The sequence below is a fragment of the Streptomyces tyrfis genome, from assembly GCF_037034285.1.
In the GTDB taxonomy this organism is placed as follows: domain Bacteria; phylum Actinomycetota; class Actinomycetes; order Streptomycetales; family Streptomycetaceae; genus Streptomyces.
Genome location: NZ_JBAGJZ010000002.1, coordinates 112928 through 170598, shown reverse-complemented (window position 1 = coordinate 170598; position 57671 = coordinate 112928). Strand labels below are relative to the sequence as shown.

Here is a 57671-nt window from a genome sequence, read left to right as displayed (position 1 = left end):
ACGGCCAAGGCCGGCGCGGCCGCTGCCGGGACACAGGCCATGACCGCCCTGACCGCGACCCGCACCGCCGCCGGAAAGCAGGTCGACGGCGGCAAGAGCGACACCAAGTCACGCGACGAGAAACGCCGCGCCGAGGCCACCGCGAAGCTCCAGAAGGTCTACGACGCGACGAAGAAGGACGTCGAGGAGACCCTGTCCGGCCTGGACAAGAAGGTCGACACCGCGTTCACCGCCGGCGAGAAGGCCGCCCGGGACGCCTTCACCGCCGACCACGAACGCCGCATGAAGGCCTACAAGGACAAGCGCTACTCCGGCCTGAGAGGCAAGGCCCGCTGGCTCAAGGACAAGTTCGCCGGCCTCCCCAAGGAGGCCGACACCATCTACCAGGAAGCCCGCAAGCTCTACGTCTCCCGCATGCGGACGGTCATCTCCTCGGTCGCCGACATCATCGGAACCGAACTCGGCCGCGCGAAGGCCCGCATCGCGAAGGGCCGCGGCGAGCTGAAGGCCGAGGTCGACAAACTCCCCGCCGACCTGCGCCAGTTCGGCCAGGACGCCGCCAAGGACTTCGCGGGCAGGTTCGACGACCTCGAATCGACCGTCAACGAGAAATCCGAACAGCTCGTCCAGGACCTCGCCCAGAAATACACCGCGGCCCTCAACAAGATCGACGAGGAGATCAAGAAACTCCAGGAGGCCAACAAGGGCCTGATCGACAAGGCCAAGGACGCCATCGTCGGCGTCCTCAAGACGATCAACGAGCTCAAGAACCTCCTCCTCGGCATCCTCGCCAAGGCCGCCTCCGCGATCATGAAGATCATCAAGGACCCCATCGGGTTCCTGAGCAACCTCGTCCACGCCGTCGGCGCCGGACTCCAGCTCTTCATCGCCAACGTCGCCGACCACCTCAGGACCGGCGTCGTCTCCTGGCTCCTGGGCACCGCCGTCAAGGCCGGCCTCGCGCTCCCCCAGCGCTTCGACCTCAAGGGCATCATCCAGCTCATCGGCTCACTCCTGGGCCTGACCTGGGCCAACATCCGCGCCCGCATCACCCGCAAGGGCATCCCCGACCAGGCCCTCACCGCCGTCGAGACCTCCCTCCCCGTCGCGAAGAAACTCGCCGCCGAAGGCCCCGCCGGCGCCGTCAAGGAAATCCAGGCCGAGGCCGGCGACCTCAAGGCCACCATCCTCCAGAAACTCACCAGCTACCTGATCCCCACCGTCATCATCGCCGGCATCACCTGGATCATCTCCCTCCTCAACCCCGCCTCCGCCTTCGTCCGCGCGGTCAAGGGAATCATCGACATCGTCACGTTCATCGTGAACCAGGGCGCCCAGATCATCGAATTCGTCAACGCCGTCCTCGACTCCGTCATCGCCATCGCCGACGGCGGCACCGCCGGCGTTCCCAAACTCATCGAAACCGCCCTCGCCGCCAGCGTCCCTCTCCTCATCGGCTTCCTGGCCTCCCTGCTGGGCATCGGCAGCCTCGCCAACAAGGTCAAGAGCGTCTTCCACGCCGTCGCCCGGCCGGTCAACCGCGCCATCGACAAAATCGTCGGATTCATCGCCAAAGCCGGAAAGAAACTCTGGGCGAGAATTAAAGGAAAATCAGAAGAGGGGAAAGGCAACGACAAGAAGGCGCAGGAGAAAAAACGCAGAGAACTCCCTCAAGCCCTCCGTCGAGCAAGGAGAATTATATCCAACCACAACAAAAAGGATTCACCAATAGACGTCGTCACTGCAGACTTGCGAGGACTGCAGAAAAAATTTACATGGATAAAAGGCTTCACAGCAACTAGCAAAGGGGCTGGATTCTCGCTCTCCATGAAGGCGAGCGATCACCCGTTGGGGCAGTACAACGACATCGAAAAAATAAAGAGCCAGCTGAACAAATTCGCCCCCGCCTTCAAGGAGAAGGTCCACAGTCACTGGTGGGAGCACCAAATAAAGCGACCGAAGACTGGATCAGGTCAGCTATGGGAAAGGGGTGTACTCGATAATACCGAAACCAAAGGAATGGAGTATATCCAACAAGACGACACCGCACGCGACGTAAAAAAGAAGTTTTACGAAGGGAACAGTCGCGAAATAACAGCGGCAGCGTTCGAGGGGTACGTATTCGGGGTCAAGAGTCCCATACGAAGAAAGTTCATCACTCTACTTGGGAATGAAGCGCTGAAGGAGCTCAAGAAGCAGGGCAGACAGGCCGTTCGGGACGTACCCGAAACCCTCACCATTCTCAGGTCGATGAAATTTCGCGCCAACCGTGAGACCTATGGGTTATACGAACCGTTCCCCCCCTCGGCAGAGGATCGCGAGCATACAAACTTCCGCCCCGTATCCGTCACGCTGGACGAGGCGAGAAGCACCCCGGATAAGCGGGTCACCACAGTACGAACGGCTGCCGGAAAGACCTTCACGATCACCGAAGATCTAAAAAGCGGAATGGAGCTGCAAGTCAAGGGGGTCGATTTACGACTCAAGGAACCGGGCGACCCGCGGGGAGTGACTCAAGATTCTCCGGGGTTCATCCCGAATCAAAACCTCAACCGTTCCCACGTAATTGCCGACTGGTTTGGGGGGTCAGGATACCGTGACGCGCTCAATCTAGTAACAGCCAGTGATCACTACAACAAAAAGATCATGGGAGACGCAGAGTCGGACATAGCGAACGAAGTACTGGCATTTGCCGAGACTCACAGCTTGACGCGAGGCCAAGTGGCGATGGATCTGACAGTGACTGTGACTTTCGGAGAGCTACTAAAAGACGTTTTCATGAGGAACATTCAGAGTCAGGAATGGTACACGCCAGGCGACCCCGACTCCGAAGCTCAGCTCAAGAAACTGATAAACATACTCTTGAATCCGCCGGTGCGGCGCGTCATGGCTGTCATTTACGAGTTTACCCTTAAGTCCACCGCATCCGATGTGCCGCCAATGAGCAGCACAATCCCCATTCAGTCCGATGATCACCTCTTCATAAGAAGGAGTGCAAGTCAGTGACAACCTTGGAAGAGGCCGTAACATTCTTTAATTCATACCTGGACCTCGATTGGGCCGGAAATAGAGCGGTCAGTTCGGAGTCCGACGAAGTCGTGAACGCCCTCAGGAGCGACAGCATGAAATTCTGGCATTCAGTACACGACGCGCCCCTGTCGCCTAGCTTCGGGAGGCCGATGGGGATGACACCAGAGCAACTGGCGAGGATGGCCGCCAAGATAGAACTGGTAAGGTCCGAACTTTTCTTGGTTGCCGAATACCGAGACCCGACCTGGCGAACTCTCTATGCCGCGTACATCGGAGGAGGCAGGGTAACGACGGCCCAGTCGTACGGCAGGCTTCTGTACGCAACCGAGATCCAAGAAGAGATTAAGATCATTGCAGCATATCGAGAGGACTTCGATAAGACTCCTCCACCTATGCATTGGCAACACTCACAAGGCGCGGAGATCACCTTGACAGACCCCCCCGTTGCTGTCTGCGCACTTAAAGCACCCACAGGGAGGAAAGCGCACCGACAGGATTGGGAAATGATGAGGAATTCCATCGCAAAGCATTAACACTTCCCTTTCTTTATTCTGCCGCCATGTGCACCCTGCCAGCCTCGACCTGCCTTCCGGCTCCCTCAGCAGTCGGCCACCCGCACCCGGAGCGACTTCATCCCGTTGATGAAGTTCGACACCAGGCGTCCCGGCGGCCCGGCGAGTCGGAGGGGGCCGGGCGGCAGGGCTCGGCAGGCCTCCTCGTACAGGGCCCCCAGTTGCAGGCGGGCGAAGTGGGCGCCGAGGCAGACATGGGGGCCGTCGCCGAAGGAGAGGTGGGGGTTGGGGGTTCGGGCGAGGTCCAGGGCGAACGGGTCGGGGAAGACGCGTTCGTCGTGGTTGGCCGAGGCGTGGAAGACGACCACCTTGTCGCCGGCCCGGATGAGGGTGCCCGCCAGCTCGGTGTCGCGGGCGGCGGTGCGGCGGAAGGTCAGGACCGGCGGGTGGCGGCGGAGCAGTTCGTCGATGGCGGCGGCGAGTCGCACGTCGCCCGCGCGCAGTCGCGCGTAGGCGTCGGGGTGTTCGGCCAGGAGGTGCAGGCCGCCCGGGGCCGCGCTGCGTACGGTGTCGTTGCCCGCCACGACCAGCAGGAAGAAGAACATCTCCAGCTCGGGTCCGGTGAGTTCGGGGTCCGTGGCCAGGGAGGTCATGACGTCGTCGGCGGGATGCCGGCGTTTGTGGGCGGCGAGCTCCTGCGCGTAGTCGAACATGTCGCGCAGGGCCGCCGGGGAGCGAGGGTCGACCGGCCTGCCGTCCGGACCCGTCGCCGGCGTTCCGGCCTCGTCGGGGTCCTGGTAGCCGATGACACGCCGGGTCCAGTGGAGGAGGAGGCCGCGGTCGCCGTCCGGTACGCCGAGCAGGTCGGTGAGGTTGAGGAGGGCGTAGTCGTCGGTGACCCGGGCGACGAGATCGCAGGTGCCGTCGGTGGCGCGGGCCTCGGCGACCGCGGCGTCGAACAGGGAGCGCGCCCGCTCGCGGACGGTCGCCCCGAAGCGGTCCACGCGCCGGGGCGTGAAGGCCCGGCTGACGAGGGTGCGCAGCCGGCGGTGGTGCGGCGGGTCCTGGTTGAGCATCATCCGGCGGATGAACGGCAGGTCGGCGGGGTCCGGGTCGCGGATCTGAGTGGCGCCGAGGTACGAGGAGTACGTCGACGCGTCCTTGAGGACCCGGACGGCGTCCTCGTACCGGGTGACCGCCCAGAATCCGGGCCCGGCCGGCCAGCCGAGGATCTCCGGCTCCTCCTGCCAGGCCACGGGATGGTGGTCGCGCAGAAGGCGGTAGCGGTCGTGCGGGACGCCCCGCGCGTAGAGCCGGGGGTCGAAGACGTCCGGTACGGGCACCTGCGCCGACGGCCCCGGAACGCCCCCGCTCACGCGGTCGCCCCGTCGTCCAGCCCGTCGTCCCGCCCATCGGCCCGCCCACCGGCCCGCCCATCGGCCCGGCCGTCAGGCCGGTCGTCGCCCCGCCCGTCGTTCAGCCCACCGTCCCGCCCATCGCCCCGGCCGCCGATCCGCTCGTCGGCCTGACCGTCGGCCCGCTCGCCGTCCCGCCCATCGGCCCGGCCGTCCGCCTGGTCGTCCGCCCGCAGGAAGTCCTCGACCACGCGGATCAGGTCGAGCGGAGCCTCGTCCATCGCGTAGTGCCCGCACGACGGCAGCTCCACCAGCTCGGCGCGCGGGTACCAGCGCATCCAGGTGGCGCGCTGCACCTCGGCGGACAGCGCCGGGTCCAGTGCGCCGGCCACCGTCAGGGCCGGCACGGGCGAGCCCTCGATCCGTTCGTGGAAGTCCTCGCGCGCCCAGGAGTCCAGCCAGGTCCGGAACGCCTCGGCGTCGCTGCGTTCGAGCGAACGGCGCACCATGCGGTCCAGCCAGGCGGCCGGGCGGCGGCCCCCGGTGGTGAGGTCGAGGATGACCCGACGGTTCTCGGGCGCGTGCGACGCCCCCGCGAAGAGGTCCCACTGCTCGGGCGGGAACGGTACGCCGGACGCGGGGACGGGCGAGACCCCGACGAGCCTGCGCACCCGGTGCGGCGCCGCGGCCAGCGCCCGCTGCGCGACGGATCCGCCCATCGAGTGGCCGATCAGCGAGAACCGTTCCCAGCCGAGCCGGTCGGCCAGCGCGAGCACGTCCTCGGCCCCCTCGGCCGCGGTGTACGCACCGTCCACGCCCCTGGCCTCGCCGTATCCGCGCAGGTCCACGACCGCGTACTGGAAGGAGCCGAAGTCCAGGTCCGGCAGCACCGGGGCGTAGGCGGAACGGTCGGCCAGCCAGCCGTGCACCGCGATCACCTTGTGCGCACCGTCGCCGTGCAGTTCGTGGGGCAGGACAAACGTCGCGGTCACACGGACTCCCGTCACCTGAGGAACCGGCCGGCCCGGTCACCGGTCGGTGCTGACCACGGTGGCGACAACTCCCGTCTCGCGCAAGGGCACGGGAGCGGACGCCCCGGCGCCGCGTCTCACCCCAGCAGCTCCAGGTACGGCCCGAACTCCGAGGCCAGCGTCAGGCGGCCCAGTTTCTGGTACTCGCGCTGGACGGCGTGGATCAGCATCGGCATCGTCACCGGTTCGCCCGTGTCCGCGGCCAGATAGGCGGCCGTCACGGCGATGGAACGGATGTTGCCGCCCGCCAGTTCGAAGTTCTCGGCGCAGAAGGCGAGATCGAGGCCGGTGTCACGAGGGAGTACGGGCCCCAGGCAGCGTTCCCAGAGGACGAGGCGCTGTCCGGGGTCCGGGACCGGGAAGTCGACGACCAGGTCGAGACGGCGGGTGAAGGCGTCGTCGAGGTTGGCGCGGAGGTTGGTGGCGAGGATGGCCAGGCCGCTGAAGGACTCCATGCGCTGGAGCAGATACGCGCTCTCGACGTTCGCGTAGCGGTCGTGGGCGTCCTTCACGTCCGAGCGCTTGCCGAAGATCGCGTCGGCCTCGTCGAAGAGGAGGACCCCGTTCACGCCCGCGGCCTCGGAGAAGATGCGCTCCAGGTTCTTCTCCGTCTCGCCCACGTATTTGTCGATCACCGTGGCCAGGTCGACCGTGTACAGGTCGAGCCCCAGGTCGGCGGCGATCACCTCGGCGGACATGGTCTTCCCGGTGCCGGAGTCGCCCGCGAAGAGGGCCGACACCCCCCGGCCCCGGCCGCCGCCGGGGCGCATGCCCCACTCGCCCAGGACCCGGTCGCGGTGGCGGGCGCGGGCGGTGAGTTCGCGGAGCTGGGCGTGGGTGTCCGGTGGCAGGACGAGGTCGTCCCAGGTGACGGAGGGTTCGATGCGGCGGGCCAGCCGGTCCAGGCCCGCCGCGTTCTGGGCGCGGGCGCCGTGGCGTACGTGGTCGGGGGTGAGGGCGCCGTCCGCCAGCCGGGTGGCCTGGGCCGCGCCCCGGGCGGCGCGGGTGGTCTGTTCCGGGGTGAGGAGGAACGGCGACAGCAGCCGGTCGACGTCCACGGCGCCGGGTACGGGGGCGCCGGACGCCTCGCCGTACGCGTCGGTCCAGAGCGCGGCCCGGGTCACGGGGGTCACTCGGGGGGCGGGCAGGAGGAGCGGCGGCGCGGCGGACCAGGCCGCGTCCCAGGGGACCCGGCCCACCAGGATCACGGGGACCGGCGTGCCGGTGAGCTGCCGGAGCAGCCCCGGGTGGTCGCGGGAGACGGCGTCGAGCGGGGCGCAGACCAGCCCGGCGCCGGTCAGCCGGGCCTCGCGGACGAGGGAACGGATCGCGTCGGCGGGCGACGGGTCCTCGGCCAGCCTCGCCAGGTCCAGGCCCAGGACCCGGTGGCCGGCGCCGGTCAGCGCGGCGGCGGCGAAGGCGGTGCCCGCGCCGCCCTGCTCCTCGCGGAGGTAGACCAGCGAGACGTCCTGGGCGAGGGCCCGCGCCAGCGGGGCGGGGTCGCCGACGCCCGGTACGGCGTGCCAGGGGGCGAGAAGGTCCGCCAGCCGGGGATCGGGGGTGTCGTCGCCCAGCAGATGGGCGGTCACCCGGTCGGGGACGCGGAGCGCACGGCTCAGGAACGGGCGGTCGAGGTCCTCGACCAGCAGCAGACGGCCCTCCCGGAGCGGCCCCCGGGCCGACAGCCGACCGCGGGCCGCCCGATCGGCGGGCGACAGTCCGCACAGGCCCAGGGCCAGGCCGATCGAGGGGCGGCGACGGGTGACGTCGTCGTTGAGGTAGCCGTAGAACGCCTCGAAGCGGTCGTCCAGGTCGGGGACGAGCGTGATGAGCAGGATCTCGACGTCGAGGGCGGTGAGCCCGAACTCCGCCGCCAGGGAGCCGAGCCGGGACGGTTTCACCGCCGCCTCGTCGTACGCGGTGCCCCCGTGCGGCGCCTCCGCGTACGGCGCCTCCGCGTGCGGCCCCTCCGCGTACGACGCCTCCTCGTGCGGCCCCTCCGCGTACAGCACCTCCTCGTACGGAACGTCGTCGTACGCGTCGCCGTCACCCGGGACGGGGGACGGGAAGGCGCGGGCCTCCTTCGAGTCCAGCAGCCGCGTGATGGCGTCGTCCGTGAGGTAGAGGCCGCGGAAGGCGTTGTCCGGGTCCGGGTCGGTGAGCTGCCTGGCCTCCACCGCGCGCCGGACGCGCTGCTCCACCGCGGCCGCGCGGGCGAGGAGATGGCGCAGGTTCGCGTCGTCCTCGGTCGTCATGACGCGCTGCCCTCCGCGTCGTCGTCCCCCGCTCTGCCCTCCCCGTTCCCCGCCACGCGCCCCCCGTCCGCCGCCGTGCCGGCCGACCCGTGCACCGTCCCGCCGGGCGCGCCCCGGTTCTCGGTGATGCGGAGGGAGAGGCCGCGGCGGCGCTCCGCTCCGGCGCCCCGGTGGACGTCGTCCGGCGCCGGCCGGGCGGGCCTGCCCGGCCGGCCCCCGTACACCGGGAGGCGGCCGTGCCCCGGCATCGGTTCCGAGGGCGGCTCGTCCCGCTCCGGCATGTCCCCGAACCGGGCCTGCACCCCCTCGTCGCCCACCGGCGGGCCGGCCACATAACTCGGCGACGCCGTCACCGGCACGCTGACCACCAGGTCCAGCGAGGGCTTCAGCTCGCCGCCCAGCGCGCTCCACACATCGGCGAACGAGCGGTCCTCCGGCGGCGGCAGCGCGATCGACATCGGCACCGCGGCCCCGATCTCGGCCAGGGTGCCCGTCAGCCGTTCCGGCGGCAGCGCCTCGTAGCGCAGCAGGCAGCCGAGCAGGGACGCGAGCAGCCGGTGTTCGTCCTCCGGGCGCTTCGTCCATGCCGTGATCAGGTACGAGAGCTTGAAGAAGCGGGGCGGGCGGCGGCGCGCGACGATGGTGCCGCGCTCGTCGTACTCGTTGTGCAGCCCGCGCTCGCGTCGCCGCATGTCCTCGCGGATGTCGTAGAGATAGAGGTTGACCATGGGGGCGTTGACCTTCGCCGCCCACTCGCGGGTGGGCGCGTCGAAGACCACCGCGATCTGACCGCCTTCGAGCACCTCCGCCCTGATCAGGGACCGCAGCACGTCGTCGACCTCGTGGATCATCCGATCACTCCTGTACAGCAGCCCGAGCGCATACGCGGCTCTCTCATGCCGGGTCTCTCATGCGCGCCCCGCGAAGTCCGGTGGCTGGAGGTTCCGTTGGACCACCAGGACCGGTTTCCGCAGCCGGTCGATGTCGCGGGTGTCCACCCGGAGCTCGCGCGGGCCCAGTTTGTCCTTGCGCAGCACGGGGATCTGGACCTCGAAGGTGCCGTCGCGGCCCACGATCACGGCGGACATCTCCGCGTTGATCCCGATGTTCCACGTGAAACGTACGCGCTGCCCCGGCGGATAGTCCTTGCCTCGCGCCAGCGCCACCTGGCCCGGCTTGACGACCTGCGGAGTGACGGTCAACGAGGGCTTCAGCACGCGCAGTCGATCGGTGTCCCGGTTGTTCGCCTTCCGGCGGTCGGGCAGCGTGGCGCGCACGGTGGCCCGTACGTCACCGGTGACCGCTGCCCGGTACGTCGCGGTCTGCGTCACCTCGATGCGACCGCCGGCCGGGATGGTGCACGGCTTGGCGGCCGTGCAGCGGGTGAGGGCGGCCAGGGCGCGGTCCGTCGCCCGCGGCGGCTTCGGCCAGGTCGAGCCGATCACCACACCCGTCGCCGCGTCCGGGCCCGCGTTGGTGACGATGAAGCGGGCGCGGGCGGGACGCCCGGTGTAGGTGCGGTCCGGACGGACGTCGGCCTTCACCGCCACGTCCGCCGAGGGCGGCACGGGGGCCTCCAGGACCTCGATTCGCGCCGTGTCCGTGCCGGTGTTGCCCGCCGAATCGGTGGCCGAGCAGGTCACCGTGGTGACGCCGACCGGGAAGAGCGAGCCCGAGGGCGGAGTGCAGGTCACCGGGAGCGCTCCGTCGGTGGCGTCCTCGGCGGTGGCCGTGTACGTCACGCGCGCGCCCTTCTCGTCCTTGGCCCGGACGATCAGGTCGTCCACGGTGACGACGGGGGCGTCGATGTCGTTCACGTCGATGGTGATCTGTTCCTGGAAGTCCGGGTCGGCCGCAGCGGCCGGTCCGATGGCTTCCGAGCCGGGCGCCTGGGTGCCCATCAGGAACTGGACGGTGCAGGTGAGCCGCGCGCCCTGGGGCGCGTCGGCGGAGACGTCGATGTTCTCCGCGAAATGCGCGGTGTCGCCGCTGATGACGCTCCGGGTGGGCGGTTCGAGGCTGACGGAGAGATGCGGGTCGCAGTCGTCCAGCCGGTAGCCCACGTTGGTGGGGAGATTGCTGAATCCGGCGATGATGGCGTCGACGACGTCGTTGCCCTCGATGTCTTCGAGCATCCGGCCGTTGGTGGCGGTCACCAGACGTCTGGCCTGGTCCGGCGGGTGCGTGTCGTCGTGGTACGGGGGCCGGTGGCCGTTTCCGTTGAGGCCGTCGCCCCTGTCGCTGGTCAGGTCCACGGCGATGAGGCGCGCCCCCGCGTCCTCAAGGGCGTACCGCGCGTCGTTGAACGACCGCCCGTTGCTGGGCTCGTGGCTGGAGGCGTCCCCCACCAGCACGACGACGGGGCTGGAGTCGGGGCGGAACACGGTCTTCCCGTCACCGCCGTTGGCGAGCTTCCACAGGGCGTAGATCCAGTCCTCGGACGGGCCCTTGCTGTACCCGCCCATGTCGGCCTTGAGCTGGTCGACGCCCGTCTGCACCTCGCCCAGGTCGTAGGTCAGCCCTTGCAGCACCTTGAAACCGGCGTCGGGGTCGACCTCCTGGTCGCCGAAGGTGGCCACGGCGAAGCGGGAGTCCTGCTGCTCGTCGCGGATCGCCTTCGTGATCTCGGGAATCCGCTCCTTCACCCGCCGGATGGGGACTTCCATGCTGCCCGTGCCGTCGACCAGCAGGATCACGTCCGGACGCGGCGGAATCGCGGGCGTGATCACCTGCTTGTCCACACCTGTGGAACCGCCCGGATCGACCGCGTCGGTGAAGACGGCGGGGGTGACCCAGGGCTCGGGCTCCGCCACCCTCGGCTCCCCCGCCGCGAGCGCTCCCGGGCTCACAGCCGAGCCGGGCGCGATGCCGGTGGCCAGCAGGGCCAGGACCAGCGCCGGAACACGGAGCGCGGCGAGGGTCCTGCGGGACGCGGAACGCCCGTGCCGGTAGGCGGGCCCGGAGACGGCCGCGTAGCCGGGTACGGAACCAGGCGCGTTACCGGGCCCGGAGCCCGACACGGGACCGGCCGCGGAGCCGAACGCCTTGCCGGGCCCGGAACCCGACACGGAACCGGGCGCGGAGCCGAACGAGGCGCCGGCTGCGGACGACGAGTGCCCCGGCCGCGTCTGCCCGGGCCCCGGCCGCTTCCCCGTCCTCGTCCCCGTCCGCGTACTGGGCAGCAGCCGCGACCGCGACCGCGTCGCCCACCGCGGTGGATGGAACCAGCGCACGGAAGTCCTCCCCCACCGTCGGCCGATCGGCGTCCGGGCGCCACGGTCGCGTACCGGCCTCCGCACCGCAGCGGCACGTGAGCCACAACCACGGGAAGCCCCCGGTGCCCTTTAGGGCAGCCAGGGCAGCCGACGGCTCAGATCAGCCCCTGGCGCATCGCGTACGCGACCGCGTGCGACCGGTTCCGCAGTTGCAGCCGGGTCATCACCGAGTGCAGCACGTTCTTGATCGTGCGCTCGGAATAGGCCAGCTTCGTCGCGATGTCCGCGGTGTCGTACCCCTCCGCGACCAGTCGCAGAACATCGACCTCGCGCGCCGCGAGACCGGTGAAGTGCAGGCCGCGCGGTCCCAGCACCTGCCCCTGAAGGCGGCCGACCTCTTCGAGGAGCCGTCCCAGCAGGTCGGAAGGGAGATGCCCCTCGCCCCGCGCCACCGTCCCGATGACCTGCACCAGGTGGTCCGGAGTCGCCTCGGACCGCCGGACCACCCCGGCGACACCGCATTCCGCGGCGCTCACCAGCTTCTGCTCGTCGATGTCCGTGGTCACGAGCACCGTCCGCGCGGTGCTGGTGCGTTGAATGTGACGCAGCATCGTCAGCACCTCGTCGTCGACCGCATCCACGACGACGACCACGATCTGGGGTGAGACGTCTCCTTCGGACCAGTCCGTCACACTGACTTCCGGACGGGTGCGCAGCTGACTCGCCACGCCCGCCCGCGAGATCGGATCCTGGGCCCGTAATGCGACAGTGGTTCGCTCCATGGCAATGCTCCCCCTGGGCAACAGCCGGTGGCACCACGGCGAACACAACCATCACGGCTGTTCGTATGTCTCGCTCGTCTTGAGGCTGTCAGACGATGCCCGCCTTTACCCACAGGGAAACAAAACGGCCGTCGCGGGCATGGAATCTGCCCTGATGTGTTCCTCAACGGCCGGTGCCCGGACCCGGGCCCGACCCTACGGTTCGGCCCTATGAGTCTCACGGCAAGCCTCGACGATTCGTCCGTCTCTGCCGCACCGGGCGAGGAAACGGCCGTCCCGCTGCGGATCCTCAACTCCGGCAGCACGGTCGAGGAATACCGCTTCGAGGTGGTCGGCGCGTGTGCCGCCTGGTCGAGTGTGGAGCCGGCGACGCTGTCCCTGTACCCGGGCGACTCCCGTACGGTCTCGCTCATGCTCCGCCCGCCCCGCGACTCCACCGTACTCGCGGGCGAGACGCCCTTCGGAATCCGGGTGGTGCCCACCAGCGAGCAGGGCGACACGGTGGTGCCCGAGGGGCGGGTGACCGTGCTGCCCTTCACCGAGACCACCGCCGAGCTGGTGCCGCGCGGATCGAACGGCGCCTGGCGCGGCAGGCACCAGATCGCCGTCGACAACCGGGGGAACACGCCGGCCACGGTCCGGCTGGAGACCCGCTCGGGCACGGAACGGGCCCGGGTCTCGTTCGGCTCGGACACCCTGCGGATCGAACCGGGCCGGGCCGAGTTCGCGAAGGTGTGGGTACGGCCGGCGAAGCGCATGTGGCGCGGTGCGCCGATCACCCACCCCTTCCAGGTCGTCGCCATCGCGGAGGTGGCGGAGGGCCGGGACCCGGCCACCCCCGTGCTCCTGGACGGCTCCTACCAGCAGGAACCGATCCTGCCGCGCTGGCTGCCCCGGGCGCTGATCACCGCGGCCGTGCTGCTGATCGCGCTGGTCGGGCTCTGGTACGCGCTGCTGCGGCCGGCGGTGAAGTCGGCGGCCAGGGAGGCGATCACACCGGAGGCGGTCCGGTCCGCCGCCGCGGCCGACAAGAGCGGGAGCCCGGATCAGGGGGCCTCGGCCGGAACGGACACCGGTGCCGGGACCTCCTCCGGAAGCGCGAACGCCGGAGCGGACGCCGGAGCGAACGGCAACACGAACGGGAACGCGAACGGGGGCTCGTCCGGCACGGGCGCCACGGCCGGCACCGGTGCCTCGGCGGGTGCCGGTGCCTCGGCGGGTGCCGGGGACGGCACGGGCGGTGCGGCCCCGACCAGTGCGCAGGTGCAGGTCAGGGACTCGGTGGGCGGCGGCTCCAGCACGTCGACGGCGCTCCAGGTGCCCAAGGGGCACACCTTCCAGCTCACGGACATCGTGGTCCAGAACCCGCAGGGCGACGCGGGAACGCTCGTCGTCTCCTCCGGCCGGGACACGCCCGTGCTCCGGCTGGCGCTGGAGAACTTCCGGGACTCCGATTACCACTTCGTCACGCCGATCCTGGTGCCCGCAGGCGGCAAGGTCACCATGACCGTCGACTGCCGGAAGGTGGGGAAGCCGGTGAACGCGCCGACACCCTCGCGATGCGCGGAGTCGCTGTTCCTCGGCGGCACGATGCGCACGGACGCGGCGGACGCCCCGGGCACGGCGGGCTGACGGACCGCCCGCGAGCGGCCGCCCGAGGCGGACGGACGGGAGCGGGGAACGCCCCCTCGGACGAGGGAAGTACGCCCCGCCGGACGAGCGGAGAGCGTCCTGCCGAACGCGAGCGCGAAACGCCTCCGCCAGGTGGGCGGAGTACGCCCCGCCGGACGAACGGAGTACGCCCGGTCAGGCGGGTGGCGTACGTCCCGTCAGGCGGGCGGCGTCTCCTCTTCCTCCTCGTCCGTCTTCTCCTTCGCCCGCTGCACGAACGAGCCCTGCACATCGGCGGGTTCCTCGTCCTCGTCCTCCGTCGCCGCGCGCTGAACGGCGGCCGCCGGGGCCGGCGCCGGAGCCGGGGCGGGAGCCGGGGCGGGAGCCGTATCCGGTGCGGACCCCGCTCCCGGCGTCGGCGCGGGGTCCGCCAGCACCCGGTCCGCGTTGGCGACGGCCTCCCGTTCGAACCGGTCGGACGGGTCGCTCACCCGGATGCCTCCCGGCGTCTCCGTGCCGTCCACCGGACCGCTGCGCTGCTGGATGACATGCGTCAGCTCATGGGCCAGCGTCGTCCGGCCCCGCGACGAGGACGGATCGTACGCGTCGCGCTGGAACACCACGTTGTTGCCGACGGTGTACGCGTGAGCCCCCACGCTCTTCGCCGACTCGTGCGCGGCGGTGCCGGTGTGCACGCGTACGTCGGAGAAGTCCGCGCCCATGCGCCGTTCCATGTCCGTGCGGGTGTCGGTGTCCAGGGGCGCCCCGCCGCCGGACGAGATCACATCGTGCACGGGCGAACGCCCCTGCTCCCCCTGGGCCTTCTGCCCCTCCTGCTCCTCCTGCTCGTCCCGCTCCCCCTGTTTCTCCTGACGCTGGAGCATCGAGCCCACGGCACTGTTGCCGACCGCCCGCTGGAGCACGCTCATGCCACCGGCTCCGACCACGTCGGCCCGCCCGGTGGCCGCCGCGCGGAAGACGCGCGAGGCGTCGACCGCGTCCGCGCCCTCGGACGCCCTCGCCGCGGGCACGGCCTCGTCGTGTTCCGGTCGGAGCGCGTGCCCCTCCCGCCCGTGGTCGTGCTCCCGGTCCCATTCCTGTGCGTGCATCGTCAACTCCCCTGCGCCGCGCGCGGGTCGCGGGCGCGTCGTGATGGCCCCACCACTCCACCTTCATGACGGCCCGGCGCCCCGTCCAGGCCGCGCCCCGCCGGCTGCGGGCACCCGCCGCTGCCCCTTCGGGCACCCGGACGAGCGCGTACAACCCCGCGCGCACGGCCCGGCACACGCCCCCGCACTCGTCCCCGCGTACCTCCCGCTCACGGAGGCCCGTACAAGTGGCGTGTCTGGGACAGCCGGGAAGTCCGGGCGTCGAACGGCCGCATCGAAGGCCGGTGGAGTGGCCGGGACACACGGCCGTCGGAATGATCGAAGGCATGACCGAGAACCAGAGAGACGGGGCCGTCACCCTGCGGATCGCCCAGGAGCCCGAGGCGGACGCGCTTCTCGCGCGCAGCCCGCTCGCCGCCCTGGTCGGCATGCTGCTGGACCAGCAGGTACCGATGGAGTGGGCCTTCACCGGTCCGTACACCCTGGCCGGCCGGATGGGCGGGGTCGATCTGGACGCCCATGAGATCGCCGCGTACGACCCGGAGGCGTTCGTCGGGCTCTTCACCGAGAAGCCCGCCCTGCACCGCTACCCGGGCTCGATGGCCAAGAGGGTCCAGCAGCTGTGCCAGTACCTGGTGGACGAGTACGACGGCGACGCGAGCGCGGTGTGGCACGACGCCGCCACCGGGGCCGAGCTGCTGAAACGGCTGAACGCGCTGCCGGGGTTCGGCACTCGGAAGGCGCAGATCTTCCTGGCCCTGCTGGGCAAACGGTTCGGGGTCCGGCCGGCGGGCTGGCGGGAGGCGGCCGGACCGTACGGCGAGGAGGGCTCGTACCGGTCGGTCGCCGACATCACCGGACCGGAGTCGCTGGCCGAGGTCCGCGCGTTCAAGCAGCAGGCGAAGCAGGCGGCCAGGGCCGCGAAGCGCGCCGCCGAGAAGTAGCGTCCGCCGACCCGGGGACGCCGCGACGGCGACCGGCGTCAAGTCCGTGCCCGCGCCACCACCCGTAATCAGGACGGGCACTCTCGTCCGTGCCGCCTCCGGCGGCCGAACCCCTGCCCCGGGCGGTGCTGCCGCCGTCACCCCTCATGGCACTAATTCCGGAATGCCCGCATTTGTGGTGGGCATGCGAGCGCGCGAGTCCGGCCCCGTGGCTGCGCCCGGAGGCTCCTGCCCGGTAGGCTTTCCGTGTGATCTTCAAGCGCATCGGAAATGGGCGGCCTTATCCCGACCACGGCCGGGAAAGCACCCGGCAGTGGGCGGACGTCGCGCCGCGCCCGGTCCGCCTCGATCAGCTGGTGACCACCAAGGGCAACCTGGACCTCGAAACCCTCCTGGCCGAGGACTCGACGTTCTACGGCGACCTGTTCGCGCACGTCGTGAAGTGGCAGGGCGACCTCTATCTGGAGGACGGGCTGCACCGCGCGGTCCGCGCCGCGCTTCAGCAACGCCAGGTCCTGCACGCCCGGGTGCTCGAACTCGGCTGAGCACGGGGCGGGACCCTCGCTCGGCGGCGCGAGCCCCGCGGGCCTCCCGGGGCCCTCCATGAGCCCGGCCGGTCCGTCGAGCCTTCGCGACGGTCACCGTGTCATGGCCGCGACGGCACCTGACCCGCCGCCCCACCCCTGACGGCATGAAAGACGGGCCGGGGCCAAGGGCCCGGCCCCGCGGACCTGACTCCAAGGGCCGTAGGGCTGTGGGGCCTGATCCCTTCGGGCGAGCGTTCGGACGTATCTGCACGCTCGTTCGGGTGCATTCGCACTCGGACGGCTGCGATCTGTTGATCATTTAGTAGGCATCCCCATCGGGCCGCACTACGCTGCGCCCATGAGCATGCTCACACCCCCCGGCATGGGCGGAAAGTACCGCATCACGGGCGACAAGTACCCGCGCATGCGCCGCCCCCGGCGTCGCGGCAAACTGATCCTCGCTGCCACCGCCTCCGTGGTCGCCCTCGGGCTGGCCGGCTGGGGCACGATGCAGCTCATCGACGTCTTCACCGGCGGCGACAAGAAGGCCACGGCCGCCGACCACAAGAAGAACTGCCCGGCGGCCGGGCCGTCCACGCCCGCGAAGGCGCTGCCCCGGCCCGCGAAGATCACCGTCAACGTCTACAACGCGACGCCGCGCGGCGGCCTCGCCAAGCAGGCCGCGGACGAACTGAAGAAGCGCGGCTTCACCATCGGCAAGGTGGGGAACGCCTCGGCGGAGTACGACAAGAAGGTGGCCGGACCGGGAGTGCTGCTGGGCGCCCCGTCCGCCACGAACGGCGCGCTCCAGGTGCTCGGCACTCAGCTGGAAGGGGCCGTTCCGAAGACCGACGCCCGCAAGACGGCGGACGTCGACCTGATTCTCGGTACGAAGTTCACGACGTTCAACACGCCCCGGTCGGCCGCCGCGGCACTCGAAGCCCTGACGAAACCGTCCCCCGCGCCCTCCTGCTGACGGCCGCTGGAAGACCCGGCCCAAGACCAGGGTCGAGGCCCGGACCGAGACGGGACCGGCGCCGACCCCGGAGCAGAACCGGAGCCACGTCAGGCTCACCCGATCGGTCCCGACCGGCCCGCCCGGCCCGGCGAGTCCGACCGGCCCCGTCGCACTGGTCGATCCAGGCGGACCCGGTCCAGGCGGACCCGGCCCAGGTGCCCCGGTTCGGCCGTTGCGGTCGGACTAGTCGACCGTGCCGTACATCCGGTCGCCCGCGTCGCCGAGGCCCGGGACGATGTAGCCGCTCTCGTTGAGCCGCTCGTCGACCGAGGCGGTGACCACCGTCACCGGCGTACCGGCCAGCTCGCGCTCCATCACCTCGACGCCCTCGGGCGCCGCGAGCAGCACGACCGCGGTGACGTCGTCCGCCCCGCGCTTGATCAGCTCCTTGATGGCCGCGACCAGGGTGCCGCCGGTCGCCAGCATCGGGTCCAGCACGTAGACCTGGCGGCCCGAGAGGTCCTCCGGCATGCGCGTCGCATACGTGGACGCCTGGAGCGTCTCCTCATTGCGGATCATGCCCAGGAAGCCCACCTCGGCGGTCGGCAGCAGCCGCACCATGCCGTCGAGCATGCCGAGGCCGGCCCGCAGGATCGGCACGACCAGCGGCCGCGGGTGCGACAGCTTCACGCCGGTCGTCGACGTGACCGGGGTCTCGATGTCGACCTGCTCGGTGCGCACGTCCCGGGTGGCCTCGTAGGCGAGCAGGGTGACCAGCTCGTCGGCGAGCCGCCGGAAGGTCGGGGAATCGGTGCGCTTGTCGCGCAGGGTGGTGAGCTTGTGCGCGACCAGTGGATGGTCGACGACGTGGATCCGCATGGGCTCAACAGTAACCGGGCCCGCCACACGCTTGCGCTGGCATCAACCACACGTTCGGGGGGAAGGTGGTTGCACACCGACCCAGCCTTGGGGTGATGAGCCGATGCCGGACGCGGGACGACGCAAGCGGAACCAACCGGAACCGGGCCGACCGGACGCACCGGCCCCACGGGCCGCGCCGAACACGCCGAACGCCGCCAACGCTCCGGACGCCCCGGCCACACCGGCCCCGGGGAACACCCGGGACCCAGGGGAACCCCAGCATCCCCAGGGCTCGCGAGGCTCACGGGACTCACCAGAGACAACAGAGACACCAGACGCACCGGAGCCACGGGAACCCCAGGACCTTCCCACCCCCCAGTCCCGGCGCGCCCCGCAGGACTCGCGGTCCCCCGAACAGCCCGAGGACCCCGAAGCGGCCCGCCGCAGGCGCCGCGCCCAGTTCCTGCGCGAGCTCCACGAGGCCAAGGCGCTCCGCGACCGGGTCCAGCCGCGCCGGGCGCGGGCGGCCCGGATGCGTCAGGCCATGAGGATGCGGACCTTCCGCTGGTAGCCCGCCGGGAGATCCGGAAGCCCGTCGGGCAGATCCCCGTCGGGCAGATCACGGAAGCCCGTCAGTAGATCGTACGGCGGTCCCCCGTCCCCCTGGTGGCCCCGTCCAGGAGAACTGATGGCCGACGCAACGGCCGAACTCCTCTCGCCAAGCCCTTGTTTCTGCCACGATTCCGATGGGCGGGACGCAGGACAGCCGGGCCACCGACTGCCCTCCCGCCGGACCGACACCCCTATGACCAGTGGGAGAGTCACGGTGTACTTCGCCGCACTGCTCGCGCGCACCGAAGACGGGTGGGAAGCGAGCGATACGGAACTCGACGACGTGGAGACCCTGTCCGACCTGACGGACCTGGCCCGTGAGGCATCGGCGGACGAGGACACGGTGCTCGTCTTCATCGAGCAGGAGGACGCCTGGTTCGGCGTCCTCCGGGTGGACGGTGAGGACGACCCCCGTATCTTCGTCTCGGACGCCACCGCCGCCGCCCGGTCCTCGTACGGGGAGATCCTGCTCACCGACGAACTGCTCGGCCGCGAACCCGGGGCCGACGACACCATCGCCGCCCTCGAAGAACTCGTCGGCCTCGACGACACCGAGGACGGCGAACCGGACACCACCCCCGAAAACAACGACGAAACCAACGACAACGACGACATCGACGACGTGCTCGATGCCGACGCCGTACCGGCCGGGCCGCTCGGGGACACCGCCATCCTGGCCGACCTCGGCATGCCCGAGGCCGAACTGCTGATGCTGCGCACGGACGCGCTGGCGGAGATCGCGGACGCGCTGGGTGCGGCCGAGGTCCTGGAGACCGTCCGTTAGGGTCCGCGGGTGACCGAACCTCCCCACCCGCACGGCACGCCGGAGCCGCACCCCCCGGTGCACGACCCGCACGACCCCGTACGAGACCCGTGGCGGGCGCACATGCGCCGCGCCCTGACCGAGGCCGACCTGGCGGCGGCGGCCGGCGACGTGCCGGTCGGCGCCGTCGTGCTCGGACCCGACGGCGCGCTGCTGGCCGTCGGCCACAACGAACGCGAGGCGACGGGCGACCCGACCGCCCACGCCGAGATCATCGCCCTGCGCCGCGCGGCCGCCGCGCTCGGCGAATGGCGCCTGTCCGGCTGCACCCTGGTGGTCACCCTGGAACCGTGCACGATGTGCGCGGGCGCACTGGTGCAGTCCCGCGTGGACCGGGTGGTCTACGGCGCGCGCGACGAGAAGGCGGGCGCCGCCGGCTCCCTCTGGGACGTCGTCCGCGACCGCCGCCTCAACCACCGCCCGGAGGTCGTCCAGGGCGTCCTGGAGCCGGAGTGCGCGGACCGGCTGACGGCCTTCTTCCGCACCCCCTGAGAACCGATTTCTTTCCACGGCCCGGCATGGTCTAAGCTCTCTCTCGGTAGCGTGTCCGAGCGGCCGAAGGAGCTCGCCTCGAAAGCGAGTGTGGGGAAACTCACCGAGGGTTCAAATCCCTCCGCTACCGCCATCGACGCCCTCCCGACCTGTGGAAACACAGACCGGGAGGGCGTTCGTCTGTCTCCGGGGCTTCCGGCCGGGTTCGGGCCGGGTTCGGGCCGGGGAAGTCGACGGCCGGCCGGGGCTGGGCCCGGGTTCGGGTCGGGGGAAGCGGCATCGGGGGACAAGCCGCTTCCCCCGATGAGAGCGGGCTCCTCGGGTCCTCGCCGCGGTACGGGGGGCTCGCGGGGAGGACCCCGTGCTGAGGGCCCGTTCCTCGCCCCTCGGGGTCCTGTCCGGTTCCCGGGGGCTCACGTTCATCCTGCTCCTCGGAGGCGGGCCCGCGGGCCGACGAAGGGCCTTGATCGCCGGGTCCTTGGTCCTTAAATGCCGCGTGCGGCGGGCGGAGCCGCGGGGCTGAGATCCAGACGGATGCGACCATTCGTGCGGATACAATCGCCCGACTGCACAGGGGACCGAAGGGGAGGCAGGGGCTGATGGTGCAAGCGAAGAAGATAGCTCTCTACGTGATAGTCGTCTTCGTGCTGTACACGATCATCACGTCCCCGGCCCGGGCGGCGGATCTCGTCCAGATAGGGTTCGAAGGCGTTTCCAGCGCCGCGCAGGGCATCGGCGACTTCATGTCCGAGCTCGTGAAGTAGGAGTGAACCCCATGATCCGCCATTTGGTCCTGTTCAAGCTGAACGACGGCGTCGACCGGAACGAACCGAGGGTCGTCGCCGCGGCGAAGGCGTTCCAGGAGCTGGACGGCAAGGTCCCGGAGCTGGAGTTCTGGGAGTGCGCCTGGAACGTCACCGACCGGCCGATCGCGTACGACTTCGCCATCAACTCCGCCGTCGCCGACGAGGACGCGCTGAAGCGCTACATCGAGCATCCGGCCCATCAGGCCGCCGCCGGTCAGTGGCGCGAGTTCGCCACTTGGGTGATCGCCGACTACCCGTTCTGACGCGCCTGTTCCGCCGGTTCCACGCGGTTCCCCGGGCCCCTCACCACCAGGGTGAGGGGCCTTTCTCGCGTTTAAACCACGTTGAACCCAACACGACGTCACACGGTGCTTGCACACAGTGGGCATGTCTTGTGATGCTATGACCGCTTTTGACGGATGAGTTGACCAAAGTTGACCGCAAAGGGGTGGCCTCACCGTGCCGGCCAGTACAGCGCCTCAAGTGCCTCCCCAGACCGTCCAGAACATCCAGGCCGGACAGCCCTCCCGGACCACCGGGGGAGACACTCCGCCCGCCGGGACCCGCCATTCCGCCGGAACCGCCCCGTCCGCCGACGTCACCGAGGCCGCGCGGGACGCCGCCGGGACCGTGCCGGCCGCGCCGGCCGAGGGGGACGGCGGGACGGGGGCGCCCGCCAGGAGCAGGGGGGCGGACACCAGGGCGCTCACCCAGGTGCTCTTCGGACAGCTCAAGGACCTGGAGCCGGGCACACCGGAGCACGACCGGGTGCGTACGGCGCTGATCGAGGCGAACCTCCCGCTGGTGCGGTACGCCGCCGCGCGGTTCCGCAGCCGCAACGAGCCGATGGAGGACGTCGTCCAGGTCGGCACCATCGGGCTGATCAACGCCATCGACCGCTTCGACCCCGAGCGCGGCGTGCAGTTCCCGACGTTCGCGATGCCGACCGTCGTCGGCGAGATCAAACGATACTTCCGCGACAACGTGCGCACCGTCCACGTCCCCCGCCGGCTGCACGAGCTCTGGGTGCAGGTCACCGGCGCCACCGAGGACCTGACGACCGCTCACGGCAGGTCGCCGACCACCGCCGAGATCGCCGAACGCCTGAAGATCTCCGAGGACGAGGTGCTGGCCTGCATCGAGGCGGGCCGCTCCTACCACGCGACGTCGCTGGAGGCCGCCCAGGAGGGCGACGGGCTGCCCGGCCTGCTGGACCGGCTCGGCTACGAGGACCCGGCCCTCGCCGGCGTCGAGCACCGCGACCTGGTCCGCCATCTGCTCGTACAGCTGCCCGAGCGCGAACAGCGCATCCTGCTGCTGCGCTACTACAACAATCTGACGCAGTCGCAGATCAGCGCCGAACTGGGCGTCTCGCAGATGCATGTGTCAAGGCTTCTTGCCCGTAGCTTTGCCCGCCTGCGATCCGCAAACAGGATCGATGCCTAACCGGATCGGGTAGAGCCCTTGAAGTCCGGTTCGTCCGAACCGATTTGAAGCGCACCCCCCGTTAACTGGGCATACGCCACCAAGACTTGTCGACTTGTCGCTACAGCGCGTTGCCGACATGTGACATTCTGCGGAAACCGCGTTTGCCGTGGCCCCGCCTCCGGTATTCAGGTGGAGGCCGCGTTCCTCCGATGGTCGCGGCTCGACGCGACCGTCCGCGACCTCAAGGGGGTGGCATGTCCGAAGAACAGGGCAGCTCGAAGGTGCTCACGCTCACGATGAGCGCACCCGAAGCCGTTGCGCCCGTCAGCTCGCCGGAAGCCATCGACACTCGCACGCTGTCCCGTTCCCTGTTCCTGCGCCTCGCCGCGCTGGACCCCGGCCCCGACGGCACGGACAGCCCGGAGCGTGCCTACGTACGCGACACCCTCATCGAACTCAACCTCCCGCTGGTGCGGTACGCCGCCGCGCGGTTCCGCAGCCGCAACGAGCCGATGGAGGACATCGTCCAGGTCGGCACCATCGGACTGATCAAGGCGATCGACCGGTTCGACTGCGAACGCGGCGTGGAGTTCCCGACGTTCGCGATGCCGACCGTCGTCGGCGAGATCAAGCGGTTCTTCCGCGACACCTCGTGGTCGGTGCGCGTGCCGCGCCGCCTCCAGGAGCTGCGGCTCGCGCTGACCAAGGCCAGCGACGAGCTCGCCCAGAAGCTGGACCGCTCGCCGACGGTGCCGGAGCTGGCCAAGGCGCTCGGGGTCTCCGAGGAGGACGTGGTCGACGGCCTGGCCGTCGGCAACGCGTACACCGCCTCCTCGCTGGACTCCCCCTCGCCCGAGGACGACGGCGGCGAGGGCTCGCTCGCGGACCGGCTGGGGTACGAGGACACGGCGCTGGAGGGCGTCGAGTACCGCGAGTCGCTCAAGCCGCTGCTGGCCAAGCTTCCGCCGCGCGAGCGCCAGATCATCATGCTGCGGTTCTTCGCCAACATGACCCAGTCGCAGATCGGCGAGGAGGTCGGCATCTCGCAGATGCACGTCTCGCGCCTGCTGACCCGTACGCTCGCCCAGCTCAGGGAAGGGCTCATCGCCGACTGATCGCCATGGACCGCCGCACTGCGGCACAAGGGTTCCGATTTGACGGATCGTCAGCCACACTGGCGCGATGCGACGTCAGACTCTCCACTCGACCGGCCGCCGGGGCACCGTGATCGCCGCCTCGGCGGCCGTGCTGTGTCTGGGCGGCGCGCTGGCCGCCTGCGCCGGCGGGACGGCGGGCGAGGCCTATGTGGCGGTGGGGGCGGCCGGTACGGAGCGGACGCCGTCCGGGGCGGTGGCGCCGTCGGGGAAGGTGACCCTGGTGCCGCTGGACCGGCGCGGCGCGGACGGCGGACCCGGACCGGACGCCTCCGCCACCGGCCCCGGAGGCGCGGGTACGGGAACGGCGGGTACGGGAGCGGCGGGCGGAAACGGATCCGGGACGCCTCCCGGGGGCGCCGGAGCGCCGGGAAGCACCGGAAACCCCGCGGGGACCGGGGGTGCGGGCGCCGGGCACGACGGGGCCCCGGCCGGCACGGGCGGAGCCGGCGCGGACGGCGGCACCGGCCGGGGCGGCGGCACGGGCGGCTCCCCCGGGACCGGTCCCGGGGGCGGCGCGGGCGGGGGTGCGGGAGGCCCGGGCGGCGATCCCTCGGGCCCGTCGTCCCCCGGTCCCTCCGTACCGCCCGGACCGCCCGTGCTGACGGTCGGCGCGCCGCAACGGGCGGCGGCCGACGAGCGCTGGTGCGAGAAGGTGACCGTGGAGTTCACCAACACCGGGGGGTCGCCGGCCCGCGCGGGGACCGTCACGTTCGCCACGCATGTCATCGGCGGGCTGGGCGTCGACTGGGCGACCATCGAGTCGTCCGCGCCGCTGCCGACGCCGATCGGCGCGGGAGCGACGCGGACGAAGACGTACACCGTCTGCGTGGACGCCTGGCGGGTGCCGCTGGGAATGCACGTGGAGACCCGGGACGTGACCGCCGCGGTGAAGGACGCGGACGCCTCGCCGTAGGACCCCGAGCCGAGGCGCCCCTTCACGGGACCTCATGGAGGAGACGCGGAGTCCCACGGAGGCGGTGAAGGGGTCCGGTCGGGCGGGCCGGACACGGAGGACGGGGTACGGAGGACGGGTTGCGGGAGAGGTCGGCGCGCCGGTCAGCCGAGCGCGAGCCAGGCGACCGCGGCGAGGACGACGATCACCGCGACGACGGCGACGATCACCCCGGTCTTCGGTCCGGACGGGGCGGCGGCCTGCTGCCGGCGCTGCGGCTCGCCCTCGTCGACGAAGGCGCGGAACATCTGGGTGCTGCCGGCCGGGTCGTGGTTGCCCTCGGGGCCCTGGGGGGCGTGGGGGTTGTGTGCCATGTGCCAGGACCCTAGCGAACTCGGCGTTACGGCCCAACCCCCGGGTCGCCGAAGCGAGCTGACGCCGGACCGTGTTCCGCAGGGCGCCCCGCGACGAGCACGGAACACATCACGCAACCCGCCTCGGAACGGACACCCGGCGCGGCCCCGGAGCGGGCACCCGGCGCGCCCGACCGTGGCGTAAGACACACCGCCCGATCCCGGCCCCGGCCACCGCCTCCGCCTCCGGTCGTCGAGGCGCACTCCCCCTCGTACGCCCGCCGACGCGCCCCGCCGCGCCTTCCGAGCCTCGCGCCTCGTACGGGCAGCACCCCGCCGTGCCCCGCGTCCGACCCTCCTCGCGCCCCTCGTACGCCCCACGACGGCCCCGCGCCTTCCGAGCCTCGCGCCTCGTACGGACAGCGCCCCGCCGCGCCCCGCGCCCGGTCGCCCTCGCGCCCCTCGCACGCCCCACGACGCCCCCGCGCGCCTCGCCCACCACCTCGCCCACCACCGCACCTCCGACGCGTCTCCTGTGGCGGGAGACACATCCGTCCCGGGCCGCGTCCCGCACGCTGGGGGTTTGACCGGGGGCCGACGCGGCCTTTTGCGTTCCTTTACTTCTGCAAGCCCACTTTCGTTTGCCTGCAGCAACCAACGGCTTTTATGGTTGCCCTAAGCAACAAGATGCACCGGTGAGATGTCTGGGGGTCCCGTGGCCGCACGGAGTCAGTACGAGGAACTGGCCCGACAGCTCAGTGCCGTCGGGGCCGTCAAGCGAGGTCTCGCCCGCATCCTGCCCGCCGAATGCCCTGCCGGCTCCGCCGCCGTGCTCGCCCTTCTCAGGCAGCACGGCGAGATGCGGATCAGCAGGCTCGCCGAGCTGCTGGACGTCGACATGTCGGTCACCAGCCGGCACGTCGCTCATGTGGCGGAGCACGGCTGGATCGAACGGTCCTCGGACCCGACGGACAAACGGTCCCGCATCCTGCGGCTGACCCCGGCCGGGCGCGACGTGCTCAGTGATCTGAACCGCCGCACCACCGAGATGTTCGCCCACAACCTCTCCGACTGGTCCGACGAGGACGTCGGCCGGCTCAACAGCCTCCTGGCCCGGCTGCGCGACAGTTTCGCCTGTCGCGGCTCCGGCGGGTGCGTCCCCGGAACGCACAGCGGCGAGTGCCGCACGCGGCCCTCCGGCGGCGACACCGTCTCGCACACCCGTACACCTGTGTAACAGAAGCAAAGACAAGGAACTCAATGGCTACAACCACACCGACCGGTGTGCGGGGCGGCCACGCCAAGCACGGGGGAACACCCGATCCCTCGTCCGGCGCGCCGATGACACACCGGCAGATCATGGAAGCACTGACCGGGCTGATGCTCGGCATGTTCGTCGCGATCCTGTCGTCGACGGTCGTCTCCAACGCCCTGCCGCACATCATCTCCGACCTCGGCGGCGGCCAGAGCGCCTACACCTGGGTCGTCACGGCCTCGCTGCTGGCGATGACCGCCACCACCCCCCTGTGGGGCAAGCTCGCGGACCTGTTCAGCAAGAAGCTGCTGGTCCAGATAGCCCTCGTCATCTTCGTCGCGGGATCGGTCGTCGCCGGTCTGTCGACCAGCAGCGGCATGCTGATCGCCTGCCGCGTCGTCCAGGGCATAGGCACCGGCGGTCTCTCCGCCCTCGCGCAGATCGTGATGGCGGCGATGATCGCCCCGCGCGAGCGCGGCCGTTACAGCGGATACATCGGCGCGGTGTTCGCCGTCGCCACCGTCGGCGGTCCGCTGCTGGGCGGTGTCATCACCGACACCAGCTGGATGGGCTGGCGCTGGTGCTTCTACGTCGGTGTCCCGTTCGCCGTCGTCGCGCTGATCGTGCTCCAGAAGACGCTGAAGCTCCCGGTCGTGAAGCGTGAGGTCAAGGTCGACTGGGCGGGCGCGTTCTTCATCAGCGCCGCCGTGTCGCTGCTGCTCATCTGGGTGACCTTCGCGGGCGACAAGTACGACTGGATCTCCTGGCAGACCGCCGTGATGGTCCTCGGCTCCATCGCGCTCGGCGCGGTCTTCGCCGTCGTCGAGACCCGGGCCAGCGAGCCGATCATCCCGCTGCGCCTCTTCCGCAACCGCACCATCACGCTGGCGTCGCTGGCCTCGCTGTTCGTCGGCATCGCGATGTTCGCGGGCACGGTGTTCTTCAGCCAGTACTTCCAGCTGGCGCGCGGCAAGTCGCCGACGATGTCCGGCGTCATGACGATCCCGATGATCGGCGGCCTGTTCATCTCCTCGACGGTCTCCGGCCAGATCATCACCAAGACCGGCCGCTGGAAGGCATGGCTGGTCAGCGGCGGCGCCCTGGTCACCGCCGGACTCGGTCTGCTGGGCACCATCCGCTACGACACGGCGTACTGGCACATCGCGATCTACATGGCCGTCATGGGTCTCGGCATCGGCATGATGATGCAGAACCTGGTGCTGGCCACGCAGAACCAGGTCGCGCCGGCCGACCTCGGCTCGGCCAGCTCCGTCGTCACCTTCTTCCGTTCCCTCGGCGGTGCGGTCGGCGTCTCGGCGCTGGGCGCCGTGCTGGGCAACCGGGTCACCCACTACGTCAAGGACGGCCTCAAGGCGCTCGGCCCCGAGGGCGCGGCCCTGGGCCACGGCGGCACGGGCGGCGGGGGCATCCCCGACCTGGACAAGCTGCCCGCGCCGTTCCGCACGGTCATGGAGAGCGCCTACGGGCACGGTGTCGCCGACGTCTTCCTGTACGCCGCGCCGGCCGCGCTGCTCGCCTTCCTGATCACGCTCTTCATCAAGGAGGTCGCGCTGAAGTCGAACGCGGCGGGCGCCTCCCCGGTCACGGACGAGACGCCGGTCGCGGACCAGGCCCCGGCCGTCGAGCAGGCTCCGGTCCCCGCGGCCGTCGCGGCCACGGCCGCCGACGCGGCGCAGGCCGTCCCGGCTTCGGCCGTCCCGGAGACCGCGGCGGCCCCGGCCGCCTCCGCGGGAGGGACGTCCGTACACGGTGTGGTGCGCGGTGCGGAGGGCGCGCCCGTCGCCCGGGCCGCCGTCACGCTGATCTCGCTGGCCGGCCGCCAGCTGGGGCGCTCCGTCGCCCAGGCCGACGGCAGCTACGCGCTGGACGCGCCGGGCACCGGCAGCTACGTGCTGATCGCGTCCGCCGACGGCTTCCAGCCGCAGGCGTCCACCGTGGTCGTCGGCGACGAGCCGCTGTCGTACGACATCCTGCTCTCCGGCACGAGCGGCCTGGCCGGGTCCGTGCGGTCCGCCGAGAGCTCGGCGCCGATCGAGGGCGCCATGGTCGTCGTCACCGATGTGCGCGGCGATGTGCTGGCGACCGGCAGCTCCGACGAGACCGGCGAGTTCGCCTTCGGTGAGCTGGTCCCCGGTCCGGTGACCGTCGCGGTGAACGCGGCCGGGTTCCGTCCGCTGGCGCTGCCGGTGGAGATCGGCGGCCAGGGCGTCACCCGGATCGAGGCCGCGCTGCAGTCCGGCGCCCTGGTGCGCGGCGTCGTGCGGGCCGGTTCCGGCCGGCGCCCGCTGGCCGACGCCCGGGTCACCCTGGTCGACGCGGCGGGCAACGTGGTCGCCACGTCGACGACCGGAGAGGACGGGGCGTACGCCTTCACCGACCTGGACGCGGGCGAGTACTCGCTCATCGCGACCGGCTACCCCCCGGTGGCGGGCGCGCTCACCGTGACGGGCGCCGGCGTCGACGGCCACGACGTCCAGCTCGCCCACCCCGGCGAGTAATCACAGACCCCTGGCGGATCGGCGTCCCGAGCGGAGACGCTGTACCGGCCAGTGGAAATGGGCCCCGGCGGCGGGGACGGCAGGCAGGGGACGGCCGGCCGGTCCCGCCCCGGGGCCCGACTCTTCGAGTCACCGACTCATCGAGTCACCGGGCCACTGAGCCACTGAGTCCTTGAGCAAGGAGAGAGAACGGGATGGGACTTCGCGCACAGGTACAGACGCGGGACGGCTGGGCGGTCCAGCACGCCGTCGTGACGGTCACCGACATGACCGGCGCGCAGGTGCTGCGGGCCACCGCCGACGAGGACGGGACGGTGCGGACGGACACCTCCCTGCCGGCCGGCGCGTACACGGTGATCGTCACCGCGGTCGGGTACGCCCCGGCCGCCTCCACCGCGCTCGTCACGGCGAGCGGGCGGGTCGAGGCCGGCACGGTGGTGCTGGCCCGGCAGGGCGGGGTGGAGCTGCCGCCGCCGGGCGCCTGGTCGCTGGACCCGGCGCACTCCTCGGTCGTCGCGGTCGCGCAGCACCTGGGGATCTCCAGCGTGCGGGGGCGGTTCACCGAGTTCAGCGGCCGGATCGAGATAGCGGACGAGATCCATCGCTCCCGGGTCGACGCCGTCATCGGCGCGGCGAGCATCGACACCGGCAACGGCATGCGCGACAAGCACCTGCGTTCGCCGGACTTCCTGGACGTGGACCGCTTCCCGGAGATCACGTACCGCTCCCACGGGCTGGAGCCGGCGGGCCCCGACCGCTGGACCGTGCACGGCGTGCTCTCGCTGCACGGCGTCGAGCGCCCGGTGGACCTGAACCTGAACTACCTGGGCACCGGCCCGGACCCGTGGGGCGGGGTGCGCGCGGCGTTCAGCGCCACGACGGAGCTGCGGCGCGAGGAGTTCGCCATGAACTACAACCAGGTGGTGCAGGCGGGCATCGCGGCGATCGGCACGACCCTTCGGGTGGAACTGGACATCCAGGCGGTGCAGGGCGAGTCACTGCCGTCGTAACCTGCGGACATGGCACCCCACATCGCTACGAACACCACCGTGGACCTCGACGGGCTGCTGGCCTTCGTACGGCCCAGGCACCGGGCGATCCTGCTGACCGCCCGGTCCGACGGCCGCCCCCAGGGCTCCCCGCTGACCTGCGGGGTCGACGACGCGGGCCGGATCGTCGTCTCGACCTACCCCGAACGGGCCAAGACCCGCAACGCGAAGCGGGACCCGCGGGTCAGCCTGATCGTCCTCTCCGACGACTGGAACGGGCCGTGGGTGCAGGTCGACGGCTCGGCCGAGGTGATCGACTCCCCGGACTCGGTCGAGCCGCTCGTCGAGTACTTCCGGAACATCTCGGGTGAGCACCCGGACTGGGACGAGTACCGGGCGGCGATGGTGAAGCAGGGGAAGTCGATCATCCGGATCACTCCGGAACGCTGGGGTCCGGTGGCCACCGGCGGCTTCCCGGCGCGTCTGGCGCCCGGCAGCTGACGGGGCCGGCGGGGCTTGCGGGGCCGGTGGGGCTTGTAGGGCCGGGGGGCTTGTAGGGACAGCGACCGGTGGGGTTTGTGAGGCCGGTGGTCGGCCCCGGTGAGGCCGGTGGTCGGCCCCGCCGGTCGCCCTATCGGTCGCCGGTCCGGTCCCGCATCGCCTCGATGCCGGTGATCATCAGGTCGAGCGCGTAGGTGAAGTCCCGGTCGCGCATCTCCTCGACCGTGCCGCCGCCGCGGGCCGACATCACCTTCTCCGAGGACTCGATCACCTGACCGAGCTGCGGCTGGCCGCGGACCGCGCTCATGGCCTGCTGGTAGTACTCCTCCTGGCTCATCTCCGCCTGCGCGCTGCGCTGCGCGAAGTGGCCCTCGATGGTGCCGAACCCGTACACGAACTGGAAGACCGCGGCGATCGCCCCGGCCTGACGTTCCAGCGGCAGGCCGGTCGCCCGGATCACGTCCAGGACGGCGCGCGACATCGCCAGGGCGTGCGGCCCGATGTTCAGGAAGTGCCCGGCGAGATCCGCGGCCCAGACGTGCCGGACGATCAGCTCCCGGTACTGCGTCGCGAGTTCGCGGAGCCGCTCGTGCCAGTGGCCGTCCTCGCTCGGGGGGCGGATCTCGCTGTAGACCGAGTCGAGGGCCAGTTCCAGCAGGTCGTCCTTGGTGTCCACGTACCAGTAGAGGGACATGGCGGTGACGCCCAGCTCGGCGGCGAGGCGGCGCATGGAGAACTTGCCGAGCCCCTCGGCGTCCAGCAGCCGCACCGAAGCGGCGACGATCCGCTCCCGGTCGAGACCGGCCGGCTGATCCGCCCGGCGGGTGCGCGACGGCGCCCGGTCCAGCCACACGCTGGTCCTGGCGGGGTTCTTCACACGGTCGGCCGCGGACACCATGGCGCACTCTCCTCGTCTTGCCGGCGGGGCACACCGATCCGCCCCGCACGCGCGGAACGCCCGCACGCGCCCGCGCGGAACGCCCGCGCCCGCGCGTCCCCGCGGACGCCGATGCGTACGGCTCGTACGGCCCGTGCCGTCCGACGCGCCCCGCCCTGATGCTATGCCGCCGCCGCGGGCTCGGTGGAGTCCGGCCGGGGGGACTCGTCCCGTTCCGCGCGGCGCAGGAGCGCCGCCGCCAGCAGGCCGCCGGCCAGCACCGCCACCGCCCCGGCCAGCTGGCTGGCCTCCAGGCCCGAGGCGAACGCGTCGGTGATCCGCGCCCGTTCGCCCGCGTCGGCGGCCGAGGCCAGCGCGACGGGCAGCGAGGCGGCGCCCACCGCGGCGGGCACGAGCGACGCGAAGCGCGAGTTCAGCACCGCACCGAGGACGGCGACGCCCAGACCGTTGCCGAATTCGGCGAGCGTGCCGTTGACCCCGGCGCCCACGCCCGCCTTCTCCGGCGGAATGGCGCTCATGATCGCGTTGGCCATGGCCGGCATGGCGAGCGCGATGCCCGCGCCCATCACGACCAGGCCCAACAGCATGCCGCCGTAGCCGTCGCCGCCGAGCAGCGCGATCGCGGCCAGCCCCGCGGCCAGCAGGCTCATCCCGGCCGCGATGGTGACGGGCGTGCCCAGCCTGGGCACCAGCCGGGCGCCGAGCCCGGAGAGGTTGAGCACGACGACGCTCAGCGCCAGCGGAGCCGTGCGCAACCCGGCCTCCAGCGGCCCGTAGCCGAGCACGAACTGGAGCTGCTGGGTGAGCAGGAAGAGCGAGCCGCCCATCCCGAAGGCGACCAGGATCGCGCCGGCGACGGCCCCGACGAACTTCCGGTCCCGGAAGAAGTGCATGTCCAGCATCGGGTACGGGATCCGCAGCTCCCACAGCACGAACCCGGCGAGGACGACGACCCCGACGAGAGCGGTCAGCAGCACCCGGCCGGACGTCCAGCCGTGCTCCGGCCCGGAGATGATCGCGTACACGACGGACGCCATGCCGATCGTGGAGAGCAGCGCGCCGAGCAGGTCGGGGCGGTCGCCCCGGGAGTTCCTGGACTCCGGGACGAGCCGGGCCACGGCGACCAGGCCGAGAACGGCGACGGGGATGTTGATCAGGAAGATCGCGCCCCACCAGAAGTGGTCGAGCATCACCCCGCCGATCAGCGGGCCGACGGCGAAGCCGAGCGAGTTGACGGTCGCCCAGACGCCGATCGCCCTGACCCGCTCGGCCTCGTCGAAGATCTGGACGACGACGGCGAGGGTCGTGGTCATCAGCAGCGCGCCGCCGATGCCCATGCCGGCCCGCGCGGCGATCAGCTGCGCGGACGACTGCGCCATTCCGGCGACCAGCGAACCGACGCCGAAGAGGGCGAGCCCGGCGAGCAGCATCCTCTTGCGGCCGTAGCGGTCGGCGGAGCTGCCCGCCGTGAGCAGCAGGCCCGACTGGACGAGCGAGTAGGCGTTGATCATCCACTGCACATCGGCGGTGGACGCGTCCAGCTCCCGGGTGAGGGAGGGGATCGCGACGTTGAGGACGGTGTTGTCGAGCAGCACGGTGAGCTGGGCGAGGCAGATGACGCCGAGGATCAGCCAGCGCTGCGGATGGCGGCTCGGCGGTGCGTGCCCGTTCTGCTCGGCGGCGGTAGTCGCCATGCGGACTCCCGGGTGACTTATACGGCGTACAGGAGGATGATTGCTATACAGCGTAAGTCCGTCTCATACGGCGTACAACTCTTTTACGCCGCCACGGGCCCGTGCCGTGGCCCACCGCCGCCGAGACCACGGGCCGACGCTCTTCCGCCCGTCCGCCCGTCCGCGCTTCCGCTCGCCCGTCCCTCCGCTCGCCCGCGCTCCTCCGTTCGTCCCCGCTCGCCGCCTCGGCCGCCAGCGCCGCCCGCACTGCCTGCCGGCTGCTCGACCGGCTACTCGCCGGGCTTGATGAGGTACCCCGCCCCACGCCGGGTGTGGATCATCGGCGTCCGGCCGCGGTCGATCTTCTTGCGCAGATACGAGATGTACAGCTCGACGACGTTCGCCTGTCCGCCGAAGTCGTAGTTCCACACCCGGTCCAGGATCTGCGCCTTGCTCAGCACCCGCCGCGGATTGCGCATCAGGAAGCGCAGCAGCTCGAACTCGGTGGCCGTGAGATGGATGGCGGCGCCGCCCCGGCTCACCTCGTGGCTGTCCTCGTCCAGGACCAGGTCCCCGACGACGAGCGACGACTCGGCGCGCACGGCCGCCGCCGGGCCGGACCGCCGGATCAGCCCGCGCAGCCGGGCCACGACCTCCTCCAGGCCGAACGGCTTGGTGACGTAGTCGTCGCCGCCCGCGGTCAGCCCGGCGATCCGCTCCCCGACCGCGTCCCGCCCGGTCAGGAACAGCACGGGCACCTCGGCGAGCTCCCGCCGCAGCCCGCCGAGCACCGCGAACCCGTCCGTGTCCGGGAGCATCACGTCGAGGACCACCGCGTCGGGCCTGAAGTCCCGCGCCATCCGCACGGCCTCGGCGGCGCTCCCGGCGCTGCGCACCTCCCAGCCCTCGTAGCGCAGTGCCATGGAGAGCAGTTCGGTGAGCGCGGCCTCGTCGTCGACCACGAGCACGCGGACGCGGGAACGGCCGGCCGCGGACGGCCCGGTGCGTCGCCGGGCCGGCTCGACAGGTCCCTCGGGCAGTTCGGTACGCCCCTGGGGCGAGATCGTCGTCCTCATGCCTCAACCCTGTGAGGCTCCTCTGAGAGACGTCTTTCCCGATTCTGTGAATTCTCTGAGAAAGGCGCCGGGCCCCAGGCCCCGGGCCGGCCGTTCGAGCCGCCCATCGGAGCAGCCCGCCCGCCGGAGCAGCCCGCCCGCCGGAGCAGCCCGTCCGAGCAGCCCGCCCGCCGGAGCAGCCCGTCCGAGCAGCCCGCCCGGAAGCGGCGCGTCCGCGCTCAGGCGGGCCCGAACAGCGCCCTCGCGTTGCCGTGGCAGACCGCCCGCAGCCAGTCGTCGCCCAGCTCCAGCCGTTCCAGCGCGTGCAGCTGATGCGCGTACGGATACGGGATGTTCGGGAAGTCCGTGCCCAGCAGGATCCGGTCCCCGAGCGCGGCGAGCCGCCCCCGTTCGGCCGCCGGGAACGGGCTCGTCCTCTCCGTGAAGTCCGTGAACGCCATCGTCGTGTCCAGCCGCACCTCCGGGTACGTCTCGGCCAGCGCCAGGAACTCCGCGTACTCCGGCATCCCCAGGTGCGCCACGACCAGCCGCAGCCGCGGATGGCGGGCCAGCAGCCGGGCGATCGGCTCCGGCCCGGTGTGGCGGCCGGGCGCCGGTCCGGAGCCGCAGTGCGTGACCACCGGGATCCCGGCCTCGGCGAGCAGCCCCCACACCGGGTCCAGCGACGGGTCGCCGGGGTCGTACCCGCCGACCTGGACATGCGCCTTGAAGACCCTCGCCCCCGCCTCCACCGCCTCGCGCACATACCGCTCGGCGCCCGCCTCCGGGAAGAAGGTCGCGGTGTGCAGGCAGTCCGGCACCCGGCGCGCGAACCCGGCCGCCCACTCGTTCAGCCAGGCGGCCATCCCCGGCTTGTGCGGATAGAGCATCGAGGTGAACCGCAGCACGCCGAACGAGCGCAGCAGCGCCAGCCGTTCGTCCTCGTCGTGCCGGTACTCGATCGGCCACTCCATGGCCGTCAGCGGGCCGGCCGCGTCGAAGTACGCCCAGACCTTGCGCAGCACCCGTTCCGGCATGAAGTGCGTGTGGACGTCGATGATCCCGGGCAGCCCCAGCCGTTCCCAGAACCGTACGACGTCGTCGGCGTCACCCGTCTTCACGCAGCGCACCCCTCCCGCGGCCGGGGCGGCGCGTCCCGCCGCCCGAATCCGAAGTCCCTTGGGGAACTCCGAAGTTCTCTGATCAATTCCGAAGTTCCTTGATCAGGCCCGAAATTCCCTGATCGGGTCCGACGATCTCAGAACAGCCCGCCCTGCACCGCACCGCCCCCGAGACCGGCCACCGGCACCCCCACCCCGGCCCGCGCGTCGGCGCCCGTCAGCTCCCACCCGGTCATCAGCCGGGTGTCCAGCACCACGACCCCGTCCGACGCCGTCTCCAGATGCAGGTCCGGCCCGGCCGCCGCCACCAGCCGCCCCGCGACCGCGCCCCCGTCCACCAGCTCGGTGACCGCGGACGTCACCTCGACCGTGCCGCCCAGCCCGAACAGCCCGGCGTGGTCGACCGCGTCGAACGGCAGCCGTTCCAGCGTCTCCGGCCAGCCCGTCCCCTCCAGCGCCACGGCCCGGCCGTGGAGCCCGGCCACCTCGGCCCGCCGTTCCTCCAGCCCCGGCAGCGTCGCGCGCGCGGCCCGCTTCGCGGCGTACGGGATACGGTCCGGCACCCCGAGCGCCGACCGCAGCAGTTCCTCGGTCCGCCGGGCCGCCATCAGCGGCCCCCGCCCCAGCCAGCTGAACACCACGGCCCCCTGCTCCCGCAGCCGTGCCGCCCCGCGCTCCTCGGCGGTGATCCCGACCTTCACCATTCCCGGCCCGAACCAGGCGAGATACACCCGGTACGTGCGGGGGTCGTCGGCGATCGTGTCGGCGGCCACCGAATGCGCCCGGTCCAGCCGCGCGCACTCCGGGCATCGCGCCCCCGTGCTCCGCCCCGGCACCACGGCCCCCACGGGACACGCGTGCCCGCGCGCCCCCGCACACCGCCGCGGCCCGGCGGCCCGGAACCCGAGCTCCGTCCCGTACGCGAGCGCGCTGACCCGCGCCGCCCCGGCGCGCGACCAGCCGAGCGAGGGCCCGCCGTCCTCCGTCGGCCATCGCAGCCCCGTGCACTGCCAGCCCATGGGTGAACTCCGGACGCTCGCGGACGATGAGGGATCCCGCGATGCTACCGGGCAGCGGGCGGCGGAGGCCGGGTGAAAGGCACCACGCACCGGACGCCGGACGGCAGACCGCAGACCCCGCACGACAGACGGCAGACGCCGGACGCCGGACGGCAGGCCCCGCACGACAGACGCCGGACGGCAGGCCTCGACCGGGACGCGTCACCGGCCTCGCCGCCCCCACAGCAGCACGACCGCGAGCGCCGCGGTGGCGAGGCCCACCGACGCCGCGACCGCGGCCACGTCGCCCAGCGTCCGGGTGTACGCGGCCCTGTCCGGGCCCGGCAGCCCGAAGGGAACGCGTGAAGAGCACGTACACAGGACCGCACGGCGTCTCGTTCTGCAAGCTCTCCCACTGGTCGAGTTCGTGTGCGCAGTACCGGCGTAGCAGATCACGGAACTGGGCCAACTCCTGGTCAGACAGCGGGCCGTCATCCTGGTCAAGTGGGCGTCGCTGGTGCGATCAGCCGAGGTAGGGCCGCTCACGGTGCTCCAGGAAGTGCCGGATCCGGAGGCGCTGTGTGTGGTGCATGGGCAGCTGATCAATCTCCTCCGGCTGGACGAACCGCAACTCCGTGGACTCGTCCGAGATCGCGAGTCGGCCACCGACCACACGGGCGGTGAAGCAGACGTTGAACTGTCTGCGCACCTCGCCGTCCGAGTAGGCGATGACGTGGCGAGGGTCGGTGTATGTGCCCACGAGCCCGGTGATCTCTACGTCCAGACCTGTTTCCTCCTTCACCTCACGGACTGCTGTTCCCGGGAGCGAGTCGGTCATCTCCATGCCGCCGCCAGGTAGCGCCCAGAGATCGTTATCCCACCGGCGCTGGAGGAGCACGCGTCCTTCGTCGTCGGTAACCACGGCGGACGCGGCGACCACCAAGCTGTTCGGCTCTGGTGCCGCCGGGTCGTCGTAGTACTCGGTCCGTGCCATGATCACCCTTCGCTTACCGGCATCGCGGTCTCCCAGACCGCATCGAAGCTGCTGGCGTAGGTGTCGAACATGCCGCCCGCTCCGTCGCGTCGGGGATGCGCCGAGGAGGACGGCGATGGGCCGGACGATGGCGACAGCGCGGCCGGTGTCCTCGTAGCCGTCTGATCAGACTCGCACCCGCCCTCTGAGACGGTTGCCGTCAGACACTGCCGTCAAGGCAAAAGCCAGAGGCCCCGGATTTCTCCGGGGCCTCTGGTCTGCTGTGCACTCGGCAGGATTCGAACCTGCAACCTTCTGATCCGTAGTCAGATGCTCTATCCGTTAAGCTACGAGTGCTTGTGCTTCCCGGTTTTTTCTTCCCGGTCGGCGTTGCGGGAACAACATTACATGACCTGCGCCGTAGCGCGAAATCCATTAGCCATACCGCCCCTGACCTGCGGAAACGTCATGTTCGGCGTTGCTCGGGGAGTGCCGCGCGGCAGGCGAGGGGGCCCGCGGGCGGCCGCGCCGGGGATCTTTCGGGGAGGCCGGAGCCTCCCGCCGACCCCCCGGGATGAAACACGGCCCGGGAACGAGTCACGGACCCGGCGGGGGACGAAGCACGGAGCCGAACACGACAGAAGCCCCGTGTCCATGACACGGGGCTTCAGCCATCGAGCGGAGGCGGAGGGATTTGAACCCTCGATGGGTTTTAAGACCCAAACCGCATTAGCAGTGCGGCGCCATAGACCGGACTAGGCGACGCCTCCAGCACACCCCGCGCGAGCGCGAGTGGTGTGTGCAGATGATGACACAGGTGAGTGTCGTGCCACCAATCGCGACCTACGGTACTAGGCGGCCGGGCGCGAGGGCAAAGCCTGTGCCGGATGCGCAACGCCGTGCCGCGAGGCGCGTTAGTGAGGGAGGAGGCGTCCGGCCTCCTGTTCCCCGATCCTCCGTTCGTCACAGCCCGTCCCTCCCCGCGTATCGCGCGATCGAACTACAAGGACCACGACCGTCCTACGAGGACCACGACCGTCCACGGGGCGGTCGCGCGATCTTCCGGAGGGCCCAAGCCCAGGAGCCCGTATGCAGTACCGCCTCGTCCGTACCGCCCTGACCGCCGTCGCGTCCCTCGCCGTGCTGTCCGCCGCCGCACCGGGCGCCGCGGCGGCCCCCGGTCCGCTGCCCCTTCCCCTGCCGGTGCCGCTGCCCCTCTTCGGGAGCGACGACGCGCACACCCGGCTGACCGTGACGGTCTCGGAGGCGGGGGATCCCTCGGCCGAGGGGACCTTCGAGCTGGAGTGCGACCCCGTGGGCGGCAGCCACCCGGCGGCGGAGCACGCCTGCGAGCGGCTGGCGCAGCTGGCGGGCGAGGGCGCGGACCCGTTCGCGCCGGTGCCCAGGGGCGCCATGTGCACCCAGCAGTACGGCGGTCCCGCCGGGGCCAGGGTCACCGGCACCTGGCGGGGGCGGCACGTCGACGCGGCCTTCAGCCGGGCCGACGGCTGCGAGATCTCGCGCTGGAACAAGCTGCGGCCGGTACTCCCCAATGTGAGGTGACGCCCGCCGACGTGCGGTGACGCCCGCGGGCTGTGGTGACGCCGGCGGCGCCGCCGGCGTCGGGCATGCCTCGACGGGCCGTGCGTGTCCCGGGCCGACGTCCGGCGGGCGGCTCCCGCCCGGGGCCCGTGCGGGGGTCCGTGCGGGGGTCCGGTGCCGAGGGACGGACCGGGGCCGGCAGGCGGCGCGTGCCGTCCGCCGGGCCCGGCGGACGGGGCCGCGTACGGCGTACGGCGGGCGCGCCGCGGGCCGGTACGCCATGCCATGTCCACCGAACCTTGGTGAGAGCTCCTCCTCATCCGCCGCCCCGCGCCCCTCCCCTGCCCTTAGACTCCTTCCGTGACAGCACGCGGCCCGAGGGGCAAGATGGGGCCCGCTGTCGGCAAGGTGCGGTAATCAGGGAGGAAGCGTCTCGTGAGCAGCAGGCCGTCCCGAGGCACTGCTCGCCTCGCAGCCATACTCGATGCCCTCCCGAACGGGCTGCTGCTCGTCAACTGCAACGGCACGGTCGTCAACGCGAACTCGATCGCCCTGGAGATGTTCGAGACTCCGGGCACCGCGCTCGTCGGACGCGGGCTCCTCGATCTGCTGCCGGAGTTCGACTCCCGGCTGATCCCCGGCTCGATGCGCCGGCCCGGGCCCGCCGCCGACAACCGGGTCCGCACGAAGCCGACGCGGATGACCGCGCGCCGCACGGACGGCACCGAGTACCCGGTCGAGGTCACCAGCGCCGGGCTGGAGGACGGCCAGGCCGCGTACAACGACTTCCAGAGCGGTTACGGCGGCGGCTACACCGGCGACGAGCTGCTGATGATCGTCGTACGGGACCTGACGGGCACCGTCGACACCGAGGCCGAACTGGCCCGTTCGCAGCGGCAGACGGAGATGATCCTGCGGGCCGCGGCCGAGGGCGTCGTCGGCACGGACACGGACGGCCGGGTCGTGCTGGTCAACCCGGCCGCCGCGCAGATCCTCGGTTTCCGCGCCAGCGACCTGGGCGGGCGGGAGCTGCACACGCTGGTCCTGCACTCGCGGGCGGACGGCGAGCCGTTCCCGTACGCGGAGTCGCCGCTGGCCGACACCCTCAAGTCCGGGCGCAAGCACCGGGTGCGCGGCCAGGTCCTGTGGTCCAAGAGCGGGGCCCGGGTCCCGGTCGACCTGACCACCGCACCGGTCCGGGACGGCGACCAGCTGGTCGGCGCGGTCATGACGTTCACCGACCGCAGGCCGCACGAGGAGCTCACCGAACAGCACAGGGCCGAGGTCGACGAGCTGACCTCGCGCCACACCGCCGAGGTCGAGAAGCTGACGGCGGGCCACGCCGCCGAGATCGGCGAGCTGACGGAACGCCACGAGGCGGAACTGGCCGACCGCTCCGAGCGGTATTCGGCCGAGCTGGAGCAGCAGGCCGAACGCCTGACGGCGCTCACCGCCCGGCACGCCCAGCTCACCGCCGTGCTCGGCGGGGCGCTGCGCGGCCCGCTGGAGGAGCTGCGCGGCGAGCTCTCCACGCTCGCCGCCGACCCCGCCGGCCAGCTGTGGCCGGAGGCCAACCAGATCCTGCACCACCTGGCCGCCGGCTACGCCCGGATGACCACGCTCGTCGACAACGTGCTCGGCTACCAGCGCCTGGACGCCGGCGACGAGGCGCTGTCCAAGGCGAACGTGCTGCTCGACTCGGTCGTGACGGCCGGCATCGACGCCGCCGTCGAGCTGATCGGCCCGGGGCGCGCCCAGTTCGCCGTGCACGCGCCGCCGATCGAGGCGGAGGTGGACGCGGCCCGGCTGGTGACCGCGCTGGCCCATCTGGTCGCGGACGTCGCCGGGGTGGACTCGACCGGCAAGGCCCCCGTGGTGCCGGGCGGCGGCTATGTCGACTCGACGGTCGTCGTCGCCGCGGCGCAGCGCGGCGAGGTCGTACGGATCGAGGTGCGCGGGCCGTACGCCGGCGGGGATCCGGTGCACGAGCCGATCGTGCGCGGGATCGTGGAGGCGCACGGCGGGGTGCTGCAGACGCACGAGGTGCCGGGGATGAGCGGCAGCGCCTACGTCCTCGAAGTGCCGCTGGGCGCGGGCTCGGGGACGGTGGTGCCGGGGACGCCCGCGGCGGAGCCCGCGGCCGGGCCGGTCCCGGATGCGGCGGCCGAGCAGGAGCCGGGCGGGGCGGAGACCGCGTCGGCGCAGGGTCCGGGGGCCGCCCAGGCGGGCGGCGGGCGGCGCCGGGCGCGCCGGTCGTCCACGGACGCGTTCCTGGAGAGCCCCGTGGGCGGTTCGGGGCCGGGCGCCGGTTCCGACGAGACGCCCGCCGACGCCTCGGGGAACGCCGCGCTGCCCGAGCCGACCGGCCGGCGCCGGGCGCGCCGCGAGCACGCGGCCGAGGGCGCGCCGGAGACGCTGGGCGGTCAGGGCCCGCAGGACCGGATTCCGGTCCAGCAGGGCGAGGGATCGGGGCGCAGGCGGGGACGGCCGAGCCCGGCCGAGTCCGGCCAGTACCCGCTGCCCCCGCAGCTTCCTCCGTTGCCCCCGCTGCCGCCGTTGCCCCAGCAGGCCCCGGGCGAGCGGGGACCGGAGCAGGAGCCCCCGCTCCGGGAGTCCGCCGCCGGGCCGCAGGGCCCGGGCCAGGCGCTGGCGCTGCCCGCGGCGGCGCCGGCCGAGGGGTCGGTGGTGACGGCGGCCGAGGGCGCGCAGGGCGGCGGCCGTCCGCAGCCCGGCCGGACCGTGCCGCCCCAGGGCGTTCCGTCCGAGGTCCCGGTGCCGGTGCCCGCGGCGGGCACGCACCGGGCGGGCCGGAGCGGTGAGAACCAGCCGGCCCTGCCCGTGTCGGCCGCCCCGGCCGGTGCTCCCGCAGGTGCTTCCGGGACCGCTCCCGGGGATGCCGCCGCGGGGAGTGCCGAGAGCGCTCCGACGGGCGGGGACGGCGCGGCGCAGGCGTCCAGGCCGACCGGCCGGCGGGCCCGGCGGGCCCTGGCGGCCGCGCAGGAGCGGTCCGCGCAGGCCGAACCGGCCGGGCCGCGCACCGCGTTCGCCCTCCCGCCGGCCGACGCGGACCGGGGCGCGTCCCCGGCTCCCGGCGCGGACGCCTCGCTGCCCGGACGCCACGACGCGGCGCGCCTCGCGCCGGACGACGACCACACCCCGCCCCAGGCCCACCCGGTGCCGACCGGGCGACGCCGGGCGCGTCACGCCGACCCCCAGCAGCAGCCCGAGCACCGGCAGCCCGGACCGGACGCCGAGGACGCCGTGCCGCTCGCGTCGGCGGCGCGGCCCGGGGGCCTGCCGGGGAACGGCGCCCCGGGGCAGGGTCCGGGCGCGCCGACGGCTCCCGGCGGGCCGTCCGCCGAGCTGCCCGGCGCCCGGTCCGGCGAGGCCCCGGACCTCCCGCCCGCGGCCGGTCACACCGCCCATGCCACCGGTTCCACGGTCGGCACCGGCCCCGCCGACGGCACGGCGCCCGGCCACCCGCACGACCTCGCGCCCGGAGCGGACGCGCGGCGGCAGCCGCTGCCCGCGGAGGCGCCGATGAGCGGCGGCCCCACGGACACGCAGGGGCGCGCGTTCAGCGTGCGGACGCTCGGCCAGGGCGTGCCGTTCGCCCAGCACCTCGCCCAGCAGCCGCATCAGGCCCCCGGCGGCGCCGGACGCCGCCGCAAGCTCGCCGCGCCGCCGGAGGAGGAGCACGGCTCGCAGCCCGTGCCGCCGCAGCCATCGGCAGCCCGGCCCGCGCCCGGAGCCGCGCCCTCCGTCCCCTCCGCCCGGCCCGCCGCGGCCGGTCCCGGCACCCCGCAGGGCCCGGTTCCGGCGCAGGTCCAGCGGGCTCCCAGCGCTCCCGAGGCCCACGGTGCTCATGCCGCTCCCGGGGGACCCGGTCAGCTGCTGTCGCCCCCGGCCCCGGAGGCCGAGGGACGTGCGTACGCCATAGGCGCGCCCGACGAGGGCGCCGAGGGGCCGGAGCCGCTGGACGGGCCGGGCGGGGCGGTGGAGGTCGCCAACCGCCCGTCGCCGCGGCCGGTCGACGACGAGCTGCCCCCGGAGCCGCTGGACAACCCGCGTCGGCTGCTGGTCTGGCCGGCCCCCGACGTCGCCACCCAGCAGGCGCTGAGCGATCGCGGCTACCGGCCGGTGATCGTGCACTCGCGCGAGGAGGTCGACGCGCAGATCGCGGCGTTCCCGGCCGCGCTGTTCGTCGACCCGCTCACCGGGCCGATCACCCGCAAGGCGCTCCAGTCGCTGCGTCAGGCGGCGGTGGCGGCCGAGGTCCCGGTGCTGGTGACGGCGGGTCTGGGCCAGGCGTCGCGGGAGGCGGCGTACGGCGCCGACCCGGCCGTGCTCCTCAAGGCGCTGGCGCCGCGCGACAGCGAGCAGCATCCGCCGCGGGTGCTGCTGATCGAGGAGCACGAGGAGATCGCGCTGGCCCTGACGGAGACGCTGGAGCGCCGGGGCATGCAGGTGGGCCGGGCGGCCACGGACAGCGAGGCGGTGACGCTCGCCGGACGGATGCGGCCCAACCTGGTGGTGATGGACCTGATGCAGGTACGCCGCCGCCGGGCCGGGATCATCGACTGGCTGCGCGCCAACGGGCAGCTGAGCCGGACGCCGCTGGTCGTCTACACCTCCGCCGACATGTCGGGTTCGGACCTGCCGAAGCTCAGCACGGGCGAGACGGTGCTGTTCCTGGCCGAGCGCTCGACGAGCGAAGAGGTGCAGTCGCGGATCGTCGATCTGCTCGCGAAGATCGGCACCAACTGACGGCGCGTCCGGGGCCGCGCCTCCGGGCCCGCGCGGACGGGGACGCGCGGACGGGGACGCGCACGGACGGCGGCCCGCACGGCCGCCCGGTCCAGGGCCGTACGGTCCACGGCCGGGGTCCACGGCCCGTACGACGGTGTGGAAGCGCACGGGGCGGGGCGCGGTACGGAAGGTTCCGTACCGCCCCCGCCCCCGCCCTTTCCCGTTCACCGCACCGCGCGGCCCAGGGGGTGTCTGATAAATGAGTGCGACGCCGCAGGTATTTGTCAGACACCCCCTACGGGGTGCCGGCCGGACCGGTCAGAGGTGGGTGATGTCCAGCGCGCCCTCCGCGTACTGCCTGCGGAGCACCTTCTTGTCGAACTTGCCGACGCTCGTCTTCGGCACCGCCGGAATGACCGTCCAGCGCTCCGGCAGCTGCCACTTGGCGATCCCGGACTCGGTGAGGAAGGTCCGCAGCGCCGCGTAGTCCGCGTCGGCGCCCTCCTTGAGCACGACCGTCGCGAGCGGGCGCTCGCCCCACTTGTCGTCCGGGACCGCGACGACCGCCGCCTCGGCCACGTCCGGGTGCGCCATGAGCACGTTCTCCAGCGAGACGCTCGAAATCCACTCGCCGCCGGACTTGATGACGTCCTTGGCCCGGTCGGTGAGGGTGAGGAAGCCGTCCGGGCTGATCACGCCGACGTCACCGGTCTTCAGCCAGCCGTCCTCGCTGAACTTGTCCTCGGGGCGCAGGTCCTCGCCGTCCGCGCCCCCGTAGTACGCCCCCGCGATCCAGGGACCCCGTACCTCCAGCTCACCGGCCGAGGCGTTGTCCCACGGCAGACGCTCGCCGTCGGGTCCGACCAGCCGCGCCTCGACACCGGCCGGGAACCGGCCCTGGGTGACGCGGTAGGGCCACTGCTCCTCCTCCGACAGGCCGGCGGGCGGGATGGCCATGGTGCCCAGCGGCGAGGTCTCCGTCATGCCCCAGGCGTGGCAGACCCGGACGCCGAGCCTGTCGTACGCCTCCATCAGGGAGGGCGGGCAGGCGGCGCCGCCGATGGTGACGCAGGCCATGGAGGTCAGGTCGCGCGGGTTCGCGAGGACCTCGGCGAGCAGGCCCTGCCAGATGGTGGGGACGGCGGCGGCGTGCGTCGGCCGCTCGCGCTCGATCATCTCGGCGAGCGGCGCGGGCTGCAGGAACCGGTCCGGCATGAGCATGTTGATGCCGGACATGAAGGTCGCGTGCGGGAGCCCCCAGGCCAGTACGTGGAACTGCGGGACCACGACCAGGGTGGTGTCCTTGTCGGACAGGCCCATCGACTCGGCCATGTTGACCTGCATGGAGTGCAGGTAGATGGAGCGGTGGGAGTAGACGACGCCCTTGGGGTCGCCGGTGGTGCCGGAGGTGTAGCACATGGCGGCGGCCTGGCGTTCGTCGATCTCGGGCCAGTCGTAGGCGGTCGGGCGGCCGGCGATCAGCTCCTCGTACTCGTGCACCCGGGGCCGTGCGCCGTCGAGGACGGAACGGTCGCCCGGCCCGCTGACGATCACGTGCTCGACCGAGGTCAGACGGGGAAGGACCGGCGCCAGCATCGGCAGCAGCGAGCCGTTGACGATGACGACCTTGTCGTCGGCGTGCTCGGCGATCCAGATCAGCTGCTCGGCGGGGAGCCGGAGGTTCAGGGTGTGGAGGACCGCGCCCATCGAGGGGACCGCGAGGTACGCCTCGACGTGCTCGGCGTTGTTCCACATGAGGCTCGCTATGCGCTGGTCGCCGACGACGCCGAGTTCGTCGCGCAGGGCGTGCGCGAGCTGCGCGGCCCGCCGACCGATCTCCGCGAAGCTGCGGCGCTGCGGCTCGGCTTCCCCAGTCCAGGTCGTGACCTGCGACTTCCCGTGAATGGTCATCCCGTGTTCGAGGATGCGGGTGACAGTCAGCGGTACGTCCTGCATGGTGCTCAGCACGGCGTCCTCCCGGTGGGCGCTACGCGGCAGTAGAGTTCCGCTGATTCTGCGCGCATACCGGGCGGTATGTCACTAGTTCCGAGGTCACGAGTTTCCGGGGTCACGAGCTTCCGGGGTCACGAGTTTCCGCGATCGGCCGACCGAGGTCAGCGGACCGGGATCGGCCGACCGTGATCGGCCGACCGGGGTCAGCGGACCGGGGTCAGCGGACCGGGGTCAGCGGACCGGGGTCAGCTCCGGGTCCTCCCTGAGCTTGCCGAGCGCCCGTGACACCGCGCTCTTCACCGTGCCGACCGACACCCCGAGGACCTCGGCCGTCTGGGCCTCGCTCAGATCCTCGTAGTAGCGCAGGACGACCATGGCCCGCTGGCGGTCCGGCAGCTTCAGCACGGCGCGCCACATCGCGTCGTGCAGCGTCTGGCGCTCCGCCGGGTCGCAGGCGCCGGGGGCCTCCTGCTCGGGCAGTTCGTCACAGGCGAACTCCTCGACCTTGCGCTTGCGCCACTGCGAGGTACGGGTGTTGAGCAGCGCCCGGCGGACGTAGCCGTCGAGCGCCCGGTGGTCCTCGATCCGCTCCCAGGCGACATACGTCTTGGTGAGCGCGGTCTGGAGCAGGTCCTCGGCGTCGCTCGGGTTCGCGGTGAGCGAGCGTGCGGCGCGCAGCAGTACGGGCCCCCGTGCCCGTACGAACGAGGAGAACGACGGATACGGCGCGTACTGGGCCCGCGAGGCGTGCGGTGCCTGCGCGGTGCGCGGCGCGTGCGCGGCGCATGAGCCGTGCGGGACGTGTCCCGTTCCGGCAGCTCCCCCGGAGGTGCCCTTGCGGACTGACGTGGTCATGGCTCCACGCTAGAAGCGGGCGCCGTCCCGGGGATCGGCCCCAGGGACCGAAAGGGCGTCCGCCTCAAGGTGTAGGGGTGGGGGCTGCCCCACCTCCTGTAGGTGGAGCCGCCCTCGCGGGGGCTCAGGGTCGTCCGCCCCGGGGCCCGCCCAGCACTCACGCGGCGCTCGTCAGGCGCGCGCCCGGTGCTCACGCGGCGCTCCCCCGGCGGCCGGGACCGCCTACGCCGGGGGCACGGGCGGCCGCCGAGACGTGCACGCCCCCCAGTTCCGAACCCCGCACCCCAAGCCCCGCACCCCAAGCTCCGCTCCGAACCCCGAGCCACGAACCCCGCACCCCGCACCCCGCACCGGCTCAGCCGTCGGTGCTCAGGATCAGGCCGGAGGTGGGCACCCCGGTGCCCGCCGTGACCAGGGCGGTAGCCGCACCGGGGACCTGGTTCACCGACGAGCCGCGGATCTGCCGGACCGCCTCGGCGATGCCGTTCATCCCGTGCAGATACGCCTCCCCGAGCTGGCCGCCGTGCGTGTTGAGCGGCAGCGCGTCGGCGGCGACGAAGTCGGCGGCCTCGCCCGGTCCGCAGAACCCGAACTCCTCCAGTTGCATCAGCACGAACGGCGTGAAGTGGTCGTAGAGGATGCCCACGTCGATGTCGGCCGGGGAGAGCCCGGAGTTCCGCCAGAGCTGCCGGGCGACCACCGCCGTCTCCGGGAGGCCGGTCAGATCGTCGCGGTAGAAGCTGGTCATCTGCTCCTGCGCCCGGCCCGCGCCCTGGGCGGCGGCGGCGATCAGCGCGGGGGGCCGGGGCAGGTCCCGGGCCCGCTCCGCGCTGGTGACCACCAGGGCCTGCCCGCCGTCGGTCTCCTGGCAGCAGTCGAGCAGCCGCAGCGGTTCGACGATCCAGCGCGACGCGGCGTGGTCGGCCAGGGTGATCGGCTTCCCGTAGAAGTACGCGGCCGGGTTCCGGGCGGCGTGCCGCCGGTCGGCGACCGCGACATGCCCGAAGGCTTCCGGCGTCAGCCCGTAGACGTGCAGGTAGCGCTGGGCGGCCATGGCGACCCAGGACGCGGGCGTGAGCAGCCCGAAGGGGAGGTTCCAGCCGAGCGCGGCGCCCTCGGCGGTGGGCTCGCGGTGCTGCACCCCGGAACCGAACCGGCGTCCCGAGCGCTCGTTGAACGCCCGGTAGCAGACCACCACCTCGGCCACCCCGCTCGCCACGGCCATCGCCGCCTGCTGGACGGTGGCGCAGGCGGCCCCGCCCCCGTAGTGCACCCGGGAGAAGAAGGACAGCTCGCCGATCCCGGCCGCCTGGGCGACGGTGATCTCCGGGCTGGTGTCCATGGTGAACGTGACCATGCCGTCCACGTCGGCCGGGGTCAGCCCGGCGTCGTCGAGGGCGGCCCGCACCGCCTCGACGGCCAGCTTGAGTTCGCTGCGCCCGGAGTCCTTGGAGAACTCGGTCGCCCCGATCCCCGCGATCGCCGCCCTGCCGCCGAGCGAGTCGGCCCCGCGCAGGCTCATGCCGCCCCCTCGCGCGCCGCACGCGGAGCGCCGACGGGCGGAGCGCCGACGGGCGGAGCGTCGACGCTGCCGGTTCCGGTGCCGCTGCGGGTGCCGGTGCCGCTGCGGGTGCCGGTGCCGGTGCGGATGCGGGTGCCGGTTCCGGCGCCGGTCACCGTCACCGTCACGGTTCCGGTGACGTGTCTGCCGAGGCCGTTGGTCCCGACGACCGCCACCTCGGCCGTCCCGTCGTCGGCGAGCGCGGTGACGGTTCCGCTGAGCACCATGGTGTCCCCCGGGTAGTTGGGCGCGCCCAGCCGGATGGCGACCTTGCGGAGCACGGCGGCCGGGCCGAGGCGGTCGGTGATGTACCTGCCGACCAGGCCATTGGTCGTCAGGATGTTCATGAAGATGTCCGGGGACCCCTTCTCCCGGGCGAGCTCCGCGTCGTGGTGCACGTCCTGGTAGTCGCGGGAGGCGATGGCGCCCGCCACGATCAGGGTGCGGGTCACCTCGATCTCCAGCGGTTCCAGCTCTTCGCCGACCTTCACTCCGGCCCCCTCGTCCGCTCCTCCGGCCGCTCTGCCTTCTCCGGCTTCCCGGCCCGTTCCGGCTTCTCGGGTTCCTCGCACTCCGCCGTGCCCGGTTCGCGGGCCGGTGGTTCCTCGCACTCCGCCAGCAGTGCGCCGAGTTCCTGAAGCACCTCGCCGCCACAGCCCAGATGGGCGTCGAGCTGCCGGCCCCAGAGGAAGTGCCGGTGCACCGGATGGTCGAGGTCCGCGCCCGTTCCGCCGTGCAGATGCTGTCCGGTGTGCACCACCCGCTTGCCCGCCTCGGACGCCCACCACGCGGCGGTGAGCGCCTGGGCCGCGTACGGCAGTCCCGTGTCGCGGCGCCACGCGGCCTCGTACGCGGTGACCCGTATCGCCTCGGTGTCCATGTGCGCGTCGGCGGCGCGCATCAGCACCGCCTGCTTGGTGGCGAGCGGGCGTCCGAACTGCTCCCGGGTGTTGGTGTGGGCGACGGCCCGGGCCAGTGAACCGGCGCACACGCCGGCCTGCAGCCCGGCGAACGCGATCCGGCTCGCGGCCAGCACCGCCTCGTACGCCCCCGCGCCACCCAGCCGCTCCCCGCGCGCCCCGTCCAGCACCAGCCGCGCCGCCGACCACGGCGCCGTGGTCTCCACCGGCTCCGTCGTCACGCCCGGCCCGTCGGTCCGCACCAGCCACAGCCGCCGGTCCGCGTCCGCGACCAGGACCAGAGACGCGTCCCGCAGCCAGGGCACCGGGGAGGCGCCGCCGGTCAACCGCCCCTCGCCGTCCGCCCGTATCCCGCCGCGCGCGGGGAACGCCCCGGCCGCCACGTCCGTACCGTCCCGCAGCGCGGGCAGCAGCCGCGCCCGCTGCTCGTCCGTGCCGTGCTCGGCGACGGCGAGCAGCCCGTACACACAGCTCGCCGCGAACGGCGCCTGCGCCGTGACCCGGCCCTGCTCCTCCAGCAGGAGCACCAGCCCCAGCAGGCCGATCTCCTCGACGGCCGCAGGCAGTCCGGCCGCGCACAGCTCCTTCCACAGCTCGGCGTCGGTGCCCGTGCCTGCCGCGACCAGGCGCTCGTGCGTCGACAGGTCGCGGAGGATCCGCGCCGCCAGCCCCTGCGCCGCCGCCTGTTCCTCGGTGGGTGCGAAGTCCATGTCAGTGCTCACCCCCGCGGAAGACCGGAAGCACCGACTCGGGGCCGGTACGGAGGAATGCGAGCCGGACCGGCATGCCCGTCCGGACCTTGTCGTACGGCACCCCGATCACATTGCTGACCATCCGCACCCCCTCCGCCAGCTCGATCAGGGCCACCGCGTACGGTCCGCCCTCCCCCGATTCGCTGAAGGCAGGGAACGACGGGTGGTGCATCACCACATGGCTGAAGACGGTGCCCTCGCCACTCGCCTCGAACGCGTCCCATTCCTGGCAGCCGCACGCGTTGCAGCCGGGCAGCCAGGGGAAGCGCGGCCTCCGGCACTCGGCGCACCGCTGGATCAGCAGCTTGCGCTCGTCGACGCCCTGCCAGAACCCGGCGTTGTCCCGGTTGACCACGGGCCCCGGGCGCGAACGCGGCCGCCGATCAGCGGAGTCCCCCGCCCCCGCCCGGCCCGCTTGGCCCACCCGCTTCTGCGGCTGCCGTTCCGCCGCGCGCCGCCCCGCCGCGGGCGCGTACTTCAGGATCCGGAAGCGGTGCGTCCCGGCCAGCTCCCCCCGTACGCGTACGTCCATCCGCGTCGTCACGAAGTAGCCCGTACCGAGCCGGGTCGTCTTCCGTTCCGAGACCGCCTCGATCAGCGCGTCGAAGGTGATCCGGTCGCCGGGCCGCAGCGGCCGCGGATACTCCTGCTCGCAGTCGGTCGCGACCACCGAGGTGTATCCCGCGCCGTCGAGCAGTCCGAGGAGCTCCTCGTACGCCGGGGAACGGTCGGTGTGACCGGACAGGCCGCCCATCGTCCATGCCTGGAGCATGGTCGGCGGAGCGATCGCCCCCGGACCGGCGTAGGCGGGATGGGTGTCGCCCATCGCCTCGCACCAGTGCCTGATCATCGGCTCGTTGACCAGGTCCTTGCCGACGCCCGCGGTCGCGGCGGGCCGACCCTCGTACGCCTTGAGCCGCGCGTACAGCGCGTCCTCCTCCGTCGGCGCCTTCCTCTCCTCGTTCTCCGGCGTCCGCCTCTCCCCTTCCTCTTCCTCCGGCGTCCGCCTCCCCTCGTCCTCCGACGCCTGCCTCTGCTGCCCCGTACGGGTCACCGCTTGCCCCTCTTCATGCCGAGCCGCATGGTCGCGACGATCTCCCGCTGCACCTCGCTCACCCCGCCCCCGAAGGTGTTGATCTGCGCCGCCCGGTTCATCCGCTCCAGCTCCCCGTCCCCGAAGCAGCCGGGCGACCCGCCGCGCACCGTGCCGGCCTCCCCGACGACCTCCTGGCAGATCCGGTACACCTCGACCGCGCTCTCGGTCCCCGCGAACTTCACGCCGCTCGCCTCGCCGGGAGCCAGCGAACCCGCGCCGACGTCCCCCACCAGCCGCCAGTTGAGCAGCCGGGTCGCCGCCAGTCGCGCGTACGCCTCCGCCAGCCGGGCCCGCACCCACGGCTCCTCGGCCGGACGGCGGCCCGTCGCCGGATCCGGGGTGCGGGCGAAGGCGAGGGCGGCCGCGTAGCAGTCCTCGGCCTGCATCCCGATCGCGGCGAGCGCCACCCGTTCGTGGTTCAGCTGGTTGGTGATCAGCCCCCAGCCGCCGTTCTCCTCGCCCACCAGATGGCCGGCCGGCACCCGTATCCCGTCGTAGTACGTGGCCGTCGTGGTCAGCCCGCCCACGGTCTCGATCGGCGTCCAGGAGAACCCCGGGGCGTCCGTCGGGACCAGGATGATCGAGATCCCCCGGTGCTTCGGCGCCTCGGGATCGGTACGGCAGGCGAGCCAGATCCAGTCCGCGTTCTGCGCGTTGCTGGTGAAGATCTTCTGCCCGTCGATCACCCAGGAGTCGCCGTCGCGCACGGCCCGGGTGCGCATCGCCGCCAGGTCCGTACCGGCCTCCGGTTCGCTGTAGCCGATCGCGAAGACGAGGTCGCCGCTGAGGATCCGGGGCAGGAAGTACGCCTTCTGCTCCTCGGTGCCGTACTTCATCAGCGTCGGGCCGACGGTGTTGAGGGTGACCATCGAGACGGGCGCCCCCGCCCGGTACGCCTCGTCGAAGAACACGAACTGCTCGTCGGCACCCCGGCCCCGGCCCCCGTACTCGACGGGCCAGCCCAGCCCGAGCATCCCGTCCGCGCCGATCCGCCGCAGCAACCGCCGCTGTTCGCCCGGGTCATCAGCGGCTGGGGTATGGGCGCCAGGGTCATCAGCGTCGGGGGTATCGGCGACGGGCCCGGATGCTCCCACCTTCGACGGCATCAACGTGGCGAAGTACGCACGGAGTTCGGCGCGCAGTTGCCGCTGCCGCTCCGTCTGGGCGAGGTGCACGACGGCTGCCTCCCGGGCACGGGGTACGGATCGGGTTACCGGCTTGAGTATCTGACTGTCCGTCAGATTTATGAGCCGTGTCAAGGCGTCCGACGCACCCCGCCGCCGAGGGGCGCCCAGCGCGCGCCCCGCCCGGCGCGCGAGACACCGCGAGACCCCGCGAGACACCGCCCGGTTCATCGAACTCCCCTCGCACTTACCCCCGTTGCCGGTCGAATCGGACCTCGCCCGCCCCTTCCCACCCACCGCCTCTGCGATGCTGGGGAGCCGACCGAGAGGGGCCGCAGCGATGCAGTGGAAGATCCACGGGGAACGTCCGATCTACGAGAACGAGTGGGTGGACCTCTGGCTCACCGATATCGAGACCCCGGACGGAAACCGCTGGGAACACCACGTCGTCAAACTCCGCCATCTGGCCGTGGCCGCGGTCGTCAACGAGCGGCGCGAGGTCCTGATGATGTGGCGGCACCGCTTCGTCACGGACACCTGGGCGTGGGAGCTGCCCATGGGCCTGGTCGAGGAGGACGAGACCCCGGCCGACGCCGCGGCCCGCGAGGCCCTGGAGGAGACCGGCTGGCGCCCCGGCCCGGTGCGGCCGCTGATCTACGCGGAGCCGGCCAACGGCATCACCAACTCCCAGCACCACGTCTTCCGGGCCGACGGGGCGACGTACGAGGGCCCGCCGACCGAGCAGAACGAGTCCGACCGCATCGAGTGGATCCCGCTCGCCGACGTCCGGGGCATGATCGACCGCCGCGAGATCGTCAGCAGCGGCTCCCTCGTCGGCCTGCTCTACCTGCTCATGGACGAGTCGATCCGCTGACCCGCCGCGGCGGACCGGCCTGAGCGGTCCGACGCGGATCCGGCGGGACGCCGACTCGCCCCCCACCGGCGACGCGGCCACGGACACGCGCCCGGGCGACGCGGCATCGCCGTCGTCATCGTCGCCGCGCCCGCCACGCGCCCCTCGCTCGTGATCGAGTCCGCCGAGCCGGGAGTGTGCCTCCGCCATGTCCCGGCCTGCGGCCTCCCACGAAGGTACGTTGTCAATCACGGCCACCCAGACCTTGACCTTGGTCGGCGTCCTCATCGGCGTCCTGACGTCCTATTTCGCAGCAGCAGCGGTCGCCGAACGGGCCAAGTTCCGGCGGGAGTTGGCCACGCCATGGAACGAGCGAAAGCCGAACTCCGCACGATCCCCTTGGTGGAGGCGCTCAACGTGCTTCACGAGGCGGCGCGATCGGATCCGACGACATCGAGCAGCGTCACCGTCCGGTGAATCCTGCGTGCGCACGACGACGTGTGGAGTGGCCGGCGGACACCGGGCAGCACCACGGCCCCCGACCGTCTTGCCTGGTCAGGGGCCGTTCAGCTGTGCGGTGGGTGTGGGATTTGAACCCACGGTGACTCGCGCCACGACGGTTTTCAAGATCTCTCGCGGATACGAGGGTCGGGGTGTTCCGCCGCAGGTCAGACGGGTGCGGGCACCCCGGCGGAGCCGTCGTCATCGTCGTCGTGCCCGCTACGTGCCCCACGCTCGTGATCGTGCCCGCTGAGCCAGGAGTCCGCCGCTTCCGCCACCTGGTCGTCACGACCGGCAACGGGTCGGGCGTAGTGCCGGGTGGTGACGCTCGCGTTCGAGTGCCCGAGGCGGTGCGCGGCGGTCATCACGCCGTACCGGTCGGCGACCCACGTGCCATGCGAGGCACGGAGATCGTGCGGGGTGACGTCGGTCAACCCTGCTGCCGCCACGGCGGGGTCGAAGTACGCCTTGCGCCACTGGTTGTAGCGCAGCGGCTTGCCCCCGGGAGTCACGAACAGAAGGGCGTCCTCCCCACCAGGCAGCGTTTCCAGATGCCGACCGAGCCGCTTCGCGAGCGACGGGCCTATCCGAAGGAGCCGCTTCTGGTGGGACTTGGGGGTGTCGAAGACCAGGGCGCCATTGGCTTCTGCCAGGTTCTCGTCGACCAGGACGAGGCCGCCGGATACGTCGATATCCGCACGCCGCAGCGCGAACGCCTCACCGATCCGCAGGCCCGCGTACGCGAGGAGGGCGATCAGCAGGTCGTGCGGCTTGGTCGCGTTCCGCACGATCCGCGAGGCTTCCAACGGGGTGAGGATGTGCGGCTCGGTCTGAGGCATCCGGGGCAGCTTCACGCCCCGGCACGGGGTCTGCGAGATCATCTCGTTGTCGACGGCCGATCGCATGATCTGCGACAGGACCCGGTAGGCCTGTCTGATCCGCGACGCGCTGAGGCCCCTGGTCTTCATTCCGCCGACCCACTCGGCGATCGTGATCGGCCGGAGGCTGGACATCTCGCGATCACCGAGCGTCGGGACGATCAGCGAGTTGATCAGGGATCGGTACGAGGCCTGTGTCTTGTGCTTGAGCTGCGGGGAGACGGCCGCGAGCCAGCGTGCTGCCCACTCTCGGACGGTGGTCTGTCCCTCGGCCGGATCGAGCCAGCGCCCTTCTTCGATCTCGATGCGCTTCCGCGCCAGCCAACGGTCAGCGTCCGTCGTGGTGGCGAACGTCTGATCGGCTGGGCGGAGTACACCATCGGGCCCCGGATACCTCGCCTGGAACCGGCCGGACGGCAGCTTTCGGACGCGACCGAAGTTACGGCGGGACTTGCGCTTTCCGGCCATCAGGCAGCCCTCCGGTACGCCGAGGAGCGCCGCAGGACGATCGGCTCCACCGTGTGAGCGCTGACGTACTCGTCCACGGCGCTCTCCGGGATGCGGACGTGTCGGCCGACCTTGACGAAGGTAATGCGGCGTTCCTCGATGAGCCGACGCGGGAAGCGGAGCCCGGTGCCCAGACGGTCTGCGACCTGGTCCACGGTGAGAAGTCGGTCCACGGTCACCACTCCCCTTCGTCGGTGGCAAGCCCGTTCAACGCCTCGCGCGCGGTCTCGCGGTTGGTCTGGAGGCCGCGGGCGATGGTCGCGGCAAGGGCGGCTTCACCCGGGGTGTGGCCGTGGCCGGCGTACTGCCAGTCAGCCAGGACGAGGACGGTGTCCGGCTCGCGGGCGTCGAAGCCGAGAGCAGAGGCTTCTTGGGCGGCGCGGTAGTCGGCGCGTTCCTGGCGAAGGGCGCCCAGCGTGGTGGAGTAGCTGCGCGACTTGGACGAGAAGTGGCCGCGGAAGCCGAGCATGTGCGCCCAGGCCCAGAGGCGTCGGTCCGGGTAGAGCGGATCGAGGTTCTTGCACGCTTCGATGAGTCGGCGGGTGTGGTCGGGGACCTGGTGGCGATCAAGTTCGGAGAGTTCGCCGATGCGGCGGTCCAACGTGCCCGTGTTCTCGGCTACTTTGGTGGCGTACTTGGCCACGTAGGAGGCGACGGCCTGTTCGGTGATGTCGGAGCCGTCGCCGAAGGCCTTGACCGGTCGGACGTCGAGTTGCCGTCCCCAGCGGAACGTACGGGCGGGTTGATCGACTGCGGCCGGGACGGAGACGGACGTGTACGAGTGCGCGGCGGCGGCATGTATCGCGGCGGTGAGGAGGCCGGCCGTGGCCCAGGCGGGCGGCGGTGTGCGGGGTCCGTCCGGGCCGTCGAGGCGTACGACGGCATGGAAGTGCAGGGCCCCGCGCTTCTGGAATTCGGCGACCTTGCCGTACGAGACGCGGAGGTGTTCGGCGAGTTCGCGGCGGGGCAGGCCGGCGCGGGCGGCGAGTTCGCGGCGGAGTCGGGTGGTGAAGCGCTGCCAGAGCTGACCGGCGTGGTTGTTGAACAGCACGGCGCCCGCGTAGTCGTAGGTGTCCGGATCGAGAGCAGTGCCCAGCTCCGGGGCGTCGGGAGCGTGCCGGGTGCCACAGCGACAGGCGCCGTGATCGGGCCGGTTGTGGACCGGGCCGAACGAGGGGGCCGTGAGGGTGGCGAAGACGCGCGGGTGATCGCGGACGGTGGCGGGGACGTCGCGGCGATCGTCCCCGGCCAGGCCGACGCGGATCAGGTGGTAGGTGTCGCCCGCGTAGGTCCATGCGCAGGAGGGGCAGCGGGAGACGCGGCGGTTCCCGCAGGCGAGGCGGAGGCGTCCGCCAGGCTCGTTCTCGGTGGAGTAGTGGTGCAGGGTCTCGCCGGTGCTCTTGTCCTTGTGAAGGACCCAGCCGGTGAGGTGGATCGGGTCGGAGCAGCCGCCGGTACGGCGGATCTGGTCTTCCCAACGGTTGTAGTCGGAGGCCGAGGCCACCCGGAGCACATCCCCGAGGGTGATCGGGTCGAGCCGTGTGTCCGGGATGGGCGCCCGAGGTGTCGCGGGTGAGGCGCGGTGGGCCATGCTGGGTGTTTCCTTCCGGTTGCGAGATCGGACAGGGACGGCGCCCGGGCGGCGGATGCTTGGCGGTATCGAGGCCGCCCGGGGGCCGGTCAGCGACGCTTGGCGTCGGAGGCGAGCAGAGAGCGCAGGACGACCGCGCAGACGGCGACCGAGGCGCCGGTGATGGCGACCGCCAGAAGCAGGGAGACCAGGACGGCGCCGAGGACCAGGACAACGGCTGTCCCGCCACCGACGAGGACGAGCGCGGTTCCCGGAGTGAGCTGGGCTACCGGGCGGGACGACGCCAGGGCGACGGGTGCCGGCGGCGGTACCGGGGAGCCGGGGGTGATGGCGGTCGGCTTGACGACGGCGGGCGGGGTGGCCAGGCCGGTGGGCTGCGGCATGACCGGGAGCTTGGGCCGGAGCACGGGCGGTTCTCCTTTCGTGGGTTACTTGACGGCGGTGTCGATGACGGGGGCCAGAACGCTGTCGGCGAGGAGGTATCCGCCGAGGAGGAGCAGGGCGACGAGCCACCAGGGCGGGCGGATGAGCTTGACGCCGAGGTAGCCGACGGCCAGCAGGGCGAACCAGAGAGGGACGTCCACGGGCGGTGCCTCCTAGCGGACGGTGCAGCGGTGGGTACGGGCGGCGAGCTGGGCGGCGGTCCGGCTGGAGTAGTCGGCGGACCAGCCGCAGCGATCAGCGGTGCAGACGGCGGTGTGCTTGGTCCGGCCGTTGCGGTCGCGGTGGATGCCGATCTGCACGGGGCCGATCCGCATCAGGGAATGGAAGTTGTCGCGGGCGGGCATGTCAGTCGGTCTTCTCTCGGGCCCTGGTAGGGGCGGGGAAGCAAGCGCGGATACCGGCGGCGGTGGCCGGGTCGGCGGTGCGCCGTGCGGCCTCCTCGGCGAGCAGGTGGGCAAGGAAGGGCCGGTTGGCGGCGGTCATCTCGCGGGCGCCGTCGAGGTAGTCGGAGACGGTCAGGTCGGCCGGGTCACGGGTCATCTGTCTGCCTCTCTTGCTGGTCAGGTGAGGTGGGCGGCGATGGCGTCGGCGAGGTGGGGCGGGACGCCAAGGCGGGAGCGCAGAGTGTCGGTGTCGATCGGGGATCCGGTACGGGCGCGGTATTCGTCGGCGATCTTGCGGGCGTGGTCGATCAGTACGGCGGGGACCGGAGGAGCAGGAGCCGCGGCGGGAGCCTGATCCGGAGAGGCGGGGGCCGCGTCGGACTCGGGTACGGCTTCCGTGACCGACACTCGTTCGGCGTCCGGGACCAGCCGCTCGGCCAGGGGCACGACCTCCTCCGGGTCCGCAACGGGTGCCGACACAACCGGCTCCGGCCCTGCAGCCGACGAGTGAGCGAGGAGCGTGCCGCCGAGGAAGGCGAGCGCCGGCCATCCGGCGATGCCGAGGCGGAGCAGTGCGGGCGGGTCCGCCAGGTCGAGGAACCCGGCGGTGGCGACGTTGGCACCGAGCGAAGCGAACAGGGCGACGAGGAACCAGCACCAGGCCAGCCGGGATGGGCCCGCGCTCCGCAGGCGCCGCCAGGAGGCGACCAGGAGCAGGTCGACACTGACCGGGTAGGCCCATGCCTTCCAGCCGTCCTGTCCGGCCGCGGCAGCCAGGTCGTGCAGGTGGGCGAAGGACAAGGCACCGGCGATGACGGCCTGAACCAGGACGGCATCGAAGCGGAGCCCGTGGCCGACGCGCATCAGGGGTTCTCGCCGGGGTGGATGGGACCACCGTCGGGGTCGGGACCGGACGGGAACATGCCGGGCGGCGGCTCAGGCAACGAGACGGCCAGGGACGGGCCGACGGCTTCCACGAAGTCGAGGTCGGCACCGTCCATGTCGGCATACACGGCGAGTTGGCCGAGCAGGAGCACGGTGCGGGCGATGTCTTCGAAGTTCGGGCACATGGCGGGTTCTCCCTTCATCAGGCATGGCGGGGGTAGGGACCTGGCGCGAAGACGGTCACGCCGACCGGTGAAATCGGAAAGGGATCAGGCGGAGGCCGGAATAGGCTTGGCCGCCGATGTGGGACTGTCGGCGTTGCCGGGCAAGACGGGCCGGAAC

The 57671-nt window shown here is 72.0% G+C and carries 50 protein-coding genes, 3 tRNA genes and 3 pseudogenes (2 of these 56 running past the window's edge); 21 read left to right on the top strand and 35 right to left on the bottom strand.

Annotation, left to right across the window (positions count from 1 at the left end; genetic code table 11):
• Both WA762_RS02805 and WA762_RS02800 read left to right on the top strand, forming a co-directional pair.
• On the top strand, positions 1-3006 hold the 3' portion of the coding sequence (locus WA762_RS02805; RefSeq protein ID WP_335932616.1) for a hypothetical protein. It extends 660 nt beyond the left edge of the window; only the last 3006 of its 3666 coding nucleotides appear in the window; its start codon lies beyond the left edge, outside the window; the stop codon is at positions 3004-3006.
• Positions 3003-3563, top strand: a complete 561-nt coding sequence (locus tag WA762_RS02800; protein ID WP_335932615.1) for a hypothetical protein — start codon at positions 3003-3005, stop codon at positions 3561-3563. Before WA762_RS02805 ends, WA762_RS02800 begins: the two co-directional genes overlap by 4 nt.
• A 65-nt stretch (positions 3564-3628) precedes the next feature.
• On the opposite strand, the gene WA762_RS02795 is transcribed toward WA762_RS02800, so the two are convergent.
• The 6 genes and pseudogenes from WA762_RS02795 to WA762_RS02770 all read right to left on the bottom strand — a co-directional run bounded on the left by WA762_RS02795 (position 3629) and on the right by WA762_RS02770 (position 12180).
• A complete protein-coding gene (locus tag WA762_RS02795; RefSeq protein WP_335932614.1) occupies positions 3629-4918 on the bottom strand; it encodes a cytochrome P450 in 1290 nt (429 codons plus the stop codon).
• 191 nt (positions 4919-5109) lie between these two features.
• Positions 5110-5889 (bottom strand): annotated as a pseudogene (locus tag WA762_RS02790) (alpha/beta fold hydrolase); the annotation flags it as partial.
• 116 nt (positions 5890-6005) lie between these two features.
• A complete protein-coding gene (locus WA762_RS02785; protein WP_335932613.1) occupies positions 6006-8183 on the bottom strand; it encodes an ATP-binding protein in 2178 nt (725 codons plus the stop codon).
• The gene (locus tag WA762_RS02780; protein ID WP_335932612.1) at positions 8180-9034 is read right to left on the bottom strand and encodes a Pvc16 family protein; all 855 of its coding nucleotides are present in this window, start codon (positions 9032-9034) and stop codon (positions 8180-8182) included. Before WA762_RS02780 ends, WA762_RS02785 begins: the two co-directional genes overlap by 4 nt.
• A gap of 57 nt (positions 9035-9091) precedes the next feature.
• Positions 9092-11251 carry an HYR domain-containing protein gene (locus WA762_RS02775; RefSeq protein ID WP_335932611.1) on the bottom strand — a complete coding sequence of 720 codons (2160 nt, stop codon included), beginning with the start codon at positions 11249-11251 and terminating at the stop codon, positions 9092-9094.
• A 302-nt stretch (positions 11252-11553) separates the two neighbouring features.
• The gene (locus WA762_RS02770; RefSeq protein ID WP_335932610.1) at positions 11554-12180 is read right to left on the bottom strand and encodes a response regulator transcription factor; all 627 of its coding nucleotides are present in this window, start codon (positions 12178-12180) and stop codon (positions 11554-11556) included.
• Positions 12181-12390: 210 nt separating this feature from the next.
• On the opposite strand from WA762_RS02770, the gene WA762_RS02765 reads away from it, so the two are divergent.
• Entirely contained in the window at positions 12391-13812 is a 1422-nt protein-coding gene (locus WA762_RS02765; protein WP_335932609.1) for a COG1470 family protein, read from the top strand.
• A 197-nt stretch (positions 13813-14009) separates the two neighbouring features.
• On the opposite strand, the gene WA762_RS02760 is transcribed toward WA762_RS02765, so the two are convergent.
• Positions 14010-14900, bottom strand: coding sequence for an eCIS core domain-containing protein (locus tag WA762_RS02760; protein WP_335932608.1), 891 nt, complete (start codon positions 14898-14900; stop codon positions 14010-14012).
• A gap of 314 nt (positions 14901-15214) precedes the next feature.
• On the opposite strand from WA762_RS02760, the gene WA762_RS02755 reads away from it, so the two are divergent.
• The 3 genes from WA762_RS02755 (at position 15215) to WA762_RS02745 (ending at position 17347) form a co-directional block, all read left to right on the top strand.
• Positions 15215-15844, top strand: a complete 630-nt coding sequence (locus WA762_RS02755) for an HhH-GPD-type base excision DNA repair protein (RefSeq protein ID WP_443080497.1) — start codon at positions 15215-15217, stop codon at positions 15842-15844.
• Positions 15845-16092: 248 nt separating this feature from the next.
• The gene (locus tag WA762_RS02750) at positions 16093-16389 is read left to right on the top strand and encodes a type II toxin-antitoxin system VapB family antitoxin (protein WP_072488263.1); all 297 of its coding nucleotides are present in this window, start codon (positions 16093-16095) and stop codon (positions 16387-16389) included.
• A 364-nt stretch (positions 16390-16753) separates the two neighbouring features.
• The gene (locus WA762_RS02745; protein WP_335932694.1) at positions 16754-17347 is read left to right on the top strand and encodes a LytR C-terminal domain-containing protein; all 594 of its coding nucleotides are present in this window, start codon (positions 16754-16756) and stop codon (positions 17345-17347) included.
• Between the two features lie 225 nt (positions 17348-17572).
• Here WA762_RS02745 and upp read toward each other — a convergent pair whose 3' ends face one another.
• On the bottom strand, positions 17573-18208 hold the full coding sequence (gene upp / locus WA762_RS02740) for a uracil phosphoribosyltransferase (protein ID WP_335932606.1): 636 nt from the start codon (positions 18206-18208) through the stop codon (positions 17573-17575).
• Between the two features lie 808 nt (positions 18209-19016).
• On the opposite strand from upp, the gene WA762_RS02735 reads away from it, so the two are divergent.
• The 8 genes from WA762_RS02735 (at position 19017) to WA762_RS02700 (ending at position 24421) form a co-directional block, all read left to right on the top strand.
• Positions 19017-19586 carry a tRNA adenosine deaminase-associated protein gene (locus WA762_RS02735; protein WP_335932693.1) on the top strand — a complete coding sequence of 190 codons (570 nt, stop codon included), beginning with the start codon at positions 19017-19019 and terminating at the stop codon, positions 19584-19586.
• 102 nt (positions 19587-19688) lie between these two features.
• A complete protein-coding gene (tadA, locus tag WA762_RS02730; protein WP_335932691.1) occupies positions 19689-20117 on the top strand; it encodes a tRNA adenosine(34) deaminase TadA in 429 nt (142 codons plus the stop codon).
• A 45-nt stretch (positions 20118-20162) separates the two neighbouring features.
• Positions 20163-20250 (top strand) — tRNA-Ser (locus tag WA762_RS02725).
• 466 nt (positions 20251-20716) lie between these two features.
• A complete protein-coding gene (locus WA762_RS02720; RefSeq protein ID WP_335932605.1) occupies positions 20717-20881 on the top strand; it encodes a hypothetical protein in 165 nt (54 codons plus the stop codon).
• Positions 20882-20892: 11 nt separating this feature from the next.
• Complete coding sequence (locus WA762_RS02715; RefSeq protein WP_335932604.1) at positions 20893-21186, top strand: Dabb family protein; 294 nt, start codon at positions 20893-20895, stop codon at positions 21184-21186.
• Positions 21187-21406: 220 nt separating this feature from the next.
• A complete protein-coding gene (locus WA762_RS02710) occupies positions 21407-22369 on the top strand; it encodes an RNA polymerase sigma factor SigF (RefSeq protein ID WP_443080496.1) in 963 nt (320 codons plus the stop codon).
• Between the two features lie 236 nt (positions 22370-22605).
• Positions 22606-23466 (top strand): RNA polymerase sigma factor SigF, encoded by an 861-nt coding sequence (locus tag WA762_RS02705; protein WP_335932603.1) that lies wholly within the window; start codon positions 22606-22608, stop codon positions 23464-23466.
• A gap of 67 nt (positions 23467-23533) precedes the next feature.
• Positions 23534-24421, top strand: a complete 888-nt coding sequence (locus WA762_RS02700; RefSeq protein ID WP_335932602.1) for a hypothetical protein — start codon at positions 23534-23536, stop codon at positions 24419-24421.
• A gap of 143 nt (positions 24422-24564) precedes the next feature.
• Here the strand turns inward: WA762_RS02700 and WA762_RS02695 are convergent, their stop codons facing one another.
• Entirely contained in the window at positions 24565-24774 is a 210-nt protein-coding gene (locus WA762_RS02695; protein WP_335932601.1) for a hypothetical protein, read from the bottom strand.
• 694 nt (positions 24775-25468) lie between these two features.
• Between WA762_RS02695 and WA762_RS02690 the strand changes: the two genes are divergently transcribed.
• The 4 genes from WA762_RS02690 to WA762_RS02675 all read left to right on the top strand — a co-directional run bounded on the left by WA762_RS02690 (position 25469) and on the right by WA762_RS02675 (position 30017).
• A complete protein-coding gene (locus WA762_RS02690) occupies positions 25469-25990 on the top strand; it encodes a MarR family winged helix-turn-helix transcriptional regulator (protein WP_335932600.1) in 522 nt (173 codons plus the stop codon).
• Between the two features lie 104 nt (positions 25991-26094).
• On the top strand, positions 26095-28527 hold the full coding sequence (locus WA762_RS02685; protein WP_472911606.1) for an MFS transporter: 2433 nt from the start codon (positions 26095-26097) through the stop codon (positions 28525-28527).
• 194 nt (positions 28528-28721) lie between these two features.
• Positions 28722-29537, top strand: coding sequence for a YceI family protein (locus tag WA762_RS02680; RefSeq protein WP_335932597.1), 816 nt, complete (start codon positions 28722-28724; stop codon positions 29535-29537).
• Between the two features lie 9 nt (positions 29538-29546).
• On the top strand, positions 29547-30017 hold the full coding sequence (locus WA762_RS02675; RefSeq protein ID WP_335932595.1) for a PPOX class F420-dependent oxidoreductase: 471 nt from the start codon (positions 29547-29549) through the stop codon (positions 30015-30017).
• Positions 30018-30147: 130 nt separating this feature from the next.
• On the opposite strand, the gene WA762_RS02670 is transcribed toward WA762_RS02675, so the two are convergent.
• The 9 genes and pseudogenes from WA762_RS02670 to WA762_RS02630 all read right to left on the bottom strand — a co-directional run bounded on the left by WA762_RS02670 (position 30148) and on the right by WA762_RS02630 (position 37505).
• The gene (locus WA762_RS02670; protein WP_335932592.1) at positions 30148-30915 is read right to left on the bottom strand and encodes a TetR/AcrR family transcriptional regulator; all 768 of its coding nucleotides are present in this window, start codon (positions 30913-30915) and stop codon (positions 30148-30150) included.
• 161 nt (positions 30916-31076) lie between these two features.
• Positions 31077-32609: an MFS transporter gene (locus WA762_RS02665; RefSeq protein ID WP_335932590.1), complete on the bottom strand. Its 1533-nt coding sequence runs from the start codon at positions 32607-32609 to the stop codon at positions 31077-31079.
• A gap of 269 nt (positions 32610-32878) precedes the next feature.
• Entirely contained in the window at positions 32879-33664 is a 786-nt protein-coding gene (locus WA762_RS02660) for a response regulator transcription factor (RefSeq protein ID WP_335932588.1), read from the bottom strand.
• Positions 33665-33882: 218 nt separating this feature from the next.
• On the bottom strand, positions 33883-34764 hold the full coding sequence (locus tag WA762_RS02655; protein WP_335932587.1) for an amidohydrolase family protein: 882 nt from the start codon (positions 34762-34764) through the stop codon (positions 33883-33885).
• A gap of 137 nt (positions 34765-34901) precedes the next feature.
• On the bottom strand, positions 34902-35783 hold the full coding sequence (locus tag WA762_RS02650) for a DUF2797 domain-containing protein (RefSeq protein ID WP_335932585.1): 882 nt from the start codon (positions 35781-35783) through the stop codon (positions 34902-34904).
• Between the two features lie 502 nt (positions 35784-36285).
• A complete protein-coding gene (locus WA762_RS02645) occupies positions 36286-36756 on the bottom strand; it encodes an NUDIX domain-containing protein (RefSeq protein WP_335932583.1) in 471 nt (156 codons plus the stop codon).
• A 2-nt stretch (positions 36757-36758) separates the two neighbouring features.
• Positions 36759-36854 (bottom strand): annotated as a pseudogene (locus WA762_RS02640) (XRE family transcriptional regulator); the annotation flags it as partial.
• 165 nt (positions 36855-37019) lie between these two features.
• Positions 37020-37092 (bottom strand) — tRNA-Arg (locus tag WA762_RS02635).
• A 322-nt stretch (positions 37093-37414) separates the two neighbouring features.
• Positions 37415-37505 (bottom strand) — tRNA-Ser (locus tag WA762_RS02630).
• Between the two features lie 319 nt (positions 37506-37824).
• Here WA762_RS02630 and WA762_RS02625 point away from each other — a divergent pair.
• Together WA762_RS02625 and WA762_RS02620 are read left to right on the top strand one after the other, a co-directional pair.
• Positions 37825-38298 (top strand): SSI family serine proteinase inhibitor, encoded by a 474-nt coding sequence (locus WA762_RS02625; RefSeq protein WP_335932581.1) that lies wholly within the window; start codon positions 37825-37827, stop codon positions 38296-38298.
• A gap of 414 nt (positions 38299-38712) precedes the next feature.
• On the top strand, positions 38713-43044 hold the full coding sequence (locus WA762_RS02620) for a PAS domain-containing protein (protein ID WP_335932579.1): 4332 nt from the start codon (positions 38713-38715) through the stop codon (positions 43042-43044).
• A gap of 300 nt (positions 43045-43344) precedes the next feature.
• Here WA762_RS02620 and WA762_RS02615 read toward each other — a convergent pair whose 3' ends face one another.
• From WA762_RS02615 to WA762_RS02585, 7 genes and pseudogenes are all read right to left on the bottom strand, one after another.
• A complete protein-coding gene (locus WA762_RS02615) occupies positions 43345-44994 on the bottom strand; it encodes a long-chain fatty acid--CoA ligase (RefSeq protein WP_335932577.1) in 1650 nt (549 codons plus the stop codon).
• Between the two features lie 216 nt (positions 44995-45210).
• Positions 45211-45834 (bottom strand): SigE family RNA polymerase sigma factor, encoded by a 624-nt coding sequence (locus WA762_RS02610; RefSeq protein WP_335932575.1) that lies wholly within the window; start codon positions 45832-45834, stop codon positions 45211-45213.
• Positions 45835-46189: 355 nt separating this feature from the next.
• A complete protein-coding gene (locus tag WA762_RS02605) occupies positions 46190-47356 on the bottom strand; it encodes a lipid-transfer protein (RefSeq protein ID WP_335932572.1) in 1167 nt (388 codons plus the stop codon).
• Between the two features lie 146 nt (positions 47357-47502).
• Positions 47503-47886 (bottom strand): annotated as a pseudogene (locus WA762_RS02600) (MaoC family dehydratase); the annotation flags it as partial.
• Positions 47883-49025: an acyl-CoA dehydrogenase family protein gene (locus WA762_RS02595; protein WP_335932570.1), complete on the bottom strand. Its 1143-nt coding sequence runs from the start codon at positions 49023-49025 to the stop codon at positions 47883-47885. The pseudogene WA762_RS02600 and the gene WA762_RS02595, both read right to left, overlap by 4 nt.
• A 1-nt stretch (position 49026) precedes the next feature.
• Positions 49027-49995, bottom strand: a complete 969-nt coding sequence (locus WA762_RS02590) for a bifunctional MaoC family dehydratase N-terminal/OB-fold nucleic acid binding domain-containing protein (protein ID WP_335932689.1) — start codon at positions 49993-49995, stop codon at positions 49027-49029.
• 122 nt (positions 49996-50117) lie between these two features.
• Positions 50118-51338 (bottom strand): acyl-CoA dehydrogenase family protein, encoded by a 1221-nt coding sequence (locus WA762_RS02585; RefSeq protein ID WP_335932568.1) that lies wholly within the window; start codon positions 51336-51338, stop codon positions 50118-50120.
• Positions 51339-51627: 289 nt separating this feature from the next.
• On the opposite strand from WA762_RS02585, the gene WA762_RS02580 reads away from it, so the two are divergent.
• On the top strand, positions 51628-52161 hold the full coding sequence (locus WA762_RS02580; protein ID WP_335932566.1) for an NUDIX hydrolase: 534 nt from the start codon (positions 51628-51630) through the stop codon (positions 52159-52161).
• Positions 52162-52808: 647 nt separating this feature from the next.
• Here WA762_RS02580 and WA762_RS02575 read toward each other — a convergent pair.
• From WA762_RS02575 to WA762_RS02530, 10 genes are all read right to left on the bottom strand, one after another.
• Positions 52809-53987 (bottom strand): tyrosine-type recombinase/integrase, encoded by a 1179-nt coding sequence (locus tag WA762_RS02575; protein WP_335932564.1) that lies wholly within the window; start codon positions 53985-53987, stop codon positions 52809-52811.
• Positions 53987-54208: a helix-turn-helix domain-containing protein gene (locus WA762_RS02570; protein ID WP_073786511.1), complete on the bottom strand. Its 222-nt coding sequence runs from the start codon at positions 54206-54208 to the stop codon at positions 53987-53989. The genes WA762_RS02575 and WA762_RS02570 overlap by 1 nt, the downstream gene beginning before the upstream one ends.
• Positions 54202-55578, bottom strand: a complete 1377-nt coding sequence (gene repSA, locus WA762_RS02565; RefSeq protein WP_335932688.1) for a replication initiator protein RepSA — start codon at positions 55576-55578, stop codon at positions 54202-54204. The genes WA762_RS02570 and repSA overlap by 7 nt, the downstream gene beginning before the upstream one ends.
• A gap of 128 nt (positions 55579-55706) precedes the next feature.
• A complete protein-coding gene (locus WA762_RS02560) occupies positions 55707-56024 on the bottom strand; it encodes a SpdD-like protein (RefSeq protein ID WP_335932561.1) in 318 nt (105 codons plus the stop codon).
• Between the two features lie 21 nt (positions 56025-56045).
• Entirely contained in the window at positions 56046-56201 is a 156-nt protein-coding gene (locus WA762_RS02555) for a hypothetical protein (protein ID WP_335932560.1), read from the bottom strand.
• 12 nt (positions 56202-56213) lie between these two features.
• Positions 56214-56405, bottom strand: a complete 192-nt coding sequence (locus WA762_RS02550) for a mobile element transfer protein (protein WP_335932557.1) — start codon at positions 56403-56405, stop codon at positions 56214-56216.
• A gap of 1 nt (position 56406) precedes the next feature.
• The gene (locus tag WA762_RS02545) at positions 56407-56601 is read right to left on the bottom strand and encodes a hypothetical protein (protein WP_073786503.1); all 195 of its coding nucleotides are present in this window, start codon (positions 56599-56601) and stop codon (positions 56407-56409) included.
• A 20-nt stretch (positions 56602-56621) separates the two neighbouring features.
• Entirely contained in the window at positions 56622-57308 is a 687-nt protein-coding gene (locus tag WA762_RS02540; protein WP_335932553.1) for a DUF2637 domain-containing protein, read from the bottom strand.
• The gene (locus tag WA762_RS02535) at positions 57308-57514 is read right to left on the bottom strand and encodes a hypothetical protein (protein WP_335932551.1); all 207 of its coding nucleotides are present in this window, start codon (positions 57512-57514) and stop codon (positions 57308-57310) included. The genes WA762_RS02540 and WA762_RS02535 overlap by 1 nt, the downstream gene beginning before the upstream one ends.
• A gap of 84 nt (positions 57515-57598) precedes the next feature.
• Positions 57599-57671: the 3' end of an FtsK/SpoIIIE domain-containing protein gene (locus WA762_RS02530; protein WP_335932549.1), read on the bottom strand. 1283 nt of this gene lie beyond the right edge of the window; the window shows 73 of its 1356 coding nt (coding positions 1284-1356); its start codon lies beyond the right edge, outside the window; the stop codon is at positions 57599-57601.

What these genes read in the sequence shown, in the direction of transcription:
- WA762_RS02785 (WP_335932613.1), bottom strand. Translation starts at nt 8,183, where the DNA reads ATGACGACCGAGGACGACGCGAACCTGCGCCATCTCCTCGCCCGCGCG.
- WA762_RS02780 (WP_335932612.1), bottom strand. Translation starts at nt 9,034, where the DNA reads ATGATCCACGAGGTCGACGACGTGCTGCGGTCCCTGATCAGGGCGGAG.
- WA762_RS02770 (WP_335932610.1), bottom strand. Translation starts at nt 12,180, where the DNA reads ATGGAGCGAACCACTGTCGCATTACGGGCCCAGGATCCGATCTCGCGG.
- WA762_RS02765 (WP_335932609.1), top strand. Translation starts at nt 12,391, where the DNA reads ATGAGTCTCACGGCAAGCCTCGACGATTCGTCCGTCTCTGCCGCACCG.
- WA762_RS02760 (WP_335932608.1), bottom strand. Translation starts at nt 14,900, where the DNA reads ATGCACGCACAGGAATGGGACCGGGAGCACGACCACGGGCGGGAGGGG.
- WA762_RS02755 (WP_443080497.1), top strand. Translation starts at nt 15,215, where the DNA reads ATGATCGAAGGCATGACCGAGAACCAGAGAGACGGGGCCGTCACCCTG.
- WA762_RS02745 (WP_335932694.1), top strand. Translation starts at nt 16,754, where the DNA reads ATGGGCGGAAAGTACCGCATCACGGGCGACAAGTACCCGCGCATGCGC.
- upp (WP_335932606.1), bottom strand. Translation starts at nt 18,208, where the DNA reads ATGCGGATCCACGTCGTCGACCATCCACTGGTCGCGCACAAGCTCACC.
- tadA (WP_335932691.1), top strand. Translation starts at nt 19,689, where the DNA reads ATGCGCCGCGCCCTGACCGAGGCCGACCTGGCGGCGGCGGCCGGCGAC.
- WA762_RS02720 (WP_335932605.1), top strand. Translation starts at nt 20,717, where the DNA reads ATGGTGCAAGCGAAGAAGATAGCTCTCTACGTGATAGTCGTCTTCGTG.
- WA762_RS02715 (WP_335932604.1), top strand. Translation starts at nt 20,893, where the DNA reads ATGATCCGCCATTTGGTCCTGTTCAAGCTGAACGACGGCGTCGACCGG.
- WA762_RS02705 (WP_335932603.1), top strand. Translation starts at nt 22,606, where the DNA reads ATGTCCGAAGAACAGGGCAGCTCGAAGGTGCTCACGCTCACGATGAGC.
- WA762_RS02700 (WP_335932602.1), top strand. Translation starts at nt 23,534, where the DNA reads ATGCGACGTCAGACTCTCCACTCGACCGGCCGCCGGGGCACCGTGATC.
- WA762_RS02695 (WP_335932601.1), bottom strand. Translation starts at nt 24,774, where the DNA reads ATGGCACACAACCCCCACGCCCCCCAGGGCCCCGAGGGCAACCACGAC.
- WA762_RS02685 (WP_472911606.1), top strand. Translation starts at nt 26,095, where the DNA reads ATGACACACCGGCAGATCATGGAAGCACTGACCGGGCTGATGCTCGGC.
- WA762_RS02680 (WP_335932597.1), top strand. Translation starts at nt 28,722, where the DNA reads ATGGGACTTCGCGCACAGGTACAGACGCGGGACGGCTGGGCGGTCCAG.
- WA762_RS02675 (WP_335932595.1), top strand. Translation starts at nt 29,547, where the DNA reads ATGGCACCCCACATCGCTACGAACACCACCGTGGACCTCGACGGGCTG.
- WA762_RS02670 (WP_335932592.1), bottom strand. Translation starts at nt 30,915, where the DNA reads ATGGTGTCCGCGGCCGACCGTGTGAAGAACCCCGCCAGGACCAGCGTG.
- WA762_RS02665 (WP_335932590.1), bottom strand. Translation starts at nt 32,609, where the DNA reads ATGGCGACTACCGCCGCCGAGCAGAACGGGCACGCACCGCCGAGCCGC.
- WA762_RS02660 (WP_335932588.1), bottom strand. Translation starts at nt 33,664, where the DNA reads ATGAGGACGACGATCTCGCCCCAGGGGCGTACCGAACTGCCCGAGGGA.
- WA762_RS02650 (WP_335932585.1), bottom strand. Translation starts at nt 35,783, where the DNA reads ATGGGCTGGCAGTGCACGGGGCTGCGATGGCCGACGGAGGACGGCGGG.
- WA762_RS02645 (WP_335932583.1), bottom strand. Translation starts at nt 36,756, where the DNA reads ATGGCACGGACCGAGTACTACGACGACCCGGCGGCACCAGAGCCGAAC.
- WA762_RS02625 (WP_335932581.1), top strand. Translation starts at nt 37,825, where the DNA reads ATGCAGTACCGCCTCGTCCGTACCGCCCTGACCGCCGTCGCGTCCCTC.
- WA762_RS02610 (WP_335932575.1), bottom strand. Translation starts at nt 45,834, where the DNA reads ATGACCACGTCAGTCCGCAAGGGCACCTCCGGGGGAGCTGCCGGAACG.
- WA762_RS02605 (WP_335932572.1), bottom strand. Translation starts at nt 47,356, where the DNA reads ATGAGCCTGCGCGGGGCCGACTCGCTCGGCGGCAGGGCGGCGATCGCG.
- WA762_RS02595 (WP_335932570.1), bottom strand. Translation starts at nt 49,025, where the DNA reads ATGGACTTCGCACCCACCGAGGAACAGGCGGCGGCGCAGGGGCTGGCG.
- WA762_RS02580 (WP_335932566.1), top strand. Translation starts at nt 51,628, where the DNA reads ATGCAGTGGAAGATCCACGGGGAACGTCCGATCTACGAGAACGAGTGG.
- WA762_RS02575 (WP_335932564.1), bottom strand. Translation starts at nt 53,987, where the DNA reads ATGGCCGGAAAGCGCAAGTCCCGCCGTAACTTCGGTCGCGTCCGAAAG.
- WA762_RS02550 (WP_335932557.1), bottom strand. Translation starts at nt 56,405, where the DNA reads ATGCCCGCCCGCGACAACTTCCATTCCCTGATGCGGATCGGCCCCGTG.
- WA762_RS02545 (WP_073786503.1), bottom strand. Translation starts at nt 56,601, where the DNA reads ATGACCCGTGACCCGGCCGACCTGACCGTCTCCGACTACCTCGACGGC.
- WA762_RS02540 (WP_335932553.1), bottom strand. Translation starts at nt 57,308, where the DNA reads ATGCGCGTCGGCCACGGGCTCCGCTTCGATGCCGTCCTGGTTCAGGCC.
- WA762_RS02535 (WP_335932551.1), bottom strand. Translation starts at nt 57,514, where the DNA reads ATGTGCCCGAACTTCGAAGACATCGCCCGCACCGTGCTCCTGCTCGGC.